The organism is Acidovorax sp. (genome assembly GCF_016783915.1).
Taxonomy (GTDB): Bacteria; Pseudomonadota; Gammaproteobacteria; order Burkholderiales; family Burkholderiaceae_C; genus Acidovorax.
Window position 1 is genome coordinate 1 of the sequence record NZ_JADHVT010000022.1, and the last position, 48131, is coordinate 48131.

The 48131-nt window shown below is 64.9% G+C and carries 47 protein-coding genes and 1 riboswitch; of the genes, 24 read left to right on the forward strand and 23 right to left on the reverse strand.

Annotated elements, in window-relative coordinates; genetic code table 11:
- Nucleotides 1-21 precede the first annotated feature (21 nt).
- The 13 genes from ISS20_RS06765 to ISS20_RS06825 form a co-directional block, all read right to left on the reverse strand.
- Nucleotides 22-978 carry a universal stress protein gene (locus ISS20_RS06765; RefSeq protein WP_291434987.1) on the reverse strand — a complete coding sequence of 319 codons (957 nt, stop codon included), beginning with the start codon at nucleotides 976-978 and terminating at the stop codon, nucleotides 22-24.
- Nucleotides 979-1109: 131 nt separating this feature from the next.
- Nucleotides 1110-1514, reverse strand: a complete 405-nt coding sequence (locus ISS20_RS06770) for a GreA/GreB family elongation factor (RefSeq protein ID WP_291434990.1) — start codon at nucleotides 1512-1514, stop codon at nucleotides 1110-1112.
- Nucleotides 1515-1954: 440 nt separating this feature from the next.
- Complete coding sequence (locus ISS20_RS06775; protein WP_015013774.1) at nucleotides 1955-2170, reverse strand: molybdopterin-binding protein; 216 nt, start codon at nucleotides 2168-2170, stop codon at nucleotides 1955-1957.
- A 60-nt stretch (nucleotides 2171-2230) separates the two neighbouring features.
- On the reverse strand, nucleotides 2231-3040 hold the full coding sequence (locus ISS20_RS06780) for an ATP-binding cassette domain-containing protein (protein ID WP_291435002.1): 810 nt from the start codon (nucleotides 3038-3040) through the stop codon (nucleotides 2231-2233).
- Between the two features lie 4 nt (nucleotides 3041-3044).
- On the reverse strand, nucleotides 3045-4007 hold the full coding sequence (locus ISS20_RS06785; protein WP_291435004.1) for an aliphatic sulfonate ABC transporter substrate-binding protein: 963 nt from the start codon (nucleotides 4005-4007) through the stop codon (nucleotides 3045-3047).
- Nucleotides 4008-4055: 48 nt separating this feature from the next.
- Complete coding sequence (gene ssuC, locus ISS20_RS06790; RefSeq protein ID WP_291435006.1) at nucleotides 4056-4922, reverse strand: aliphatic sulfonate ABC transporter permease SsuC; 867 nt, start codon at nucleotides 4920-4922, stop codon at nucleotides 4056-4058.
- Nucleotides 4919-5293, reverse strand: a complete 375-nt coding sequence (locus ISS20_RS06795; RefSeq protein ID WP_056744268.1) for a VOC family protein — start codon at nucleotides 5291-5293, stop codon at nucleotides 4919-4921. The genes ssuC and ISS20_RS06795 overlap by 4 nt, the downstream gene beginning before the upstream one ends.
- A gap of 23 nt (nucleotides 5294-5316) precedes the next feature.
- Nucleotides 5317-6480 carry an FMNH2-dependent alkanesulfonate monooxygenase gene (ssuD, locus tag ISS20_RS06800; protein ID WP_291435010.1) on the reverse strand — a complete coding sequence of 388 codons (1164 nt, stop codon included), beginning with the start codon at nucleotides 6478-6480 and terminating at the stop codon, nucleotides 5317-5319.
- Nucleotides 6481-6526: 46 nt separating this feature from the next.
- On the reverse strand, nucleotides 6527-6667 hold the full coding sequence (locus tag ISS20_RS06805) for a hypothetical protein (RefSeq protein WP_165836556.1): 141 nt from the start codon (nucleotides 6665-6667) through the stop codon (nucleotides 6527-6529).
- A gap of 41 nt (nucleotides 6668-6708) precedes the next feature.
- On the reverse strand, nucleotides 6709-7680 hold the full coding sequence (locus tag ISS20_RS06810; RefSeq protein ID WP_291435015.1) for a sulfonate ABC transporter substrate-binding protein: 972 nt from the start codon (nucleotides 7678-7680) through the stop codon (nucleotides 6709-6711).
- A gap of 59 nt (nucleotides 7681-7739) precedes the next feature.
- Nucleotides 7740-7916: a hypothetical protein gene (locus tag ISS20_RS06815; protein ID WP_156379578.1), complete on the reverse strand. Its 177-nt coding sequence runs from the start codon at nucleotides 7914-7916 to the stop codon at nucleotides 7740-7742.
- Nucleotides 7917-8054: 138 nt separating this feature from the next.
- Nucleotides 8055-8645, reverse strand: coding sequence for an NADPH-dependent FMN reductase (gene ssuE, locus ISS20_RS06820; RefSeq protein WP_056067455.1), 591 nt, complete (start codon nucleotides 8643-8645; stop codon nucleotides 8055-8057).
- 177 nt (nucleotides 8646-8822) lie between these two features.
- Nucleotides 8823-9845, reverse strand: coding sequence for a sulfate ABC transporter substrate-binding protein (locus tag ISS20_RS06825; RefSeq protein ID WP_056744259.1), 1023 nt, complete (start codon nucleotides 9843-9845; stop codon nucleotides 8823-8825).
- 166 nt (nucleotides 9846-10011) lie between these two features.
- Here ISS20_RS06825 and ISS20_RS06830 point away from each other — a divergent pair, with 166 nt between their 5' ends.
- The 12 genes from ISS20_RS06830 (at nucleotide 10012) to ISS20_RS06885 (ending at nucleotide 22423) form a co-directional block, all read left to right on the forward strand.
- Complete coding sequence (locus ISS20_RS06830) at nucleotides 10012-10284, forward strand: oxidative damage protection protein (protein WP_010461281.1); 273 nt, start codon at nucleotides 10012-10014, stop codon at nucleotides 10282-10284.
- A gap of 17 nt (nucleotides 10285-10301) precedes the next feature.
- Nucleotides 10302-12263, forward strand: coding sequence for an FAD-dependent 5-carboxymethylaminomethyl-2-thiouridine(34) oxidoreductase MnmC (gene mnmC / locus ISS20_RS06835; protein ID WP_291435020.1), 1962 nt, complete (start codon nucleotides 10302-10304; stop codon nucleotides 12261-12263).
- A gap of 136 nt (nucleotides 12264-12399) precedes the next feature.
- Nucleotides 12400-13203, forward strand: a complete 804-nt coding sequence (locus ISS20_RS06840; RefSeq protein ID WP_291435021.1) for a sulfite exporter TauE/SafE family protein — start codon at nucleotides 12400-12402, stop codon at nucleotides 13201-13203.
- A 7-nt stretch (nucleotides 13204-13210) separates the two neighbouring features.
- Complete coding sequence (locus ISS20_RS06845) at nucleotides 13211-14995, forward strand: nitrite/sulfite reductase (protein ID WP_291435022.1); 1785 nt, start codon at nucleotides 13211-13213, stop codon at nucleotides 14993-14995.
- A 40-nt stretch (nucleotides 14996-15035) separates the two neighbouring features.
- Nucleotides 15036-15419: a DUF934 domain-containing protein gene (locus tag ISS20_RS06850; RefSeq protein ID WP_291435074.1), complete on the forward strand. Its 384-nt coding sequence runs from the start codon at nucleotides 15036-15038 to the stop codon at nucleotides 15417-15419.
- Nucleotides 15419-16180, forward strand: coding sequence for a phosphoadenylyl-sulfate reductase (locus ISS20_RS06855; RefSeq protein WP_291435023.1), 762 nt, complete (start codon nucleotides 15419-15421; stop codon nucleotides 16178-16180). The genes ISS20_RS06850 and ISS20_RS06855 overlap by 1 nt, the downstream gene beginning before the upstream one ends.
- A gap of 15 nt (nucleotides 16181-16195) precedes the next feature.
- Nucleotides 16196-17164, forward strand: a complete 969-nt coding sequence (gene cysD, locus ISS20_RS06860; RefSeq protein ID WP_291435024.1) for a sulfate adenylyltransferase subunit CysD — start codon at nucleotides 16196-16198, stop codon at nucleotides 17162-17164.
- A complete protein-coding gene (locus ISS20_RS06865) occupies nucleotides 17164-18528 on the forward strand; it encodes a GTP-binding protein (protein WP_291435025.1) in 1365 nt (454 codons plus the stop codon). Before cysD ends, ISS20_RS06865 begins: the two co-directional genes overlap by 1 nt.
- Nucleotides 18529-18642: 114 nt before the next feature.
- Entirely contained in the window at nucleotides 18643-18972 is a 330-nt protein-coding gene (fdxA, locus tag ISS20_RS06870) for a ferredoxin FdxA (protein ID WP_055393870.1), read from the forward strand.
- 124 nt (nucleotides 18973-19096) lie between these two features.
- Nucleotides 19097-20143 carry an NAD(P)/FAD-dependent oxidoreductase gene (locus ISS20_RS06875; protein WP_291435028.1) on the forward strand — a complete coding sequence of 349 codons (1047 nt, stop codon included), beginning with the start codon at nucleotides 19097-19099 and terminating at the stop codon, nucleotides 20141-20143.
- A gap of 251 nt (nucleotides 20144-20394) precedes the next feature.
- Entirely contained in the window at nucleotides 20395-20745 is a 351-nt protein-coding gene (locus ISS20_RS06880) for a hypothetical protein (protein ID WP_156401052.1), read from the forward strand.
- Between the two features lie 397 nt (nucleotides 20746-21142).
- Nucleotides 21143-22423 (forward strand): cytosine permease, encoded by a 1281-nt coding sequence (locus ISS20_RS06885; RefSeq protein WP_291435032.1) that lies wholly within the window; start codon nucleotides 21143-21145, stop codon nucleotides 22421-22423.
- Nucleotides 22424-22504: 81 nt separating this feature from the next.
- Here the strand turns inward: ISS20_RS06885 and thiD are convergent, their stop codons facing one another.
- Complete coding sequence (thiD, locus tag ISS20_RS06890; RefSeq protein ID WP_291435035.1) at nucleotides 22505-23356, reverse strand: bifunctional hydroxymethylpyrimidine kinase/phosphomethylpyrimidine kinase; 852 nt, start codon at nucleotides 23354-23356, stop codon at nucleotides 22505-22507.
- Nucleotides 23357-23424: 68 nt separating this feature from the next.
- Nucleotides 23425-23570, forward strand: a riboswitch (TPP riboswitch).
- Between the two features lie 51 nt (nucleotides 23571-23621).
- Between thiD and ISS20_RS06895 the strand changes: the two genes are divergently transcribed.
- The 4 genes from ISS20_RS06895 to ISS20_RS06910 are packed head-to-tail and all read left to right on the forward strand — an operon-like array spanning nucleotide 23622 to nucleotide 26667.
- Nucleotides 23622-24755 (forward strand): FAD-dependent oxidoreductase, encoded by a 1134-nt coding sequence (locus ISS20_RS06895; RefSeq protein WP_291435037.1) that lies wholly within the window; start codon nucleotides 23622-23624, stop codon nucleotides 24753-24755.
- A complete protein-coding gene (thiS, locus tag ISS20_RS06900) occupies nucleotides 24752-24949 on the forward strand; it encodes a sulfur carrier protein ThiS (protein ID WP_291435039.1) in 198 nt (65 codons plus the stop codon). The genes ISS20_RS06895 and thiS overlap by 4 nt, the downstream gene beginning before the upstream one ends.
- 19 nt (nucleotides 24950-24968) lie before the next feature.
- A complete protein-coding gene (locus ISS20_RS06905; protein ID WP_291435041.1) occupies nucleotides 24969-25778 on the forward strand; it encodes a thiazole synthase in 810 nt (269 codons plus the stop codon).
- Entirely contained in the window at nucleotides 25771-26667 is an 897-nt protein-coding gene (locus ISS20_RS06910) for a thiamine phosphate synthase (RefSeq protein WP_291435076.1), read from the forward strand. The genes ISS20_RS06905 and ISS20_RS06910 overlap by 8 nt, the downstream gene beginning before the upstream one ends.
- Nucleotides 26668-26788: 121 nt before the next feature.
- On the opposite strand, the gene ISS20_RS06915 is transcribed toward ISS20_RS06910, so the two are convergent.
- Nucleotides 26789-28870 (reverse strand): hypothetical protein, encoded by a 2082-nt coding sequence (locus tag ISS20_RS06915; RefSeq protein WP_366827773.1) that lies wholly within the window; start codon nucleotides 28868-28870, stop codon nucleotides 26789-26791.
- 166 nt (nucleotides 28871-29036) lie between these two features.
- On the opposite strand from ISS20_RS06915, the gene ISS20_RS06920 reads away from it, so the two are divergent.
- The 5 genes from ISS20_RS06920 (at nucleotide 29037) to ISS20_RS06940 (ending at nucleotide 34740) form a co-directional block, all read left to right on the forward strand.
- Nucleotides 29037-30560: a 3-hydroxyacyl-CoA dehydrogenase gene (locus ISS20_RS06920; protein WP_291435045.1), complete on the forward strand. Its 1524-nt coding sequence runs from the start codon at nucleotides 29037-29039 to the stop codon at nucleotides 30558-30560.
- Nucleotides 30561-30596: 36 nt separating this feature from the next.
- A complete protein-coding gene (locus tag ISS20_RS06925; RefSeq protein WP_291435047.1) occupies nucleotides 30597-31376 on the forward strand; it encodes an oxepin-CoA hydrolase, alternative type in 780 nt (259 codons plus the stop codon).
- Between the two features lie 183 nt (nucleotides 31377-31559).
- On the forward strand, nucleotides 31560-32279 hold the full coding sequence (locus ISS20_RS06930) for a Crp/Fnr family transcriptional regulator (RefSeq protein WP_100410718.1): 720 nt from the start codon (nucleotides 31560-31562) through the stop codon (nucleotides 32277-32279).
- A 46-nt stretch (nucleotides 32280-32325) separates the two neighbouring features.
- A complete protein-coding gene (locus tag ISS20_RS06935; protein ID WP_291435052.1) occupies nucleotides 32326-33411 on the forward strand; it encodes a phosphotransferase in 1086 nt (361 codons plus the stop codon).
- Between the two features lie 54 nt (nucleotides 33412-33465).
- Complete coding sequence (locus tag ISS20_RS06940) at nucleotides 33466-34740, forward strand: acyl-CoA dehydrogenase family protein (RefSeq protein ID WP_291435054.1); 1275 nt, start codon at nucleotides 33466-33468, stop codon at nucleotides 34738-34740.
- 29 nt (nucleotides 34741-34769) lie between these two features.
- Here the strand turns inward: ISS20_RS06940 and ISS20_RS06945 are convergent, their stop codons facing one another.
- The gene (locus ISS20_RS06945; protein WP_291435056.1) at nucleotides 34770-35435 is read right to left on the reverse strand and encodes a hypothetical protein; all 666 of its coding nucleotides are present in this window, start codon (nucleotides 35433-35435) and stop codon (nucleotides 34770-34772) included.
- A 293-nt stretch (nucleotides 35436-35728) separates the two neighbouring features.
- Here ISS20_RS06945 and ISS20_RS06950 point away from each other — a divergent pair, with 293 nt between their 5' ends.
- Nucleotides 35729-36346 carry a hypothetical protein gene (locus ISS20_RS06950; protein ID WP_291435058.1) on the forward strand — a complete coding sequence of 206 codons (618 nt, stop codon included), beginning with the start codon at nucleotides 35729-35731 and terminating at the stop codon, nucleotides 36344-36346.
- A 97-nt stretch (nucleotides 36347-36443) separates the two neighbouring features.
- Here ISS20_RS06950 and ISS20_RS06955 read toward each other — a convergent pair whose 3' ends face one another.
- The 3 genes from ISS20_RS06955 to ISS20_RS06965 all read right to left on the reverse strand — a co-directional run bounded on the left by ISS20_RS06955 (nucleotide 36444) and on the right by ISS20_RS06965 (nucleotide 41073).
- Nucleotides 36444-37457: an asparaginase gene (locus tag ISS20_RS06955; RefSeq protein ID WP_291435060.1), complete on the reverse strand. Its 1014-nt coding sequence runs from the start codon at nucleotides 37455-37457 to the stop codon at nucleotides 36444-36446.
- Between the two features lie 18 nt (nucleotides 37458-37475).
- Entirely contained in the window at nucleotides 37476-40028 is a 2553-nt protein-coding gene (locus ISS20_RS06960; protein ID WP_291435062.1) for a penicillin acylase family protein, read from the reverse strand.
- Nucleotides 40029-40143: 115 nt separating this feature from the next.
- A complete protein-coding gene (locus ISS20_RS06965; protein WP_291435064.1) occupies nucleotides 40144-41073 on the reverse strand; it encodes an adenylate/guanylate cyclase domain-containing protein in 930 nt (309 codons plus the stop codon).
- Nucleotides 41074-41474: 401 nt separating this feature from the next.
- On the opposite strand from ISS20_RS06965, the gene ISS20_RS06970 reads away from it, so the two are divergent.
- Complete coding sequence (locus tag ISS20_RS06970) at nucleotides 41475-41834, forward strand: hypothetical protein (RefSeq protein ID WP_291435066.1); 360 nt, start codon at nucleotides 41475-41477, stop codon at nucleotides 41832-41834.
- A gap of 91 nt (nucleotides 41835-41925) precedes the next feature.
- On the opposite strand, the gene ISS20_RS06975 is transcribed toward ISS20_RS06970, so the two are convergent.
- The 4 genes from ISS20_RS06975 to ISS20_RS06990 all read right to left on the reverse strand — a co-directional run bounded on the left by ISS20_RS06975 (nucleotide 41926) and on the right by ISS20_RS06990 (nucleotide 45927).
- On the reverse strand, nucleotides 41926-42909 hold the full coding sequence (locus ISS20_RS06975) for an LD-carboxypeptidase (RefSeq protein WP_291435068.1): 984 nt from the start codon (nucleotides 42907-42909) through the stop codon (nucleotides 41926-41928).
- A gap of 83 nt (nucleotides 42910-42992) precedes the next feature.
- Nucleotides 42993-44384: a tRNA adenosine(34) deaminase TadA gene (gene tadA, locus ISS20_RS06980; RefSeq protein WP_291435069.1), complete on the reverse strand. Its 1392-nt coding sequence runs from the start codon at nucleotides 44382-44384 to the stop codon at nucleotides 42993-42995.
- Nucleotides 44385-44442: 58 nt separating this feature from the next.
- A complete protein-coding gene (locus ISS20_RS06985) occupies nucleotides 44443-44694 on the reverse strand; it encodes a hypothetical protein (protein ID WP_291435071.1) in 252 nt (83 codons plus the stop codon).
- Nucleotides 44695-44835: 141 nt separating this feature from the next.
- The gene (locus ISS20_RS06990; protein WP_291435078.1) at nucleotides 44836-45927 is read right to left on the reverse strand and encodes a branched-chain amino acid ABC transporter substrate-binding protein; all 1092 of its coding nucleotides are present in this window, start codon (nucleotides 45925-45927) and stop codon (nucleotides 44836-44838) included.
- 262 nt (nucleotides 45928-46189) lie between these two features.
- Between ISS20_RS06990 and ISS20_RS06995 the strand changes: the two genes are divergently transcribed.
- On the forward strand, nucleotides 46190-48131 hold a 1942-nt coding region (locus tag ISS20_RS06995; RefSeq protein WP_291435072.1), incomplete at its 3' end, for a U32 family peptidase.

The window sequence follows — 48131 nt, forward strand, 5'->3', positions numbered from 1 at the left end:
GCTGTCCGCAGGGCTCCTTAGTCATGTGCCACCCTGCAGCGCCGCAGGGTTGGGATGGCTCGGCAGGCTCGGCTGGCCTGCCTTGACACGGCGCACGGGCAGATCGGTCGCAAGGCGTTTCAGGGCGGCACCGCGGGATGCGGATTGAAAGCCGTGTGGTACCACCAGCACGTCCGCACAGGCTTCACGCAAGATGCGTTGGGCAACGCTCTCGAACAGCCAGTCTGCCCACCGGGACGCTGGATGTTTGCCCACCACGATCAGGTCGGCCCCGGCACCTTGCTGCGCCACCAGCACCTGCCGCGCCGGGTCGCCCCGGCCAATGGAGGATGAAAGCCGGTTGCGCCGCGCATCGTACGAGTCGGTCAGCGTGAACATGCGGTCCTGCGCATGGCGCCTGCACTGCTCGCGGTAGATCTGGATGGCGCGCTCAGACACTTCGGCATAAAGCAGCTTGCCCTCATTGGCGGTGCTGATGGCATGGAACAGTTCTACACGTGCGCGGGGGTGGAGCGCCAGGCCCAGCTCCACCAAGCGATGCGAAGCCTGAGAAAAGTCCACTGCCACCATCAGGCTCTGGTAGGGCTGTGCCGCTGCGCTACGCACCACGATCACGGGACGCTGGCAGGCGCGGAGCAACTGGATGGCAGGGTGAGCGCCGAACCAGGCCCGCAACCCCCGCTGCTGGGCCATGCCCCACACCACCAGGTCGTGACCGGCTGCCGCGCGGGCGATATCCCCCACCGTGCAATCCATGCATGTTCCGGCATGAACAGGAATCTGGTGGCGCTGCCGAATCTGCAGCGCATGGTGCGACAGGCGCACGGCCACGTCGGGTGGCGGCACTTCGCCGGGTTGGGAGAGATACACCAGCTGCAATGCAGCCCGATGCTCTGCGCCCAGAAGCGCTGCGCGCGCCAGCGCGTGCCCTCCCTGTTCAGAAAAATCGGTGACGGCAAGGATGAAACGAGGGGTCATGGTGGAACGTCCTTCTGTAATGAACAACGCGCACGCCTCCAGCGGCGGCCACTGCAAGTGGCGCCGGTCTGGTGGGCAGTGATCAGTGAATGCGGCCCGTCAAGCGCTGCGGGGCCGAGCGGCTGCAGTAGCTATGTGAGGTAGTCGCCCGTGGCCTCGGGCTGGAACTGGATGCTTTCGATGGTGGCGGAGCACTCTTCGCCATGGGGCGTTTGCCAACGGGCCACGTCCCCGGCCCGCAGGCCCAGCAGGCTGATGCCTACCGGCGACAGCACCGAGATGAAGCCCGCGGCAGGCTCGGCGTCCTTCGGGTAGCACAGGGTCAGCACTTGGCGCCTGTGGGTGTGCTGGTCCACCAGCTCCACGCGTGAATTCATGGTGACCACGTCCGCCCGCACGATGCGCGGGCTGGTGATATCTGCGTTGGCCAGCAGGTCGTCCAGCAAGGGCGCAGGCCGGTTGCCGACCAGCTTGGTCAGGCGCGAATAGTCCAGATCGGTGAGCGTGCGCTCGCCAGGGGTCACAACTGCATGCATACAAAGCACTCCATCGAATGCGGCGGTGTCCCGTGGGGACAAGACCGCCGCTACCGCGCTTGGCTGGTGCCCGGCGGTGGATGGTTGCGCTACAAGGGGATGAGGAGAGAGGGTGCCGCCGGGCTCAGGAATGTGCTGGCGTCAGCTGACGACGCGCGTTCTTCTTGGCCACCGCTCGCGCGCAGGCCGCTGCGCAGGGCAGCACAGCCAGGGCGGCAAAAGGGAAAACCAGAAGGGTCGTCATAGGCCCGAGTGTAGGCAACACGGGCGGGTTTAAGGGCAATAGCCCCAGGGTTCTTGCCAGATAGCAGCTGGCCCAGACTCGAATACGGGGGACCGCGCTCGCCCGCCAGAGGTACACGCAAGCCTGCGCAAACGGGTGACGGTTGCAAAGGCTGCGCAGAGCCGCACGGCATGTGACCGTCGGCCCTGCGCCATCATCACAGCTTGGCGATGGACACCTCCGTGGACTTGACCAGTGCGACCACATCGGAGCCCACGACCAGGCCCAGGTCGTCCACCGAGCGGGTGGTGATGACTGAGGTGACGATGCCCCAAGGGGTTTCGACATCGACCTCGGAGACGACATCGCCGCGAATGATCTCGCGCACTTTGCCCTTGAACTGGTTGCGTACGTTGATGGCTTGAATGGACATGGGGTTCTCCTTGAATAGTCCGTTGAAAATGAAAACAGTGGGTGAGAGAAAAAGAAAGAATCACACCGCCCAGCGCAGGCCATGCGCTGGCACACCTGGCCATGGCGCCTCGTGCGCAGGGTGGCGATCGGCCTTTTGCAGCACGCGGTCCAGGATGCGTTTTTCGATGGCGGCAAACGCGGCATCGCCGTGCGAGCGGGGTCGTGGCAGATCGATGCGCTGGTCCAGCGCGATCTGGCCGTCCTCGATCAGGATCACGCGGTCCGCCAGGGCCACGGCCTCTTGCACGTCGTGCGTGACGAGCAGCGCTGTGAAGCCGCTGGTGCGCCACAGACCTTCAATGAGGCGGTGCATTTCGATGCGGGTCAGTGCGTCGAGCGCGCCCAGGGGTTCGTCCAGCAGTAACAGGCGCGGGTTGTGCACCAGCGCACGCGCCAGGGCCACGCGCTGGCGCTGGCCGCCTGACAGGCGTGCCGGCCATTCGCCCAGCCGGTCGCCCAGGCCCACGCGCGCCAGCACATCAGCCGCGGCGCCGCGCCGCTCGGGCGGCAGGCCCAGGGCCACGTTGTCAGCCACGCGCTTCCAGGGCAAGAGGCGCGAGTCCTGGAACATGATGCGGGTGTCACCGCTCAGGCCTGCGATGTCCTGGCCGTCCAGGCGGATCGCACCGCCAGAGACTGACTCCAGGCCCGCCACCAGGCGCAGCAGCGTGCTCTTGCCGCAGCCACTGCGGCCCACAATGGCGACAAACTGGCCGGGTTCAATCGTGAGTTCGGTCTTCTTGAGTACATCGCGCGTGCCATAGCGTTTGTCCACGCCACGCACTTCCAGGCGTACGCCCTGTGCAGTTTGGGGATCAGTCTGGGTCATGGCGTCAGGCTCCGGGTTTGAAGAGAGGCACATCGAGGGCATTCACGCGCCTGGGCAACAGCTTTTCGGCCAAAAAGGCATCCGCAATGCGCTGTTGCTCGGCAAGGGACGTGGGCACCACGGCGCGCACCTCATAGCTGCGGCGGCTATTGGCCAGCTCGATCACGCCCGCATCCAGCCCCCACACCGGTGCCAGCAGCGCAGCAGCGTCCTTGGGACTTTGCTTCACCCAGGCACCCGCCTTCTGCAGCTCGTGGAAGAACACACCGAGTACATCGGGTCGGGCCTTGGCATAGGGAGTCCCGGCCAGGTAATAGCGCTGGTAAGACGCCAGATCACGCCCGTCGGCCAGCACCCGTACCGCCGACTGCTTTTGCACGGCGGCCAGGAACGGGTCCCAAACCACCCAGGCGTCGATGGCGCCGCGCTCGAAGGCTGCGCGGCCGTCGGCCGGCGTGAGGTAGGCGGGCTCGATGTCCTTGAACGTCAGGCCGGACTTCTCCAGCGCTGCAATCAGCAAGAAATGCACGCCCGCCGCCTTGGCAAAGCCAATCTTCTTGCCCTTGAGGTCGGCCACGGTCTTGATGGGTGAATCGGCACGCACCACGATGGCCTGGGCGGCGGGCGATGGCGATTCCTGCGCCACGAAGGTGAGGTTGGCGCCGGCCGCCTGGGCGAAGACGGGCACGGTGTCGGCCACGTCGGCACTGACATCGATGTTGCCCAGGTTCAGGGCTTCGAGCAAAGGCAGGCCACTGGTGAACTCGTGCCACGAGACCTTGACGTTCAGCGGTGCCAGCAATTGCTCCAGCGTGCCCCGTGTTCGCAGGATGGTGGTGAGCGTGGATGATTTCTGCAAACCAATGCGCAGGGTCTCGGGCTTGCCTTGCGCTGCAGCCAGGCCGCTGGACAGGGCCGCAAGGGCACCGAGCACGGTGCGCCGATGAATCAGGAAAGGAAGGGTCATGGTCGTGATGAATGCGTTGTAGGAATGTCGGAGTCAGGGCCCCGCAGCTCAAGCCGTCTGGTAGCCGGGGTGCCAACGCAACCAGTAGCGCTCCAGCCCCTTGGCAAACACGTCAGCCAGCTTGCCCAGCAACGCGTACAGCAGGATGCCCACGAGCACGATGTCGGTCTGCAGGAACTCACGCGCATTCATCGTGAGGTAGCCAATACCCGCCTGTGCCGAAATGGTCTCTGCCACGATGAGGATCACCCACATCAGGCCGAGCGAGAAGCGCAGTCCCACCAGGATGCTCGACAAGGCGCCGGGCAGAATGATCTGGCGGTACAGCTGCCAGCGCCCCAGGCCGTAGGTGCGGCCCATCTCAATCAAGCCCGGGTCCACATTGCGGATGCCGTGGAAGGTGTTGAGATAGATCGGGAAGAACACCGACACGCTGATGAGGAACAGCTTGGCCGACTCGTCGATGCCGAACCACAAGATCACCAGCGGAATCAGCGCCAGCGCAGGGATGTTGCGCACCATCTGGATGGTGGAGTCGAGCAGCGTCTCGAACAGCTTGACCGAGCCGGTGAGCAGACCCAGCAGCAATCCCAGCCCGCCCCCGATGGCCAGACCCGCCAGCGCCCGGCCTGCGCTGACCTTGACGTGGGTCCACAGCTCGCCGGACAGGGTCAACGTCCAGGCTGCCTTCACCACCTCCAGCGGCGCAGGCAACACGCGGGTGGACAGCCAGCCCGAAGAAGAGGCGATCTGCCACAACACGATGAGCCCTACAGGCACGGCCCAGGGCAGCAGACGCTGCGCCACATTGGTCACAAAGCGGACCAGCGACGCTGGGAGCAAAGGCCCTTCGAGCGGGAGATCGACGGAGTCCGCCACAGGCGATATCTGCAGCTCTCGGGTGGTCTGTGTCATGGCGTGATGTCCTGTTCGTTATCGGGCTCCAGGAACTCCAGCTGGTTACCCGCCGGGTCCTTGACGTAAAAGCGCAGGTAGCCGGGCAGCGCGCGGTTTTCCACCAGCGGCAGCTCGGCCTGCAGCAGGCGGTGGCGCAGCGCGGGCAGGTCCTGCACCTCGAAGGCCAGGTGCGACACCGCAGGCGCCGGTTGCCAGTGCTCGGTAGGCACCAGATCGATGCGCTGGGTGCCCGCGGCAAACCGCAGCGTGTTACCGGCCTGCAGGCGCACCTCGGGCAGGCCCAGCAGGCTGGCGTAAAAGCGCCGGATGGGCGCCTCGGCCCCAGCCGGGAAGGCCAGTTGCACGTGGTTGATGGACTGGATGCTCATGGCATATCTCCTGCGGAGCAGATTCAGCTTTGCGACGCACGGGGCACAAAGTCATTGGCCACGGTCTCGCCAAACGGCCCCAGCGGGTTGCCGCCAGAGAGCTTCTCGCGCACACCCACGGGCAGCAGCGGGAACACCAGCTCGGCAAACCGGTAAGCCTCTTCCAGGTGCGGGTAGCCCGAGAGCACGAAGGTGTCCAGCCCCAGCGCCGCGTATTCCTCGATGCGCGCCGCCACCGTTTCCGGGTCACCCACCAGCGCCGTGCCCGCACCACCACGCACCAGGCCCACACCAGCCCACAAGTTGGGGCTGATCTCCAGGTCGGCGCGGCTGCGCTTGACGCCACCCGCATGCAGCTGTGCCATGCGGCGCTGGCCTTCGGAATCCATGCGCGAGAACACCGCCTGGGCACGTGCCACGGTCACGTCATCCACATGGCTGATGAGTTCTTCTGCAGCGGCCCAGGCCTGGTCTTCGGTTTCGCGCACGATGACGTGCAGGCGGATGCCAAACTTGACCGTGCGGCCCCGCTTTGCAGCGCGGGCGCGCACGTCGGCCACCTTCTTGGCCACTTCGGCGGGTGGTTCACCCCAGGTCAGGTAGGTCTCCACCTGCTCGGCCGCCAGGTCGTGGGCAGCATCTGACGAGCCTCCGAAGTACACCGGCGGGTGGGGCTGCTGCAGGGGCGGAAACAGCAGCTTTGCGCCCTTCACCGTGAGGTGCTTGCCCTCGTAGTCGAGGCTTTCGCCCTGGTGGCTGCGCGTGAGGATTTCGCGCCAGATGCGGATGAACTCGGCCGACTGCTCGTAGCGCGTGGCGTGGTCCAGAAACACGCCGTCGCCCTCCAGCTCGGCCTGGTCGCCCCCGGTCACCAGGTTGATGAGCAGTCGCCCGCCCGAGAGCCGGTCGAACGTGGCCGCCATGCGTGCAGCCAGTGCGGGCTGGTGCAGGCCGGGGCGCACAGCCACCAGGAACTTGAGCTTCTTGGTCACGGCAATCAGGCTGGAAGCGACCACCCAGGGGTCTTCGCAAGAGCGGCCGGTGGGGATCAGAACGCCTTCGTAGCCCAGGCTGTCAGCGGCTACGGCCACCTGCTGGAGGTAGTCATGGCTGAGCTGGCGTGCGCCTTTGGCGGTGCCAAGGTAGCGGCTGTCGCCGTGGGTGGGAATGAACCAGAAGATTTGCATGGGACAGGTCTTTTCAAAACGGGATCTCAACGAGGTCCGAACGAAATCAGTAGGAGATGGCAAAGCCGAACTGGGGTGGGCGCAAGACCGCGCGCCGCTGCTGACCGTTCAGCCCCCAGGCGGTGGCCGTGACGCACAGAACGCGTCGCAGCTGGGCGTGCAACGGGAAAGGCATGGGCGCAGGCATGGGAAGCTCCTTGGAACGTGTTTGTGGTCTGGGTGGTGGGGTTAGAGCAGATCGACCGGCGCAGCGTGCAGCAGGTTGAGCTTTTTGGGGATCAGCTTCAGGTCGAAGAAGGTGTCGGCAATGACTTGCTGCTCGGCCAGAATCTCGCGCGTGACCGGGGCGGTGCCGAACTGCGCGCGGTTCAGGTACAGCTCGGTGATGGACTTGTCCAGCCCCAGCACGGCAGAGAGCTCTGCGGCTGCAGCCGCCTTGTTCTTGGACGCCCAGGTGTCAATCGCGTTGACCTCTTCGATCGCAATGCGCAACACATCGGTGTTCTTGGTCGCGAAGTCGCGCGAGGTGAAGTAGTAGGCGCGGTTGTTGACCACACCCGTGGCGTCGGCCAGCAAGCGGGCATCCAGCGTCTTCTGGGCTGCAGCGAGGAACGGGTCCCAGATGATCCAGGCATCGACTGCGCCCTTTTCAAACGCGGCGCGCGCGTCGGCTGGGGCCAGGAAGACAGACTGCACGTCGCCGTATTTCAGGCCGTTCTTCTCCAGCAGCTTGACCAGGAAATACTGCACGTTGGAGCCCTTGTTGTAGGCCACGCGCTTGCCCTTGAGGTCGGCTACGCTACGGATCGAGGAGTCCTTGGGCACGATCACGGCCTCCAGCGCGGGGCGCGGCACCGTCGCGCCAGCGTAGACCAGCGGCGCGCCAGCGGCCTGGGCGAAGATGGGCGGGGCTTCGCCCACATCGCCAAAATCGATGGAGCCGACGTTGAGCGCTTCCAGTTGCACGGGGCCTGCGTTGAACTCGGTCCAGGTGACCTTCACGCCCAGCGGGGCCAGTCGCTTTTCGAGCGTGCCACGGCCCTTGAGGATGGAAAGCCAGCCTTTTTGGTGGCCCACGCGCAGCACGCGGCCGGGCGCAGTCGTTTGTGCAAGGGCCGGGGCCCCCATGACGCCGAGAGCGGCGGCGGCCAGACCGGTGAGCAGCGCCTGGCGGCGATGAAGAGAGAATTGTGTCGTCATGGTGATGCTTTGTTTCTAGAAAAAATGGGGCGGCAAAAAGAGGCCAAAACTGTGGGATTTCAGCCCGCGACAGGCACCACCGGCATGAGCAAGAAGGCACCAATGACCACGAGCGAGGCCACCACCAGCAAGGCAACACCCAGCCAGCGCAGGGCGTCGCGCAAACCCAGGGGACGGTCTTCAAGGACCGATGGAGCCTGTGGCTGTGCGGACAGAGGGATTGCGTCACCGGACATGAACAGCACCTTTTTTTGTACAAGCAGGCAACAGCCCGCCCTGCCTGCGCTCAGCGGGCATTACCAGGAAAACAATGGAAAGGACGAAGGCGGGCGGAACGTGGGCACCTGCGGCCAGGGCCGCAGGCGCGTGGTCCGTCAGACGCTACATCGCACTTGCGAGAAATGCACCGGCGCGAACCGTGTGGCCTGGGCGGGCGATGGGCGAAGGGTTTCGGTGACCAGCACGTTCACCGCGTCATCCAGCCGGGCGGCAATGTCGGCCTGCACGTGGTAGGTGCCCTCGGGCGTCAGCGTGACCTGGGCGTCGGTGGCGTAGATGCCGGGCAGGATGCTCTTGGCACCCAGCGACTGCAGCACGGGGCGCAGCGCGTAGTCCAGCGCCAGCATGTGGTGCGGGCTGCCGCCCGTGGCCAGGGGCAGCACGGTCTTGCCCTTGAGAGCTGTCTGCGGCAACAAATCCAGAAACACTTTGAGCACACCGCTGTACGCCGCCTTGTAGACCGGCGTAGCCACCACCAGCACGCTGGCATCTGCCACCTGGTCAATCGCCTTCACTACGGTGGGATGGCCAAAATCGGCCAGCAACAGCGCCTGGGGCGACAGGTCGCGGATATGGACGCGATCCACCAGCGCGCCGCGCACCGACAGGCGCTGGGCCACGGCGTCGAGCAAGGCGGCGGAGCGGGAGCGCTCTGAGGGGCTGCCAGCGATGAGCAAGGCGGACATGGTGTTGGTTCCTTTATTACTACTGTTTTGATAGCTACCAGCGCATGACGGACTAGCGCTTGAGCCTGTTTTTCTTATAAAAAGGACAAACAACGCCCCGCCCGGCCCGTTGGGGCCAGGGTTCTTCCATGGTGGCTGGAGCATCGCCCCAGCCACCTTCGGGGCGGTTGGGCCTGCTTACTTGCGCGTGTAGATCTGATCGAAACTCGCGTTGTCCGCAAAGTGGTCCTTGGCAGCCTTGTCCCAGCCACCGAACGCGTCGTTGATGGTGAAAAGGTTCAGCTTGGGGAACTGCTTGGCATACTTGGCCTTGGCTTTGTCGGACACGGCCGGGCGGTAAAAATGTTTGCCCGCAATGTCCTGGCCTTCTTCGGTGTACAGGTACTGCAGATAGGCCTCGGCCACGGCGCGGGTACCCTTCTTGTCCACGTTTTTGTCCACCACCGACACGGCGGGCTCGGCCAGGATGGAGATGGACGGCGCGATCACGTCGAACTTGGTGCCGAACTCTTTTTCGAGCAAATAGGCCTCGTTCTCCCAGGCGATGAGCACATCACCCTGGTTGCGCTGCGCAAAAGTGATGGTGGAGCCTCGCGCGCCCGTGTCCAGCACGGGCACGTTGCCGTACAGCTTGGCCACGAAGTCCTTGGCCTTGGCATCACCGCCGTACTTGCGCTTGGCAAATTCCCAGGCCGCCAGGTAGTTCCAGCGGGCACCGCCCGAGGTCTTGGGGTTGGGCGTGATCACCTTCACATCGGGGCGCACCAGGTCGTCCCAGTCCTTGATGCCCTTGGGGTTGCCCTGGCGCACCACCAGCACGATGGTGGAGGTGTAGGGGGAGCTGTTGTGCGGCAGGCGCTTTTGCCAGTCTTTCGGGATCCAGCCTCCGTTGGTGTGCAGCGCATCGGTGTCGCCCGCCAGGGCCAGGGTGGCTACGTCGGCGTCCAGCCCGTCAATGATGGATCGGGCCTGCTTGCCAGAGCCGCCGTGGCTTTGTTTGATGGTCACATCCTGGCCAGTCTTGGCCTTCCAGTGCTTGGCAAACGCCTGATTGAACTCCACGTACAGCTCGCGGGTCGGGTCGTACGACACATTGAGCAGCGTCACAGACTGTGCAAACGACGGCAATGCCGTCAGGGCCAAACTGCCCACCAGGGCAGCAGCAAAGGGAAACTTGATAAAGTCGCGGCGAAAGTTCATGGAAGGGCCTCTTTTTGTGAATGTGTTGCGGTGCAAAACACCGATGGAACGCATTCTGGAAGGCCCTCTTCAAAACTGGAACTACTGAGATTTCAGTTCTTAATATCCAAATCATCTGAGCGAAGGCAATTTCGGCCTTTTCGCTGCTCCACCAAAAGGAATACCCATGGCACGCACCGTTCAATGCATCAAGCTCGGCAAGGAAGCCGAAGGCCTCGACTTTCCGCCCTACCCCGGCGAACTGGGCAAGCGCATCTGGGAAAGCGTGAGCAAGGAAGCCTGGGCGGGCTGGCTCAAGCACCAGACCATGCTGGTCAATGAAAACCGCCTGAACCTGGCCGATGCGCGCGCCCGCCAGTACCTGGCGCGGCAGATGGAGAATCACTTTTTTGGCGGTGGCGCAGACGCTGCGGCCGGTTACGTGCCCCCCAGCGCCTGACCCCTTTTTCTCTCTCCATGTCCGAGCCTGTTGACTGGCTGCCGGACGGCACCCCCTACAGCCCCCGCTTCGGCGACCGCTACCACAGCGAAAACGGCGGCCTCGACCAGGCCCGCCGGGTGTTTCTGCACGGCTGTGGCCTGCCCGAGGCCTGGGCAGGCCAATCGCAGTGGCGCATTCTGGAAACCGGGTTTGGCTTTGGCCTGAATTTCCTGGTGACCTGGGCCGCCTGGCGGGCCGACCCAGAGCGCCCCACGCTGCTGCATTTCGTATCGACCGAAGCCTGGCCCGTGAGTGCAGCCGACCTGCTGCGCGCCACATCGGTCCACCCCGATCTGGCGCCGCTGGCTGAAGCATTGCACCGCCAGTGGTGGGGCCTGCTGCCGGGCGTGCACCGCCTGCGTTTTGATGAAGGCCGGGTGCTGCTCACCCTGTATGTGGGCGACACCCAGGCCATGCTGCGCCAGCAGAACCTGACGGTGGATTCCATCTACCTCGACGGCTTCAGCCCCCGGCGCAACCCCGAAAGCTGGGACCTGAACACCCTGAAGGCCGTGGCGCGCTCTTGCCGCCGCGGCACGCAACTCGCCACCTGGACCATCGCACGCGCCGTGCGCGATGCGCTGGCGCAATGCGGTTTTGAAGTGACCCGCGTGCCCGGCGTGCCGCCCAAGCGAGACAACCTGCATGCCACCTTCAACCCGCGCTGGGAGCCCCGCACCCCGCGCCAGTCCGGGGCGACACCGGAACCCTCTCCGCCCGGCCCCTGCATCGTGATCGGTGGCGGCATTGCGGGCGCAGCCGCCGCCGCCAGCCTGGCGCGGCGAGGCTGGCAGGTGATGGTGCTGGACGAGGCCGCCCAGCCCGCTGCGGGTGCATCGGCCCTGCCCGCCGGGGTGTTCGCGCCCCATGTGTCGCCCGACGACAGTGTGCTGTCGCGCCTGTCGCGCAGCGGCATCCGCACCACGCTGGAGCAGGCCCGCTGGTTGCTGAACGAGGGGGTGGACTGGGCGCACTGCGGCGTGCTGGAGCACCGCACTGACGGCAGCCCCGGCCTGTCACCCGATTGGACACAAGGGCCGGGGGCCGCCTGGAGCGAGCCTGCGCCCCCTACTGCCCTGGCTGCTGCCCAGTTACCGCCCGACGCAACCGCCTGCTGGCACCACCAGGCGGGCTGGGTGCGCCCGGCGCGCCTGGCCAGGGCCCTGCTTGGCCAGCCCGGTATTCAATGGCAGGGGAATTGCGCCGTGGCCCAGCTGCGGCGCGTGGAGACACCCGCCACGGCACACAGCCCGGCCATCAATACCTGGCAATTGCTCGATGCCCACGGCCAGGTGCTGGCCGAGGCACCCACCGTGGTCATTGCCGCAGGCGCAGGCAGCCTGGCACTGCTGAACCACCGCTGGCCCCTGCAGCCCGTGCGCGGCCAGGTGTCGTGGGGCGTGCATGTCGACCCGGCAACACCGCTGCTGTCATTGATTCCGTTCCCGGCCAACGGCAACGGCAACCTGGTCCCCCGTTTTCCCATGGGCGATCAAGCCGACAGGGATCAAGGCTGGGTGATGGGCTCGACGTTCGAACGCGATGTGCAGGCCCTGCCGCCCAGCACAGCCGACATCCACACCGCCCATGCCACCAACTGGGCCAAGCTGCAGGGCCTGCTGCCCGGTATCGCGCCCCAGCTGGAGCCTTTGTTCACCCAGGCGCTGGCCGTGTCGGCGCCTCAGCCCGCCCCCGACGAGCCCTCCGCTCTGCACACCTGGGCCGCCGTGCGCTGCACCGCCCCCGACCGCCTGCCCATCGTGGGCCCCGTGGACCCAGCACACCTGCCCGGGCTGTGGGTCAACACCGCCATGGGCGCGCGGGGCCTGACGCTGGCGCTGTTGTGCGGTGAATTGCTAGCCGCCCGCCTGCAAGGCGAGCCCCTGCCGCTGGACGCGAGGCTGGCCAAGGCGCTGGGCACCGAGCGCCTGCCGTAACGCCATCTCGGCAAGTGGGTGGCCAGCGGCGGCCACCCCGCCAGCCCGCGCCAAACCTTGCTTATAAACAAATAAGCATATTGGCAGAGCAAAACAATAGTTTGGATCCATAAGAAGCCCCTCTACATTCGCCGCCATGCATGAATTGGCGTTTGTTTTTGCGGGCTTTGCCGTCGGGCTCATCGTGGGCCTGACTGGTGTGGGCGGCGGCTCGCTCATGACGCCGATCCTGATCTTCTTCTTCGGCATCAAGCCCCACATGGCGGTCGGCACCGACCTGCTGTTCGCGGCTTTCACCAAAATGGGCGGCACCGTGAGCCTGGCCCGCCAACGGCTGGTGCCCTGGAAGGTAGTGGGACAGTTGTGCGCCGGCAGCATTCCGGCGGCGCTGCTCGCGCTGTGGGCGCTGAAAGTCCTGGGGCCCGCCAGCGGCACGGCGCAGGCCATCATGACCACCACGCTGGGCTTTGCCTTGCTGCTCACGGCGGCGGCCACGCTTTACAAGGTGGTGGCGTTTTCTGCCCAGCGCCAAGCGGCCGAAGCCGCTGCCCGCAAAAGCCACACTGGAGACCCCACCCGCCCCCGCCACTGGAGCCTGCCGGTGCTGCTGGGCGCCGTGATCGGCACGCTGGTCACCTTCACATCCGTCGGTGCAGGCGCCATCGGCGTTACGGTGCTGCTGCTGGTGTACCCCATGCTGCCGCTGCCGCGCATCATCGGTGCCGACATTGCCTACGCCGTGCCTTTGACCTTGGTGGCAGGTTTGGGTCATGCGTCGCTGGGTTCGGTGGACTGGCCTTTGCTTGCACAATTGCTGGCTGGCTCGTTGCCGGGCATCTGGCTGGGCTCGCGCCTGGTCACCCGCACGCCTGAGCGCCTGATTCGCTCCGCCTTGTCCATTCTGCTGGCCTGGGCAGGCTTCAAACTGATTCTGATCTGAGCCTCTTATGTATCAATACACCGCTTTCGACACCCAGTTCGTGAAACAGCGCGCCGCGCAGTTCCGTGACCAGCTCACGCGCTGGCAGACGGGCAAGCTGAGCGAAGACGACTTCCGCCCCTTGCGCCTGCAAAACGGCTGGTACGTGCAGCGCTACGCGCCCATGCTGCGCGTGGCAGTGCCTTATGGCGAGATCGCCAGCCGCCAGCTGCGCGTGCTGGCGCAGATTGCCCGCGAATACGACGAGCCCGAAGCCGCCGTCTTCAAGGCTGCCATGGAAGGACAGGGCAAGCTGGGCACCACGTTCCTGCCCAAGAACTGCGCCCACTTCACCACCCGCACCAATGTGCAGTTCAACTGGATTCCGCTGTCCAAGAGCGCCGACGTGATGGACCTGCTCGCCAGCGTCAACCTGCACGGCATCCAGACCAGCGGCAACTGCATCCGCAACACCACCACCGACGCCCTGGCGGGCATCGCCGTGGACGAGATCGTGGACCCCCGCCCCTATGCGGAGCTGATCCGTCAATGGTCCACGCTGCACCCCGAGTTCGCGTTCTTGCCCCGCAAGTTCAAGATCGCCATCACCGGCGCCAAGGACGACCGCGCAGCCACGGGCTGGCATGACGTGGGCCTGCACCTGGTCAAGAACGACAAGGGTGAGATCGGCTTCAAGGTGTTCGTGGGCGGTGGCATGGGCCGCACGCCGGTGATTGGCACCGTGATCCGCGAGTTCCTGCCGTGGAACCAGATCATGAATTACATCGAGGCCATCGTGCGCGTGTACAACGAGCACGGCCGCCGCGACAACAAGTACAAGGCCCGCATCAAGATTCTGGTGAAGTCCGAAGGCCAGCAGTACATCGACGATGTGGAAGCCGAATACCGGCAGATTTTGGAGATCGATGGCGGCCCCCACACCATCCCGCAGGCCGAGTTCGACCGCGTGGCTGCCTGCTTTGTGCCCCCCAAGCTGGCCGACATTGCCGACGTGGCCCCCGCAGCCTTGCAGGCATCTCTGGACGCACAGGCGGCAGAGCATGTGATGTTTGGCCGCTGGCTCAAGCGCAATGTGCACCCGCACCAGAACCCGCAGCTGCGCGCCGTGACGCTATCGTTCAAGCGCCCCGGCCAATCACCCGGCGACGCCACCAGCGAGCAACTGATCGCACTGGCCGACCTGGTGGACAAATATTCCGCCGGCGAAGCCCGCGTGACGCACGACCAGAACGTGCTGCTGCCTTGGGTGCACGCCAGCCGCCTGTTTGACCTGTGGCAAGAAGCCAAGGCCCTGGGCCTGGCCAGCGCCAACGTGCAGCTGCTGAGCGACATGATCGCCTGCCCCGGCGGCGACTTCTGCGCGCTGGCCAATGCCCGCTCGCTGCCGATTGCCGAGGCCATCACCCAGCGTTATCAAGACCTGGACGAGCTGGACGACATCGGCGAGATCGACCTGCACATCAGCGGCTGCATCAACAGCTGCGGCCACCACCACAGCGGCCACATCGGCATCCTGGGCGTCGATAAGGATGGCAAGGAGTGGTACCAGGTCACGCTGGGCGGTTCCGACGGCTCTGACCTGTCGGGCGCAGCCGTGGCCGGCAAGGTGATAGGCCCCTCGTTCTCGGCGGCCGAAGTGCCGGATGTGATTGAGGCCGTGCTTGGCACCTACCGCGACCTGCGCGAAAGCGGCGAGACCTTCCAGAACACCGTGCGCCGGACTGGCCTCGACCCGTTCAAGGAAGCCGCCAAGCAGGCACGCCACAAAGAACCAGAAACCGCTGCAGCCTGAGCCCCGCAGCGTCGTACAGCACAGCCCCACAGACATGATGTTGAAACTAATCGCCGCCCAAGACCACCAGCCGCCTGCCGATGGCGACGCCCGCGCCGTGGCCCTGCCCAACGATGCCGATGCGCTGGCCCTGCCGCTCGATGGCGTGGACCGTGTGGATCTGCACTTCCCCAACTTCACCGACGGCCGCGCGTTCAGCCAGGCCTTCCTGCTGCGCCGCCGCCGTGGTTTTGCGGGCGAGATCCGCGCCACCGGCGACGTGCTGATTGACCAACTGGTGCAGATGCAGCGCACGGGCTTCAGCTCGGCCGTGCTGCGCGAAGGCGTGGACGCTGCCGATGCGCAGCGCCAGTTCGCACTGTTCCCAGGCTTCTACCAGGGCGACGCGGTGCAGCCGCAGCCCCATTTTGCAAAGGCCGCATGATGTCCAGCAGCTCCAGCCTGTTCTCTCGCGGCGCACCCGCCAAGGCCACCGAGGTACACGCCCGCGCCAGCGCCACGTTCGACGCCAAACTGGCGGAAACCCAGGCGCTCCTGCGCCAGGCGGCAGCGCTGGGCACTGATGCCGTGACCCAGGCATCCAGCCTGGGTGCCGAGGATGTGGTCATCACCCACCTCATCAATACGCTGCAGCTCGACATTCCGATCTTCGTGCTGGAAACCGGCGCGCTGCACACCGAAACGCTGGCCCTGCTGGAACGTACCCAGGCCTTTTCCCGCGCGCCCGTCAAGGCGTACCGCCCCGAAGCCGAGGTGGTGATCCACTTCATCCGCACCAATGGCCAGGACGCGATGTACCAAAGCATTGACCTGCGCAAGGCATGCTGCGGCATCCGCAAGATGGAGCCCCTGGCCCGCGCCCTGGCGGGCAAGAGCGCATGGATCACCGGCCTGCGCCGCGAGCAATCCAACGCACGCGCCGACGTGCCCCTGATCGATACAACAGAGGTCGCCACCAAGGGCCTGACCAAGTTCAACCCGCTGTCCAACTGGACCTGGGGCGACGTGTGGCACTACATCGCCACCAACGGCGTGGACTACAACCCGCTGCACGACCAGTTCTTCCCCAGCATTGGCTGCGCACCCTGCACACGGGCCATCAGCCTGGGCGAGGAATTCCGTTCGGGCCGTTGGTGGTGGGAAGACGAAACGGCAAAAGAGTGCGGACTGCACGCCAAGAATTGACTGCCGAGAAACGCCATGAATGCCCGCACCGACGCCACGCTGCTTGAGAAGAAAACCGACGACATGAGCTATCACCTGAACAATTCGCACCTCGACGCCCTGGAGGAAGAAACCATCTTCATCCTGCGCGAAGTCGCTGCCGCCTTTGAACGCCCCGCGCTGCTGTTTTCGGGCGGCAAGGATTCACTCGTCATGCTCAAGTGCGCCGAAAAAGCCTTTGGCTCCAAGGCCAGCGGCGGCGGCATTCCCTACCCGCTGCTCATGATCGACACGGGCCACAACTTCCCCGAGGTCACGGACTTCCGCGACTTCCGGGCAAAGGAACTGGGCGCCGAACTCATCGTCCGTAGCGTCGAGGATTCGATGGCACGCGGCACCGTGCGCCTGGCCCACCCCGGCGAATCACGCAATGTGCACCAGTCCGTCACGCTGCTCGAAGCGATTGAAGAATTCCGCTTTGACGCCCTGATCGGCGGCGCCCGCCGCGACGAAGAAAAAGCCCGCGCCAAAGAGCGCATCTTCAGCCACCGCGACAGCTTTGGCCAATGGCAGCCCAAGGCCCAGCGGCCTGAGCTGTGGACGCTGTTCAACACCCGCCTGCAGCCCGGCGAACACTTCCGCGTGTTCCCCATCAGCAACTGGACCGAACTCGATGTGTGGCAGTACATCGACCGCGAGCAGATCGCCCTGCCCAGCATTTACTACACGCACAAGCGCCAGGTGGTGGACCGCAAGGGCTTGCTGATGCCCGTCACCGAGCTGACCCCGCCGCGCGACGGCGACGTGGTGGAAACGCGCGATGTGCGCTTTCGCACCGTGGGCGACATCACGTGTACCGCACCGGTGGAGAGCACCGCCGCCACCCCGGCCGAGATCGTCATCGAGACCTTGGCCGCCGACGTGAGCGAGCGCGGCGCCACCCGCATGGACGACAAGACATCGGATGCTTCGATGGAGAAGCGCAAGAAGGACGGGTATTTCTGATGACCGCTATCAATTCAATAGCAACTGGCGCAAATAACACTAGCGCTACCAGCCAAAATGACCATATCTCCGCCCTCAAGTTCATCACTTGCGGTTCCGTCGATGACGGCAAGAGCACGCTGATCGGCCGCCTGCTGGTGGACAGCAAGGCCGTGCTGCAAGACCACCTGGCCGGGGTGCAGCGCCAGGGCGAGACCGACCTGGCCCTGCTGACCGACGGCCTGAGCGCCGAGCGAGAACAGGGCATCACCATCGACGTGGCCTACCGCTACTTCGCCACCGAAGAGCGCAAGTTCATCATCGGCGATGCGCCCGGCCATGAGCAGTACACCCGCAACATGGTGACGGCCGCCAGCAGCGCCGACGCCGCCGTGGTGCTGGTCGATGCCACCAAGCTCGACTGGAAGAACCCCGGCCTGGCCCTGCTGCCCCAAACCCGCCGCCACAGCCTGCTGGCCCACCTGCTGCGCTTGCACTCGCTGGTGTTTGCCGTGAACAAGCTCGACGCGGTGGAAGACCCCGCGCTGGCGTGGCAGCACATCCAGGGCGCGTTGCAATCCTTTGCCCAAGCGGCTGGCATCACCGTGCGCGCCATGGTGCCGGTGTCGGCCCTCAAGGGTTGGAACGTGGTGGACGCCCACGCGGGCTGGTGCGGCTATGACGGCCCCACGCTGCTGCAGGTGCTGGAAGCACTGCCCAACACCCCCGCAGACACAGCGCTGGCACCGGCCTTCCCGGTGCAGTGGGTCGAGAAGTTCTCGTCGTCCTCCGACACCTCGCAAGGCCGCCGTGTGTTCTGGGGCCGCGTGGCTGCGGGCAGTTTTGCGCCCGGCACGGCGGTGCAGATCTTCCCCAGCGGCCAACTGGCCACCGTGGCGCAAGTGCTGGACCACGCCCGTCGCCCCAAGGACGTGCCCGCCGGCACCAGCGCCGGCATCATCCTGGACCGCGAGGTGGATGTCTCGCGTGGCGACTGGATCCTGGCCGCGCCTGCTGTCGCTGCCCCCGCCGAGGACGACTTCGACACGCCCGCCAGCGTGCCCGCATGGCCTGCCAGCCGCGAGCTGCGCACCACCGTGGCCTGGATGGACGACGAGCCCCTGGTGGCTGGCCGCGTGTACTGGGCGCTGCACGGCCACCGCTGGGTCAAGGCCAAGGTCAAGGCCGTGGTGCACAAGCTCAACATCAACACGCTGGCCGAAGAGGCCGCCACGCAACTCGACCCCAACGCCATTGGCCATGTGGACCTGCTGCTGCAAGAAGCGATTCCCGCCGCAGCATTCAGCCAGGCCCGCGTCCTGGGATCTCTGATTCTGGTGGACACCGCTAGCCACAAAACGGCCGGTGCCGTGCTTGTGAACTGATCCCCATCAACACCTGAACGCCCTGACACCCCTCCTGAGAGAGGGGCCCTCTCCCCCAAGGCCGGTGAAAGCTTCTAAAATCGAGGGTTTTCACCGACCCACACAACTCCTGTCATGACCCACGTCGTTTCCGAAAACTGCATCAAGTGCAAGTACACCGATTGTGTGGACGTGTGCCCCGTGGACTGCTTCCGCGAAGGCCCGAACATGCTTGTCATCGACCCCGATGAATGCATCGACTGCGCCGTCTGCATCCCCGAATGCCCGGCCAACGCCATCTTTGCCGAAGAAGACCTGCCGGCCGACCAGATTGCTTTCATCAAGCTCAACGCCGACCTGGCCTTTGCCGACGGCTGGAAGAGCATCACCAAGCGCAAGCCCGCGCTGCCCGACGCCGACGAATGGAACGGCAAGCCGGGCAAGGTCAACGAACTAGTCAAGTGACCCCCCTGAGTCGCTTCGCGCCATCCCCCAAGGGGGACGCCACCAGTGGCCTGGCAAAGCCAGTTCCACGGTGGCACAGTTCTTTGGCAGCGCCAGTTTCGGGCGCTGCGCGCGTGGCTTGGGCATGATTCAAGAAACCGACGCCGTAGTCATCGGCGCGGGTCCCGTGGGCCTGTTCCAGGTCTTCCAGCTGGGCCTGCAAGGCATCACCGCCCACCTCATCGACGCCCTGCCCCATGCGGGCGGCCAGTGCGTCGAGCTGTACGGCGACAAACCCATCTACGACATTCCGGGCATCCCGGTGTGCACCGGGCGGGAACTGGCAGACCTGCTGCTCAAGCAGATTGCGCCGTTCAAGACCCAGTGGCACCTGAACACGCTGGTATCCGCACTGACGGTACACGCCGACGGGCGCCTGCTGATCGAAACCTCGCAGGGAGCACAACTGCTGGCCCGCAGTGTGTTCATTGCCGCAGGCGTAGGCGCCTTTGTGCCGCGCACGCTCAAGGTGGAAGGCATTGAGCGTTTTGTGGGCACCCAGGTCCACTACCAGGCCCTGCCCACCACTGCAGATGTGACCGGGCGCCATGTGGTCGTGCACGGCGGGGACGAGCCTGCTGTGGCCCGTGCCGTGGAACTGGCCGAACAGGGACAAGCCGCTCGCGTCAGCCTGCTGCACCGCCGCGACGTGTTCCAGGCCCCCGACACCCTGCTGCAGCGCCTGCAGCAATTGCGTGACGCTGGGCGCATCCACGTGGAGGCAGCGCAGATCACCGGCATCGTGACAGACGGCAACCGGCTAAGCGCCTTGCAGGTGGTGGACGCCGATGGCAGCAGCCGCGCCCTGGCGCTGGACCTGCTGCTTGCCGTGCTGGGCATTTCGCCCCGCCTGGGCCCCATTGCCGATTGGGGCCTAGCCATGGACCGCAAACAACTGGTGGTGGACACGGAAGCCTTCCGCACCAGCGTGCCGGGCGTCTACGCCGTGGGCGACATCAACACCTACCCCGGCAAACGCAAGCTCATCCTGTGCGGCTTCCACGAGGCCACGCTGGCCGCCTTTGGCGCGGCCGAGGCATTGAAGGGCGACAAGGTGGCGCTGCAGTACACCACCACCAGCCCGCGCCTGCACCAGTTGCTGGGCGTGGCGCCCGCCGCCTCTGCCGCCTGAACGGGCGCGCAGCGGCTATACACACCACTACAATCCGCAGCGCACTGCTTTTCGCAAGTGCTACCGCTAGGGGTGTCGAAACTGGTCTGCCAGCATCGACTGAGAGAGTCCCTTTGAACCTGATTGAGATCAGCCGCCGTCAGGATTGAAAAACAAGGAAGCATGTCCGTTGTCGGCCAGAAGTCGACATTTGCAACCTATGAACTCGGGACCGACACGCTAAGGTAAAAAGCCCCAATTGACTCCTCAAGATGCGCAAATTTGTAGTCGCCCACTTTATTCTTTCAGTAGCAGCTTTATGCCTGTGCGCCTATTGCTTTCTACAAATTCCTTTCGACAAGGTCAGCACAGAGTCCGCGATTGATGAAATCGAAAGAACATTCGTTGTACGCATGAGCTTTGATGCAAAGCAATTAGAGTATCTCGATTGGCTTGCTGGATGGATTCGCGGGAACACTGCTGCGTTTAAGAGCGCGCACAGCAACCTCTGGCAGGCAGGCGTGTACGGCTTCGGTGCGTTCGGCCTGCTGAGTGCGGCTCTGGGGTTCTTAATGAGGAGAACACTGCGCGCGAATGAATCTGGCAAATCGCAGCAGGGCTGATGCCAAAGGTGAAATGCAACGCGTTTAATACTTTGCCATCAACGTCGGGCTTGAGGAATCCGCGATGTCTCTTTTGGGCCCGCTACAGACAGTCACCGCGGCCTCAAGACGCCATTCACCCCCATGAAGCAGGTGCACTACGCCACTTGCGAAACAGCTCGTTGACCTCAGTCAACCCTGTTTAACTAGAATCCAAACATATCGCTGGGGGTGTCCTGCAATAAATCCGTTGCTGGGCTGAGATCAAACCCTTCGAACCTGTTGCCTGCATTGTTTTACTTTGCAGGCTTGAGATCATCCTCGCGCAGGGAAGCAAGTCCGCAACGGCACGACCCTGAAGACGTAAGGGTGCACCGGCGGGCGGCCCCTGCTCTGTGTCTGCTTACGGAGCCATTTCATGTCCTCATTGCCTGCCACGCACGCCACCAACGAAGCGCTGGCCCCTGTCTCCCCTGACCGCCGTGTCTTCCAGTGGCACGACCACGCCTCACTCTGGTTCAGCCTGGGTGTGGGCCTGCTGGTCATGCAGGTGGGCGCCTACCTGATGCCTGCACTGGGCACCCAGGAGGCACTGATTGCCATCGTCGCGGGCTCCATCGTGGGCGCGGGCCTTCTGGGCTGGGTGGCCAAGCTGGGCTGCGACAGCGGCTTGGCCAGTGCGGGCCTGATGCATGCTGTCTATGGCCGCACATTTGCCAGCCTGCCCATCATCCTGAACATCGTGCAGCTGGTGGGCTGGGGCACGTTCGAGCTGGTGGTGATGCGCGACGCTACGGTGGCCATCGGCCAGCAGTCGGGCAGCATGGCTGGCGCGCACTGGCCCGTGCTGGCCACGCTGCTGTGGGGCGGCGTGGTGATGCTGCTCATCAGCGGATCGATGGTACAGCTGGTGCGCAAGCTGATTGCTCGCGTGGCGCTGCCGCTGGTGGTGCTGTCGCTGCTGTGGCTGTCGTGGCAGTTCTTGTCGCTGGCACAAACGCAAGGTTTTGAAGCCCTGTGGACGCGCAAGGGCGAAGGCGGCATGGGCGTGCTGCCCGCGCTGGACCTGGTGATCGCCATGCCGATCTCGTGGCTGCCCCTGGTGGCCGACTACGCGCGCCATGGCAAGAATGGCGGCTCCGCATTGCGTGGCACCTGGCTGGGCTATGCGCTGGCCAACATGTGGTGCTACACGCTGGGCGTGTTGGTGGCGCTGACCTTGCCCAGCAAGGATTTGGTGCAGGCGCTGCTGCTTGCGCAAGGCGGGCTGATCGCGCTCTCGCTGATCTTGATCGACGAGGTGGACAACGCCTATGGCGACACCTATTCGGGCGCCGTGTCGGCCCACAGCCTGTTGCCGCGCTGGGGCGTGCGCGCTTGGGGCCTGCTGGTGGCCGCGCTGTGCACGGGGCTGGCCCTTGTGCTGCCCATGCACAGCCTGGAGCCATTTTTGCTGCTGCTCAGCTCGGTGTTCGTGCCACTGTTTGGCGTGATCCTGGGCCGACTGGCGTTTGGCGCCGATGCTGCCGCGCTGCTGACCACGGCGCGCAAGATCAACGGTGTACCCGTGGCGATCTGGCTGGCAGGTATTGCGGTCTACCACTTGGCGCCCAAGGTGCTGCCCGATGCAGGATCTGCCCTGCCAGCGCTGGTGTTCAGCTTTGCGCTGGCATGGGCCACACGGCCTCGCGCCCGGTGAACTGTCAAAACACTATCAAAAAATGAGCATTTAGCGCTTGATTGACTAGCGCTTGAGCCCCAAAACAGCCCAAACCGCCGGCTAGAGCACCCGCTGCGCCACAGGCGCATAGCCGTGGTTGAGGGGGCCGTGGCCGCGCCCGGTGGTGACGTCTGCCCCTGCAGCAATGGCCCCAAGGATGTAGGCCCGAGCCTGCTCCACCGCCTGCTGCAGCGGCAGGCCCAGAGCCAAGTGGGCGGCAATCGCAGACGACAGGGTGCACCCCGTGCCATGCCCGTTGTGGGTGGCAATGCGTGGTGACTGCAGCCGGTATCCCTGCGCTTCGCCCTGCACGGCCAGCACATCCACCACCCAGTCGCCCGGCAAGTGTCCGCCCTTGAGCAACGCGGCACGGGCGCCCAGGCGCAGCAGGTCTTGCGCGGCAAGCTCCAGCGCCTCCACGCCCTCGATGCTGCGCCCCAGCAGCCACCCGGCCTCGTCCAGGTTGGGCGTGACCACTTCGGCCAGCGGGAACAGCTCGTTCACCAGCACCGCCACCGTCTCCTGGGCAATCAGACGATCGCCACTGGTGGCCACCATCACTGGGTCCAGCACCACATGCGGCAGCTGATAGGAACGAATGGCGTCGGCCACCACACGCACCACTTCTGGCGAGTGCAGCATGCCAATCTTGACGGCATCCACGCCGATGTCCTGCACCACAGCGTCGATCTGGGCCCTGAGCATCTCGGGCGGAATGCCATGGATACCCGTCACCCCACAGGTGTTCTGGGCCGTGATGGCGGTGATGGCGGTCATGCCGTAGCAGCCCAGGGCACTGAAGGTCTTGAGGTCGGCCTGGATGCCCGCGCCGCCGCCACTGTCAGACCCGGCAATGGAAAGCACGCGTGCATAGCGGCGGCCCGTTGAGGGCAAAGAGGTCTGTGAAGTCATGGCAAAAATTATGGCCTATGCGCCAGGTCAAGGCAGCGTCACCGGGGGTTGTGCTGTAATTCATTTTCAGGACGAAACAGGGGTGTCCCACCATAGGGTGTGCGACTGAGAAATACCCTGGGGCCAGCGCAGAACCCTGTGCACTGCGGCCAACGCAGCAGCCCCGCTACCCGATCCAGGTCATGCTGGCGTGGGGAGTTTCCACCAACGGTGCCCCCGTTTTGTCCATGGCTGCATGCCACTACACGGACACACCGACGGAGCTATGTCACTTCAACCTTCTTCCTTTGCCGTCCTGGGCGCAGGCCTCATGGGCCGTCTGCTGGCCGTGGAACTGGCGCGCCTGGGGCACCGTGTGGACATCTATGACGCGGGCAGCCCCGCAGCAGAAAACTCGGCCGCCACCGTGGCAGCGGCCATGCTCGCCCCACTGGCAGAGTCCGCGATCACCGAACCCGGCGTGGTGCGCATGGGCCACCATGCGCTGACCCGCTGGCCCGAGTTGCTGGGCGCACTGTCAGAGCCCGTGTTTTTTCAGCAGGCTGGCACGCTGATCGTGTGGCACCGCCAGGACGCGGCTGAAGCCCAGCGCTTCACCCGCCAGCTCGAAACCAACCAGTGCACCCTGCCCGAGTTGCCTGCCCTGCAAAAGCTCGACAGCGATGCATTGGGCCAGGTGGAGCCGTCGCTGGCGCACCGCTTTGCCCAGGGCCTTTACCTGCCCGGCGAAGGCCAGCTGGACAACCGCCAGTTGCTGGCGGCACTGGTGGTGGAGATGGAGCGGCTGGCAGTGCGCACGCACTGGCACACGCCCCAGTCGCCCGAGGCCTTCACGCCGGGCGCACCTGGCCACCCCGAGTGGGTGCTTGACTGCCGGGGCCTGGGCGCCAGGGGCCAGTGGAGCGCCTTGCGCGGCGTGCGCGGCGAAGTGGCCCGCATCCATGCGCCGGACGTGACACTGCAGCGCCCTACGCGGCTGGTGCACCCACGCTACCCCATCTACATTGCGCCGAAAGAAGACCATCTGTTCGTGATTGGCGCCACCGAGATCGAGTCCGACGACCGGTCCCCCGCCAGCGTACGCTCCACCCTCGAACTGCTGAGCGCCGCCTATGCGGTGCACCCCGGCTTTGCCGAGGGCCGTATTCTGGAGCTGGCCACGCAGTGCCGGCCGACGTTGCCCGACAACCTGCCCGCCATCCGCCAGACCCGCCCGGGCGTTCTGGAGATCAATGGCTTGTACCGCCACGGCTTCATGATCTCACCCGCAATGCTGGATGTGACCTTGGAGGTGCTGAACACTGGACAATCGGCACTGTCCAAACGTTTTGACCTCCGGGTGGAATTGGAGACCACCGCTCCAACCCCGACCGGCGTTGCAGCCCCCGCATTTGCATGAACATCTCGATCAACCAAGTCCCGCACGAACTGCCCGAAGGCTCCACCGTGGCCGATGCCGTGGCCGCCATCGAAGCGCGGCCCCCGTTTGCCGTGGCAGTGAACACCACTTTTGTGCCCAACACCCGCTACGCCGTACACCCCCTGCAACACGGTGATCGCGTGGAGGTCATCTCTCCCGTGACGGGCGGCTGAGCCTCTTTCTTCCTTCGCCATGACACAGTCTTCAAGCCCCGACGCCCTGGTCCTGTACGGCCAGACCTTCCACAGCCGCCTGTTGCTGGGCACCTCGCGCTATCCCTCACCCGCCGTGCTCGAAGCCGCTGTATTGCGCGCCCGGCCCGCCATGGTCACCGCCTCCCTGCGCCGCCAGGGCAGCAACCCTGCCGAGAGCGGCAGCAGCTTCTGGGAACTGCTGCGCAAGCTCAATGTGCCCGTACTGCCCAACACCGCTGGGTGCCATAGCGCACAAGAAGCCATCACTACCGCGCAAATGGCACGCGAGGTATTCAACACCCCCTGGATCAAGCTGGAACTGATTGGCGACGACTACACCCTGCAGCCAGACACGCTGAATCTGGTGGGCGTAGCCGAACACCTCATCAAAGACGGCTTTCAGGTGCTGCCCTACTGCACCGAAGACCTGGTGCTGTGCCAGCGCCTGGTGGACGTGGGCTGCCAGGCCGTGATGCCCTGGGCCGCGCCCATTGGCACGGGGCGTGGTCCCGTCAACCCCTACGCCCTGCAGACGCTGCGCGAGCGCCTGGATGTACCCATGCTGGTGGATGCCGGCCTGGGTCTGCCTTCGCACGCCTGCCAGGTGATGGAATGGGGCTACGACGGCGTGTTGCTGAACACCGCCGTGGCACTGGCACAAGACCCTGTGGCAATGGCTGGCGCGTTCGCGGACGCAGTGAATGCGGGGCGTGCCGCGCGCGTGGCAGGCGCCATGTCAGCGCAAGATGCCGCCCAGCCCAGCACGCCCGTGCTGGGCACACCGTTCTGGCACCATGCCCATGCGTGATATCACTGCCCTGGCGCAAGCCATCGTTTCGTACCACGCAGGTACCTTTGCCGGGTTTGCGCCCGAGCCGGTGCCTACCCCCACATCACAAGACCCCACCTACCTGGCTGCATTGCAGGCCTGCAGTGCGTTGGGCTTTGTTGCCCACGACGCCGAATGCCTGGCCCGCGCCTGGCAGGCTCGCGCACTTCGCACTGGCAGTGCACAGCCCGACCAATGGCCGGACGAGCCCCAGGACTTTGGCCTGCAGAACCTTCCCCGCGCCCAGCAGTTTGCCGCCTGCCCACAGCATCTGGGTCTGTATGCCGTAATGCCCGACGCCCAGTGGGTGGGCCGTATGGCACGCACGGGGGTGCCCACTGTGCAACTGCGCTTCAAGTCGGACGATGCCCATGCCATCCGGACCGAAATCAACGCCGCCGTCGCTGCGGTGCAAGGCACGGGCGCACTGTTGTTCATCAATGACCACTGGCGGGACGCCATCGAAGCAGGCGCCTACGGCATCCATCTGGGCCAGGAAGACCTGGATGCACTCACCGCCCAGGAACTGCAGACGCTCCACCGCTCGGGGTTGCGCCTGGGGGTGAGTACCCATGGGTATGCCGAAATGGTGCGTGCCGATGCCGTGGGACCCAGCTATATCGCCATGGGTGCCGTGTTCCCCACAACATTGAAAAAAATGGCCACCGCACCCCAGGGCGTGGGCAGGCTGGGGGTGTATGCGCGGCTGATGCGCCACTACCCTCAAGTGGCTATCGGAGGGATCAGTGCCGAACAGTTCCCCGCCGTACTGGGTACCGGCGTGGGTTCTGTGGCCGTGGTACGGGCCTTGGTCAATGCGCACAACCCTGAAACATCGGCCGCGCAGCTGATGGCGCTGATGCGCTGATGGCGCTGATGCGCTGATGCGCTGATGCGCTGATGCGCTGATGCGCTGATGGCTTTGCAAGTATAGATAGCCACCGCTCAGAAAGACGCAGCGCTGGCTGGAAAACCGCCAGACGGCAGGTTTACTTGCGGTCGGTTTTCTTCATTTGCTCCAGCTCGAGGCGCAGCTCCATGAGATCGTTCTCCATGCCAAAGCCGACGGGCTGACCCGCTGGCGGCGGCGATGTCACGGGCACCGGGGGCAAATCGCTCAGCGTGAGGTGTGGCGGGTCCGACAGGTCCAGGTCGAGCGGAATACCCAGCGTATCCTCGCCAATGGCCGTAGGAGGATTGGAGGCGACTGCGGCAGAGGGCGCAGGCTCTGTCTCCTGCTGAGCCTTCATCGCGAATTCGAACTCCAGGCTGGCTGCCAGCGAATCGAGCGGAAGGTCGTCGTGCAGCGGCGTAGCTGCGGGACCTGAAGGGGCCACCAGGGTGTCGGACCGGGGCGGTGCCAGCGGCGTCGTCCGCTTGCGCGGCGGCGCAGCACCACGCGCGCTGGCGGGCGTGGTCTGTGCAATCGCTAACAGCAGCAACAGATCGTCATAGGCGGCCAGATCAAACGGCTCCACCGCCTCGGCACCTGTGCGACGGAACAGAAACTTCTCCAGCAAACCCAGCACCTCAGGCGTCGTCCACTCGGCCTCGATCTCGGCAAGCGCATCGGTGTAGTGGTACAGCATGCGGCCCGTGCGTTGAAACCCCACAAACTCTGGCACTTGAGCGTTGAATGACTGCATGAACTGCGTGCGCAGTTGCGCAAACTCATCCACGCGGCTGAGCGTGTGGTACAGCCGCAATAGCTCCAGGTAGGCCAGCGGAGAAGTCTCGCGATGCTCGGCGATGTGATTCTTCAGAACTTCTATCGCCTGTTGGTGCTCGCCTACAGAGACAAAAAATTCGGCCTGCTGCTGGATGTCAAACAGCTCTTCGGGGTTGACGATGTGGGGCACCACTGAGGCCGCTGTTGGCGCAGATACGGACTTGGCCTGTAAGGGAGCGGGAGCGCTTGCTGCCGGGCTGGTCGCTACAAAGCGGGGTTCCACCGTCGCCGGGGCCGCCTTGTGGAGGGGCGCGGCGCCAGACTCGGGGTTCGCGGCGACGGCGTGAGGCTGGGTTTCTGACGGCAGCCAGGTGTCGCCGGGATGGGGCGTGAGACCGACTACCTCGTCATGCGCCGATGCTGCATCGGCACGCGCGCCCAAGGCCACGGAATCGCGCCACGACCGCACCGCTTTGTCAGAGGCGCTGCGCACCCGCGACCACATCCATGCCACGCCCGCCAACGCCAGGACCAGCAAACCTCCCAGGGCGTACACCACCGTCGCGGGAAAGCGCTCCTGCTCCATCAGATCCAGCTGCTGCTGCAACTGGCCGGCGGCAGCACGGTCTTTGGCGGCCTGGGCACGCAGCGCGGCGGCGTCCGATTCCAGCGCCTTCAGCCGATCGCCGTCCTTTTGCAAATCTTCCGGCTGTGCGTTCAGGGACTTCCACAGCGCGGCGGACTGGGCGCGCAGGGCGGACATGTCCTCGGACGGCGCCGTGGGCAACTGTGCTGTGGAGCGCAACGCCACAGGGCTGTCCAACCAGGTATCCAGGGGCTCAACCACCAGACGGGAGCGTGCGGCGGGTGCAGCGGCCACCACCGACTTGCCGGGTGCCGCAGTGCCTACACGCGTTGGAGGCCGCGCGGCAGTTGCAGAATCCGGTGTGCGGTTGCCTGCAGCGGGCATTCGTACTGCCTTTGCAGCAGCGGACACCTTGTCTCCGGGCCTGGTGACCTGCGTCATGCCAGCCGCAGCTGTGGATGCGTCGGCAGCGCCAGAGGTTACGGCTGGAAGCCGCGCCAAATCCACCGGCGATGCAGAGGCTGACCGGGTAACGGTCGTTGGCAAATCAGAGAGGAACGTGTAGCTGCGTGTGGTTTTGCCATTGCAGCCTGCGGAAAGGGTAACGGTGAGCACCGGTTCATCCAGCGACACAGAGGCCAGCACGCGGACCCCCGAAGGGCGCCCACGCACCTCGGGCAAGGGGACTACGCGCACCTTGTTGTCACTGATGACGTTGTCGCCCGCCACCAGCTTGGCCGTGACGCAAGAAGAGGCGACATCCGTTCCAGGGTCGGGCTGCAACTCGAAAGACAGGTCGACAGGTGCGCCCAACACGACCGTACCACTACCATTGCCCAGGGACAGCGCCGAAGCACCGGCCGCAAGCGCCCACAATCCTGGTCCAAAAATGGTGTTACGGATTTTCACAATCAATTCTGTTTTTCGGTCCAGAGGATTCTTGCACATAAGTCCCAGATAAGGCCAGAGCCATAATGCCGCTATGAAAATTCAGTTTCCCAACATCGCCATCGTGGGCACCGGCGCCATGGGCCGGGGCATCGCGCAAATTGCTGCACAGGCTGGCAGCCAGGTTTTTCTGCTGGACGCAAACCCCGGAGCGGCCGATGCCGCCCTGACCGCCCTGCAGGAGCAATGGGACAAGCTGGTCGCCAAAGGCCGGATTGATGCGGAGCAGGCCGGCGCGCTGACTGCACGGCTGCACCCCGTCAAGACAGCGGCTGACCTGGTGGCCTGCGACCTGGTGGTGGAAGCCATCGTAGAACGGCTGGACGCAAAACAAGCCCTCTTCGTCGAACTCGAAGGGGTTGTGCGCGCCGATGCAGTGCTGGCCACCAACACGTCCTCCCTGTCCGTGACAGCCATTGGTGCAGCACTCAAGCGACCAGAACGCTTGGCTGGGTTCCATTTCTTCAACCCTGTTCCGCTGATGAAGGTGGTGGAGGTGATTGCGGGCCTCAAGACAGATCCAGCGATCTGCACTGCGCTGGCCGCATATGCCAGGGAAATGGGACACACCCCCGTTCAGGCACAAGACACCCCCGGCTTCATCGTGAACCACGCCGGGCGCGGCTTTGGCACAGAGGCCCTGCGCATCGTGGGCGAAGGCGTGGCCGACTTCGCCACCATCGACCGCATCCTGCGCGACCAGGTCGGCTTCAAGCTCGGCCCCTTTGAATTGATGGACCTGACGGCGCTGGACGTCTCCCACCCGGTGATGGAATCCATCTACCGCCAGTACTACGACGAGCCGCGCTTTCGCCCCAGTGTGATCACCGCGCAGCGCCTGGCAGGCGGCGTGGTGGGCAAGAAGGCGGGCGAAGGCTTTTACCGCTACGTGGACGGCGTGGCGCAGATACCGGCAGAGGCGCCGCCGCCTGTGGTGGCAGAGATTCCCCCCGTGTGGGTTTCGCCCCGTGCCGCGCGCCGCGCGGAGCTGTACCAGCTGCTCAAGGACCTGGGCGCCGCCATCGAAACCGGCCAGTCGCCCTCGCCCCAGGCCATCACGCTGGTCGCGCCGCTGGGGTTTGACATCACCACCGTGGCGGTTGTGGAGCGCCTGGACCCGGCGCGCACCATCGGCATCGACATGCTCATCGATGACGCCGCGACCAAGCGCCGCGTGCTGGCCACCAACCCCGCCACCCGCGTGGACATCCGCAACGCAGCGCATGCGCTGTTTGCCCGCGACGGCAAGGCCGTGAGCGTGATCCGCGACAGCGGCGGCTTTGTCACGCAGCGTGTGGTGGCCACCATCGTCAACATCGCCAGCGACATCTGCCAGCAACGCATCTGCTCCCCCAAGGACCTGGAAACCGCTGTGACCCTGGGCCTGGGCTACCCATTGGGCCCGTTGGCCATGGGCGACCGCTGGGGCCCCACCAACATCCTGGAGGTGTTGTTCAACATGCAGACCGTGTATGGCGACACACGCTACCGCCCCAGCCCATGGCTGCGCCGACGGGGTGCGATTGGCCTGAGCCTGAGCCATGTCGAAGAAGACTGATCGCCAAGCACCACGGCCACCTCACTGAAGACCACCATGCCCGCAGAACTCCAGAGCACCAGTCAGGGCCAGACCCTTATCCTGACCCTTCGCAACCCCGAGCGGCGCAATGCCATCGACCCGGTGATGTATGCAGCGGGCGTGGAGGCGCTGGGCGTGGCCGAGAGCAGCCCCGACATCCGCAGCGTAGTCATCACGGGCGCCGATGGCATGTTCTGCTCGGGCGGCAATCTGCAGCGCCTGCTGGCCAACCGCCAGCAAGCGCCAGAGGTGCAGGCACAAAGCATCGAAGGCCTGCACAACTGGATCGAGACCATCCGCACCTACCCCAAGCCGGTGATTGCGGCCGTGGAGGGAGCTGCGGCTGGTGCAGGGTTTTCGCTGGCGCTGGCCTGCGACTTCATCGTGGCGGCCCGCAATGCCGTGTTTGTGATGGCCTACAGCAACGTGGCACTGTCGCCCGATGGTGGGGCCAGCTGGAGCCTGGCCCAGGCCCTGCCTCGCCAGATTGCCACCGAGATCCTCATGTGTGGTGACCGCATCGGCGCAGAACGCCTGCACGCACTGGGCTTGGTCAACCGCATTGCCGAAGCAGGCAACGCACTCGACACAGCCCTGGCGCTGGCCGAGCAGCTCAATACCCGTGCACCCAATGCGCTGGCCAGCATCAAGGAGCTGCTGAACGAAGCCCCCCATGCCCAGCTCACGCACCACCTGGCCCATGAGCGCGACCACTTCGTCAAGAACCTGCACCACGCCAACGGCGAGGCGGGCATCTCTGCGTTCCTTGAAAAGCGTGTGCCCCGCTACGAGTAGCACTGCGCGGCAGACGCCTGCAGAGATCCCCTTTCACAGGCCCAACAACCCCCGGCACGCTGCCACCTAGCGCCGGGGGTTTTCTTTTGGCCTACGGGCAGACACGCAGGTGACAACCCTGACGCATTGCGCAGGTCCCTGACGCGACAATGGGCCTGTTTCTAGTCACCCAAAAGACAGGCCATGGACGACCCGATTCTTACTATCGAAGAACGTGAAGCGATCAACTCCGGTCGCTGGTTTTCATCCCTTTCACCTTCGCTACGCCACGACATCCTCCGATGTGCATATGTCAAACGCTTCAAGGACGGCGGCCTCATTGCCGCACGCGGCGACCCGCCCGAGGAGTGGATTGCGTGCGCGCGTGGTGCGGTACGGGTGAGCTCCACCTCCATCTCGGGCAAGCAGATCACGCTGACGTATGTGGAGCCGGGCATTTGGTTCGGCGACGTGGCGATCTTCGACGGGGACCGGCGCACGCACGACGCCTATGCACATGGCGACACCACCATCCTGTGCGTGGCCAAGGCCGACTTCAAGAAAATTCTTGCAGCGCACACCGAGTTTTACGAAGCCATGCTGCGCCTGCATGCGAGGCGCATTCGCCAGCTGTACGGCCTGGTGGAAGACCTCAACACCCTGCCCCTGCGCGCGCGGCTGGCCAAGCAGTTGGTGCATCTAGTTCGCAGCTACGGTATTCCCAGCCTGTCGGACGGCAGCGAGATGCGCATCGGTCTGCAACTGGCACAGGAAGAACTGGCACAACTGCTGGGCGCCTCGCGCCAGCGAGTGAACCAGGAGCTCAAGGCCATGGAACGCGAGGACGCCATCCGCATCGAGCCGGGCGGCCTGGTCGTGCGTGACCGCGAAGCACTGATGCGCATCGCCGAAACCGACAACTGACCCACTTACACAACCACTGACTGCCCGAACATTCATCCGCCCCTCCATGAGCAACTTTGACCATTTCGTCGGCACCCGCCCTGTCTCCGATCAGCACGCCTTCGACATCGAAACGCTGACTGCATGGCTCTCCAAGAACATGGAGGGCTTTGTTGGCCCGCTGACGGTGGAGATGTTCAAGGGTGGGCAGTCCAATCCCACCTACAAACTCATCACCCCCGGCACCAGCTACGTGATGCGCGCCAAGCCGGGACCCGTGGCCAAACTGCTGCCTTCGGCCCACGCCATCGAACGCGAATTCGCGGTGATGAGTGGCCTGTACGGCACCGACGTGCCAGTGCCCCGCATGTTCGTGCTGTGCGAGGACGAATCGGTGATCGGCCGTGCCTTTTACGTGATGGAGTGCATGCAGGGCCGCGTGCTGTGGGACCAATCTTTGCCAGGGATGACGCCCGCCGAGCGCGGTGACATCTACAACGAGATGAACCGCGTGATTGCCGCACTGCACACCGTGAAGTTTGCGGACCGGGGCCTGGCCAGCTATGGCAAACCCGGCAACTACTTTGACCGCCAGATCGGCCGTTGGAGCAAGCAATACATGGCGTCCATCACGCAACCCATCGAAGAGATGGACCGTCTGATGGAGTGGTTGCCCGCCAACATGCCCGCCAGCGCGCGGGACGAGGGCCATGTGTCCATCGTGCACGGCGACTACCGCCTGGACAACCTGATGTTCCACCCCACCGAGCCGCGCGTGATTGCTGTGCTCGACTGGGAGCTGTCCACGCTGGGCCACCCGCTGGCCGACTTCAGCTACCACTGTATGAGCTGGCACATTCCTGCCTCGCTCGGGCGCGGTATTGCAGGGCTGGACATAGGCGCGCTGGGCATTCCCGACGAAGACACCTACATCCGCAAGTACTGCGAGCGTACCGGCATCGCCACGCCTGAAGCCTTGCGCGCGGACTGGAACTTCTATCTCGCCTACAACATGTTCCGCATAGCGGCCATCCTGCAAGGCATTGCCAAGCGGGTAGAGGCCGGCACGGCCTCCAGCGCCCAGGCCAAGGCCTCAGGCGATACCGCACGACCCATGGCCCAGCTGGCCTGGTCGTTTGCGCAGCGCGACTGAACACGCGACGCAACGCCAAGCGCCGCCCCACGATTACCAACGGAGAAGAAACCCATGGACTTTGACTACTCGCCCAAAACCAAGGAACTGCAGGCCAAGCTGCTCCAGTTCATGGATGACCACATCTATCCGAACGAGTCTGCCTACAAAGACGAACTGACCGCCAACACGGCTGCGGGCAAGCGCTGGAGCGCGCTGAACACCATCGAGAACCTCAAGCCCAAGGCCCAGGCCGCCGGGTTGTGGAACCTGTTTCTCCCGGTCGATAGCGCCGCAGCATCGGGCTACGCCGGTGCAGGGCTGACCAACCAGGAATACGCACCGCTGGCAGAAATCATGGGTCGTGTGCCATGGGCCAGTGAGGTGTTCAACTGCTCCGCACCAGACACCGGCAACATGGAAACCATTGCCCGTTACGGTGACGATGCCAACAAGGCCCGCTGGCTCAAGCCGCTGCTCGAAGGCAAGATCCGCTCCGCGTTCGCGATGACCGAACCCGACGTGGCATCGAGCGACGCCACCAACATCGAAACGCGCATTGAGCGCCAGGGCGACGAGTATGTGATCAACGGCCGCAAGTGGTGGATCTCCGGTGCTGCCGACCCGCGCTGCGCCGTGTTCATCACCATGGGCAAGACCGATCCCGAAGCCCCCCGCCATTCACAGCAGAGCATGGTACTGGTGCCCGCCGACACCCACGGCATCAAGATCATCCGTCCGCTGAACGTGCTGGGCTATGACGACGCGCCTCACGGTCACGTCGAGATGACCTTCGAGAACGTACGTGTGCCAGTATCCAACATTCTGCTGGGTGAAGGCCGTGGCTTCGAGATCGCCCAAGGTCGCCTGGGCCCCGGACGCATCCACCACTGCATGCGCCTCATCGGCCTGGCTGAACGTGCCCTCGAGCTGATGTGCAAGCGCGCTTCGTCGCGCGTGGCCTTTGGCAAGACCGTGGCCCAGCAGACGGTGACGCAGGAGCGTATTGCCGAGGCCCGCTGCAAGATCGATATGGCCCGTCTGCTCACGCTCAAGGCTGCGTGGCTGATGGACGTGGCCGGCAACAAGGTTGCCAAAACCGAAATCGCGATGATCAAGGTAGTGGCCCCCAGCATGGCCTGCCAGGTGATCGACTGGGCCATGCAGGTGCACGGCGGCGGCGGCATGTCTGACGACTTCCCCCTGGCCTACGCCTACGCCGGTGCGCGCACCCTGCGTTTTGCCGATGGCCCGGACGAAGTGCACCGCAACGCCATTGCCAAGTGGGAGCTGGGCAAGTACGGCAGCTACGGCCGCGACGCCGCAGTGCCGGTGACACGCGGTAGCTGAAGCGCACCTACGGCGCACTCACGGCGCCCCTATGGCCTTGCTGCGTCCTGCGCCTGTGCATCAGCAGGCGAAGGGTGCGGCAGGTTCTGCAAAGCCCCTTGGGCAGCCGCCAGTAGCAATTGCGTAGCCTGGGCGATTTCCTTCAGGCTGCGCTGGGTATGCTCCATGCGCAGGTATACCTTGCCACGTACCAGCATCAACAGCAGCGGCGACTGCGCTCGCACTTCGCCGCCCTCGCCTTCGACTATGTTGAGCAGTTGAGACACGACGGGCGCATGGATCCAGCGCTGCGCGGTCTCCATGCGCTCGGCCACCACCGCAAAGTGCTTACGGAACGAGGCCGGCAGCCCCGGCCAGGCTACCTCTTCATACATGGCCAGCCAGCGCATTTCCTCGGGCAGGCTGGCATTCACCGTGGTCTGCAATGTGTCGGTGATGGCGTTGTAGGCGTTGCCCTCCAGGGACTCCTGCAAGGGGCGGTTCAGCACCATCACCGCCGCATCGGGGTCCACTCCCAGATCGGCGCGCCCTCGCAGCTCCAGGCCGTGTACGTAGTCGCGCGTAGGGTTGCCACACTCCAGCCGCCACGGACGAGCGCCCAAGTCGCCCCCCAGATCAAAATGCCCCTCTACCGACTGCGGCACGATCGCCAGGCGCTGGGTGGCTGCCCACCGGACCACCTCTTGATTGGACACAGGTCGTGTGGCAGTCGCGCCGCCAGACAGATGCAGTGCTTTGCGAAGACGGTCAAGCATGGTGATTCGAAGCCCTGGGCTTCGCGGAAGTCACGGATGCAGGCATTATTGGGGGCATTGGCCGCTGCGGCAAACCGGGTGAACGCCTTCTGTGACCTGGTTCACCATGCCGGAAGGACAAAGCGGCGAACGGCTGGTGTGGCCACTCCCCAAGCGCATGGGCGCTGCACCGCGCCGGAGCGCCCCCGCCGCATTCACTTTTGGCGATCTGAACAGCCCACATGCTCTTCTCTATGGACCGCAGACTTGCGCTTATCACGGTGGCTGGTGCGCTGGCCGCTCCGGGGACCGCCCTGGCGCTGCCCGACGACGCATCGGCCAGGGTGCGCCAGCTGGTGCGCTGGTCCGCTGCGACGGCCGACCACCAGGGCTTGCCGTTTGCCGTGATCGACAAGCCCGCTGCGCGCATCCACGTGTTTTCTGCCCAGGCCCAATGGCTGGGCAGCGCGCCCGTGCTGCTGGGTGCCGCTGCAGGCGACCGCACAGCCATGGGCATCGGGGCCAAGCCGCTGGCCCACATCCGTCCGCACGAACGTACCACCCCTGCAGGCCGCTTTGTGACCGAGCCCGGCCGCAACCTGCAGGGTGAAGACATTGTGTGGATCGACTACGACGCTGCCGTCTCACTGCATCGGGTGCGCAGCGTGAGCGCCGCAGAGCGCCGCCTACAGCGCCTGGCAAGCTCCAGCACCCGAGAAAAACGCATCAGCTATGGCTGTGTGAACGCACCCGCAGCGTTCTACGACCAGTTCATCGCGCCCTGGTTTGGGCGGACGCCAGGGGTGATCTACGTGCTGCCGGATACCGAGCCTTTTGCTACATTTTTTGAAGCAGCCAGCACATATGAATAGTGCGCTACCGGCCGATTTCACTCAAATTCTCTGCCCAACACGCCGTGGGAGCAGGAACCGGCACTTCCGGCGGTAGCCACCCAGACGTCGCCCAGACTCAAGCCGCTGCGCGTTGCAAGCGAAAGACCGGCCGGCGGCCGCCCACCACCAGCCCCTTGGCATTGCGGATGACCGCGTTTCTGCGCGGCGCCAGTGCCTCTTGCTGGGCGGGGTCCAGCCATCCCAGCTGGTCCATCACCTCCACCGCAGCCGCCACCTGCGCCGCCATGTTGCCGTCCATGATCTTGAGGGCAAAGGCCTCGCCACGGCTGCGGCTGCCCACCACCTGCACCCCGTCGGCCCCGGTCTTCGAGACCCAGTCGCCCCGCCCTGCCCGCATGAAATCCAGGTCGTGCCGACCGGTGCCGGAGCCCAGCTCCGGGCGTTGCACCATGGCATCGGCCAGTGCGGTCAGGCTCCGGTCCAGATCCGTGTCGGGCGCCCCACCCGCCAGGCGCGCATAGCCACGGGCCAGGTGAGCGAGCGGCATGGCGTAGTTGGGGGCGGAGCAGCCATCGATGCCCATGGCCAGTTGCTCAGGCGCCAGCCCCACTGCCTGCGCCACCCGCTCACGAATCGCCCGCTGCAACGGGTGCGCAGGGTCCAGATGGTTGTCGAGCGGCCAGCCCTGCTGCACACAATGGGCGACAAAACCCGCGTGTTTGCCGCTGCAGTTGTTGTGGCGCTCGTCGGGTACTAATCCGTCTGGCAGCACGCCGTGGCCCAGTTCCGCAAACAGCGGCCGATGGCACCCGCAGCGCAGAACGTGGTAGTTCTGCCCCACGCTGTCCAGCATGCGCTCAACCTGCTGCACATGCATGGGCTCTCCGTTGTGGCTGGCGCATAGCAGGGCCAGTTCGCTCACGCCCCAGCCCAGCGCCTGGGCCCCGCCAGACTGCAAGAACGGCAGGGCCTGAAATGCCTTGATGGTGGAGCGCGTGAACGTGACCGTGTACGGGTCGCCCACCTGCGCCAGCACACGGCCTTGGCAATCGGCCACCGCCACGGCGCCCCAGTGCTGGCATTCGGCGAGGTCGCCCCGGGTCACCTCGATCAGCGGAACAAAACCCATGGTGATCTCCAGCAGTGGTTACTGCGCCGCCGGTGCGGGGGCCAGCGTCAATTCGTGGGCCCAGCGTGCAGGCTGGCGCTGCAGGGCGCGGTAGCCCGTCTGCGCCCAGGTGCTGCTCATGTCGCGGTAACGCGGCGAAAACACCAGGCCACTTTGTCCGGTCTGGTAGATGAAGCGCGACTGCTCCAGGTCGGCCAGATCGTACACCGCGCGCAGCGATGCGGCGTGGCGGTTCACAAACGGGCCCTTGGCTTCGCCCGCGTTGTACTGCCCCACATTGACGGTGTAGGCGTCGCCATGCGATGGCTCGCTCACGTCAAAAAAGCGGGCCAGTGCAGGCACATTGCCAAACGGCCGGTGCACGCTGAGTGCCGGGTGCGCCGCGCCCCAGCGCCATTGCGCGGGGTCTGCGCCGTAGGCCGCCTGCAGCCGGTCGAGCGCGCGTCCCAGTGCTGCGGCCGACTGCTCTGCACACGATGCGGGCTGGCACCACCAAGTGTCGTTGCGCTCCAGGATGCCCTCCAGCGCGGCCCGGTAGTCGCGTTTGCCATAGGTCGCGGTGAATCGTGCCTCGCCGATGCGCGGCACGATCAGGCCGCGCGCCAGCTCGTCGGTCCATGCGGCAAACACCAGGGGCGCAGCCTTGCCCGCATCCATCACGCCGTCAAAGCCTTGGAGCTGCTCTTGCGCAGCCGTTGCCAGCGGGTGCGATGACTTGGCCTGCTGCAGGTAGGGTAGCAGCCTGCGTGTGGCCAGCGAGGTCACATCGCGGTGGATGGCCTGCATGCTCGCGGCATCGTGCTTGTCAGTCGCCTCGATCAGCTGCGCAATGCGTTCGTAGCGGTAGGGCAAGGCCCAGTCTTGGGTCAGGTAGTGGGGATAGTCCGGCGCAGTCACCCGCTGGTTGGCGGTGGCAATCCAGCCCCGGGCGCCATTGTCCTCGGGCGTCTGGTCATACGGCAGCCAGCCCTTCCAGTCGTACCGGGCGTCCCAGCCCGGTGACGGCGCCACGCCCCGGATGTCGTTGGCAGGGTCTCGCACAGGCGCGCGGCCAGCGGCCTTGAAACGGATGTTGCCCTGGTCATCGGCCGCCACCACGTTCTGCATCGGCGAGTGATAGTGCGAGAGGGCCGCGAACAACGCGTCCACCGATTTCGCCTGATTGGTCTGGAGGCCCGCCAGCACCGTCTGGTTGTCGGCATCGAGCGCGCTCCAGCGCAGCGCCAGCACGTATTTGCCGAGGTCCAGCACGTCCGCATGCGACTTCTGTGCGTCGCTCAACACGGGGCCGTGCCGCGTGCTGCGCACCTTCAGGGCGACATCGGCCTGCCCTTTCACGCGAATGGTTTCGTTGCGCACCGTGAAGGGCGTCCAGCCCTCGGGCGTGCGGTACTGCGAGGCGTCTGCGGGGTTGATCTGCTCCAGGTACAGGTCCTGAACATCGGGGCCGGTGTTGGTGAAGCCCCAGGCCACTTTGTCCGTACGGCCCAGCACCACAAAGGGCATGCCGGGCAAGGTGGCGCCCACCGCGTCGATGGCGCCCATGGGGGTGCCGTCAGACGCCTGGCCTGCGGGCGCCTGCAAGCCCGCAAAGTACCAGATGGCGGGTGCCGACAGGCCCAGGTGCGGGTCGTTGGCCAGCAGCGGTTTGCCACTCACGGTACGGGTGCCCGCCAACACCCAGTTGTTGCTGCCCTTGCCTTCGTTGGTGCCCGCGTTGCGCGTGAGCTCATCAGTCCAGGCCAGCATGCCGGCACTGATCTGGCGGGACAAAGGCCCGTCGCCCAGCGCAGCAGATGCAGCTCCCCGGTCGACCGGTTCAGCGGCGGCCGCCGGTGCAGCAGAAGCGCTGGCATCGGTGGCCCGGTACACCCCCAACTGCAGGTACAACGCGGCCAGGTCGGCCGAGGCAGCGGGGCGCTCCCCCGGGTACGGTGGCATCAGTTGCCACAAGCGCTCGGTGTCCAGCGTTTTGGCGATGGACAGCCGCGCAAACTCGTTGCCCCAGTTGCCTCCCAGGTCCAGGGCCATCATCAGCGCCCAACCCACACTGTCTTCTGGCTCCCAAACCGCGCCTGCGACCCCGCCAGGCTGAACGCCCAGAATATGAAACTCAGGCGACAGCGCCTGGGGGCGGTTTTGGTGGAAAGCGTGGATGCCCTGGCTGTAGGCCTGCAGGGCCTCCTGGGCATACAACGGCAGACCTGCATACTGCCGCTTGGCCGTGCCCATGATGTCCAGCGTGCGCATGAGCTTGTCGGTCTCCAGCGTGGCGGGCCCGAACACCTCGGACAGCTCGCCGTGCATCAAGCGGCGATTGAACTCCAGCTGCCAGGTGCGCTCCTGCGCATGCACGTAGCCCATGGCAAACCAGGCGTCTTGCGGAGACTGCGCGCGGATGTGGGTAACGTCAGCGCCATCGCGCTGCACCTGCACGGCTTGGCGCAGGCCCTTGACGACCAGCTTGCCATCCAGCGCCGCAAAGCTGCGCTGCACATACACCGCAGCCACCGTGCCGGCCAGCAATGCCGCAACCACCAGCCCGACGGCCGTTCGCTTCATCCACGCCATGTCTCATGTCTCCTGATTCTTGTGGGTTATTTGTATTGATTCGGAAGTAAATGCAGGTTGCGCCCCGACCGGAAACCCACCACACAGTGACAGCCGTCGGTGGCGGCCGAAGGACTCAGCCCAGGTGAACGCGGGTACCGGCGACCTGAAAGTTCATGACCGGAGCACTGGGCTCGGTAAATGGAACCCCCAGCGCAATCTGCCCCGTGCCATGCAGGATGCAGGCATCGCGGCGCAGCCGCACTGGCGAGTCGCTGCCGTCAAACTGCACCCAGGTGCCAAAGCTGCTCATATCGGTGAGCACAAAGCCGCTGTTGCGCCAGTCGATGCGCGCATGCAGACGCGACACACGGGGGTCGTTGATGCACAGCTGTGCATGGGTAGCACGCCCCACATGCACAGGCGCATCCGACGAGGTGAACGACATATCTACGCCGTGCCAGGAAAACTGGATCTGCCCCAGGATGGAATCGGCCGGCGCAAAACTGCTGACCAGCGCCGCCTGCATGGTGAGCGAGTCGGGCTCTTCATTCTCGCGCCATTCCACTTGGTAGAGCATCTGCAACTCGGCCTTGCCACGGATCTCCATCAGGCCGAGCTTGCGGTACCACACGTCAGGCGCCACGCCCGCCAACAGCACTGCCGTCTCGGTAGCCCAGATCTCGGCCGGGCCCGCGCGCTCACACAGGCGGGAGGCCACGTTGACGGCATCACCGTAGCAGTCGCCGTCCACATCGACCACCTCACCGCTGGCCACGCCCACGCGAATGTCCATGCGCAATGGCTGTGGCCAACGGTCCAGACGCGCCTTGTGCTGGCGCAGCATGTGCGTGGTGGCAGTCACAGCACTGGCCGCATCGCCAAAAACACACAACACACCGTCGCCCAGCTTCTTGACCACACGGCCCGCATGTGCCTCGATGGTGTCACTGATCCACTGCGTGACTTGGGTCACCGCCTCTGTGGCGCGCTCGTTGCCCAGCGTTTCATACAACGAGGTGCTGCCTGAAATGTCGGCGAAGACCACCGTCGACAACACACTCATGAACGACGGCCCATTAGTAACATCATGTGAACCAGTTTAGTGCAAGCTCAACGAAGACGCATCTACCAAAGCGTCAACAATCCTGCGCTGAGGTCTTTGCAGACCGCACACGCCCCCCGTTTTGAGCCGCCTTCGGCCGTGTTGGTACCCAGGTGCACGGCAGGACATGCACCACACGGTCACGCGAACGCCCGAATGGCGTGGGGCCTCCCTGGGCCTTGGAACACCGTGCGCTGCGCTGTCAGCTCGCTGCAAACATCCGGGAAGAATGCGTAAAAGTTCGCTACAAACGGGCGCGCTGTGTTGTCTTTATGCAAAAACAGGAGCGCCGCCCTTGCATCAATCCTCACTCCCGCTTACTTTGATCGACCCTGTTACAAGAACCGCACTGCCCTCCGCCCATGCGCTGGAACAAGCCCAATCTCCGCAACAACCTGCACGACCTGCTCGGTCGTGACAAGCCGTCGTCGACGGCCTGGGTGCGCGACCAGGGTCTGGAAGAGGTGCGGCGTGCCATGTTGCAAAGCCTGATGGGGCTCACCGGCTGCGAAGTGGCGCGCATGAACATGCGCCTGCGCTATGCGGGCGATATCGAGGCGCTGTGGTACCTGCGCAGCGATTTGCTCGACACACTCACCCTGCTGCGCGGCGAGGCCATCGCACAGACGGTGCTGGACCAGGTCACGCCGATGTTCCAGGGGCAGTTGCCGCTGTCGCTGCGGGTGCCACAAATGCCCAACGCACCCCGCGCGCACCTCTGAAACCCTGAGATTGCAGCCCTGACGGCCGGGGCCAGTCAATGCGCTGCACCGGCATCGTGCCACGCAGCAGCCCCGGGTTAGCGCCGCCTGTTCAGTGCTGGTGGCCCCAATAGATCAGCGCATCACGCTCTTCCACCGACAACGAAACTGTTGCGCCCACGGGCAGCAGCACCTTGGTCTCGACATGCCCAAACGGCAGGTTGGTAAGCACGGGCGCCTTGATCTGGGTGCGCAGCCAGTCCACCACCGACTGGAGCTTGTAGCCCTTGTCGTGCGGCGCCAACTTGAAGTTGGTGAACTGCCCCAGTACCACGGCTTTCTGCTGGGCCAGCACACCGGCGTGCAGCAGCTGGGTCAGCATGCGCTCAACGCGGTAGGGATGCTCGTGCACATCCTCCACAAACAGCACCCCACCCTTGACCTGCGGGAAGTACGGCGTCCCCACCAGCGAAGCCAGCACGGCCAGGTTGCCGCCCCACAGGGTGGCGCTTTTCACATAGACGTTGGGCACAGCAGGCTTGCCGGTAGTGGCATGGGGCTTTTCCTTGTGCATGCGCCAGCCCGTGCCTTCGCCGTGGCCGGTCAGCAGGTCGTCAAAGCAGGCTTCCATGATGTCGTCGGGCGCGCCCTCCACGCCAAAATCGGCCCCCAGCGACGGCCCCGCCCAGGTGGTGGCCCCGGTTTTGGCCAGCACGGCGAGCTGAAAGGCGGTGAAGTCGCTCACGCCCACAAAGTGGGTGCCCTTTTCGACGGCCTTGGCCACCGCCTTGTAGCGGATGCCCGGCAGGATGCGCGTGAGGCCATAGCCCCCGCGCGAGATCAGCGCCACATCGGCGCCACTGGCCGCTGCACGGTGGATGGCGGCCAGCCGGGTGGCGTCGTCGCCCGCAAAGCGTGTGTGTGTGGCCAGTGCGTCCACATCCACCTCCACCTCATGGCCCTGGGCCTTGAGACGGGCGATGCCCCGTTTGAAGGCGGCCTTGTCGCGCACTGCACTGGAAGGCGAGTAGATGTAGATGTGCTTGGGACCGTGGTCGTGGTCGCACTGCGAGGGGTCGTGATGGTGGTCGTGCAAAGCGCTCAGGCCCCGGTGGGGCCTGCTCCGTAAACAGGGGGATGCCCGGTGCCCCATGCAATCATGGGGCGCCAGCGGGCACATCAGTAAGTGAAGTATTCCACAGCCTGTGCGGCAATGGCCTCGCCATGCTCCTGAACAAAGTGGCCCGCATGGGGCAGCACCACCGGCTCGGGGCATCCACGGATGTGGTGCTGCAGCGCCCGCATGGTGGGCAGCCCCAGCACGGGGTCTTGCGCCCCCAACACCATCAGGCTGCGGCCTGGCCACTGGTGCTGCCAGAAATCGCGGGCTGCACGCGACAGCGCCGCACCGGCGTCATCCAGGGCGGCAGGGACACGTTCAGGGAACGCACGCAGCGCAGCCCGATAACCTTTGTCCGGAAAGGGGGCATCGTAGGCTGCGCATTCCGCAGCGCTCAGGTGCGGGTTGCCGCGTGCCAGCAGGCGCCCTACCCCGTACAGCGGCTTGTCCCGGCACATCGCGCGCCAGTCCACAAAGCCCTGGGGCAACGGCGCATCGCCTGTGGCCAGCAGCGTGTTCATCACCAGCAGGCCGCCAAACCGCTCGGGCATCGCCATGGGCAGTGTGAGACCCAGGATGCCACCCCAGTCCTGCACCACCAGCACCACGTTACGCAGGTCCAGCCGCTCGATCAGCTCCAGCAACACCTGACGGTGCCATTCGAACTGGTGCGCGCCCTCCTTCTTGGGCTTGTCGCTTTTGCCAAAACCGACCAGGTCGGGCGCCACAATTCGATCGCCCGCTGCGAGAAAAGTGGGCAGCATGCGGCGGTACAGGTAGCTCCAGGCCGGGTTGCCATGCAGGCACAGCCAAGTGCGCTTCGCATCACGGGGACCTTCGTCCAGATAGTGCAAGCGCAGGCCTGCCAGGCTCGGCAGGTCGCTGACGTAGTGGGGAGCCCAGGGGTAGCCCGGCAGGCTGGCAAACGCCGCATCGGGCGTGCGCAGGGCATCGTCACGCAAGGGGTGGCGGGCCAGTGCCTCTGCACGTTGTTGGTGGCGGCGCTGGCGGAAAAACCCGCTGAGCAGTTCACCGCACTCATCGGCCAGTACCCCGCCCTGCACCTGCGTCTGGTGGTTGATCTCGGCATGGCCAAACAGGTTGAGCACCGAGCCTGCCGCCCCCGTCTTGGGCTCCATCGCGCCAAACACCACCCTTGCCAGCCGGGCATGCAACATAGCGCCACTGCACATGGCGCAGGGCTCCAGCGTCACGTACAGGCTGCAGCCGTCGAGCCGGTAGTTGGAGAGCCGCTGCGCCGCGGCACGCAGGGCAACAATCTCGGCATGGGCCGTGGGGTCGTGGCCTTCCACCGGGGCGTTGCGGCCGGTGGCGATGACCTGGCCGTCCTTGACCACGATGGCGCCCACGGGCACCTCGCCAGCGCTGGCTGCAGATTGCGCCTCGGCCAGCGCCAAGCGCATCCAGTGTGCGTCGTGATCGATATCCATTGCTATGTTTTTAATAGCTATCGGTGCATGAAATACTTGCACCTACAGCCGATTTGGTTCATTTTTTATCATCCTCGGGCATGGGGCGTGCCTGTTGCATCAGGCCTTCCACCTGCTGCTTGACCTGCTGTTGCATCTGTTGACTCTGCTCGCGCACCGTGCCCGTGGGCGCCGAGGCGGGCCCCACTGCGCCCGTGGCGGTCTGCAACGCTGGCATGGGGGCACGCGTGGCCGCCAGTTGCTTCTTGGCCAGCAGGCCCACGATGGCCAGCACTACCACCAGTCCGACCAATCCAAACATTGCGCGCATACCTGGGCTCCTTGGCGGGCACCGGCGGCCCGCGGGTTCTTGCGATGGGATCTGACTGTAAAGCCAAACGCCGCACGCAAAAACGGCCGCATGGAGCGGCCGTTGGGTCAGGAGTCACTGAAGCAACGCAGGAGAGTGACCTCAGTTCAATGCCACGCGGCTGCCGTCCTTGAACGTGTACAAGGTCACAGCGGGTGTCGTCAGCTCACCCTTGGCGGTGAAGGCGATGTTGGCAGTCACGCCCTTGTATTCGGTCTTGGCCAAGAAGGGGGTGAAGACCTTGGGGTCCACCGAATTGGCGCGTTTCATGGCGTCGGCCAGCACCATGGCGGCGTCATAGGCGTAGGGGCTGTAGATCTGGAACTGGCCCGGGAACTTGGCGTCGTAGCGCTTCTTCCAGTCGGCGCCGCCCTGCATCTTGTCCACCGACGCACCGCCGGTGGCGCAGGTCACATTCTTCAGCGCGGGGGTCTTGCCCGACAGTTCGGGCAGCTTTTCGGTGCACAGCGCGTCACCGCCAAAATACTTCACGTTGCCCAGGCCCAGTTGCTCCATCTGGCGCAGCATGGGGCCGGCTTGAGCGTCGAGGCCGCCGTAGAAGATCGCGTCGGGCCTCTTGTTCTTGATGGCGGTGAGGATGGCCATGAAGTCGGTAGCCTTGTCGTTGGTGAACTCCTCGGCCACCACCTTCAGGCCCTTTTGTTGCGCCGTGGCCTTGAAGACCGAGGCCACGCCCTGGCCGTAGGCCGTGCGGTCGTCGATGATGGCGACGCTCTTGAGCTTGAGGTGGTCCGCACCAAACAGCGCCAGCGCAGCACCCAGCGCGTTGTCGTTGGCGATCAGGCGGAAGGTGGTCTTGTGGCCGGGCTTGGTCAGGTCGGGGTTGGAGGCCGAGGCCGTGATGTGTGGCAGGTCGCACTTGGCGTAGACGGCCGACGCGGGAATGGACGTGCCAGACTGCAGGTGCCCCACCACGCCTGCCACCTTCTGGTCGCACAGCTTCTGCGCCACGGCGGTGGCCTGGCGTGGGTCGCCCGCGTCGTCTTCGGCCGCGATTTCAAACTTGATCTTCTTGCCGCCGATGACGAGGTTCTGGGTGTTGAGGTCGTCAATGGCCAGGCGCACACCGTTTTCCGTGTCCTTGCCGATGTGGGCAATGCCACCCGACACCGGGCCCGCATGGGCGATCTTGACGATTTGCACGTCTTGCGCAGAGGCCACGCTTGCGGCCATGGCAATGGCGGTCAGGGCAGAAATTCGAAACAGGGGCAAGGAAGCAAAAACGGGGCGCAGCACGGTACGAAGTCTCCAAATTCAGTCAAAGCAGGCATGTTGTGCACCGATCTTGTACACAACAAGCCTCGCATCCTAGCCATGCCAGCGGCCATTTTCCGCACTTGCTAAGCAAACTTAGCAATTTGCTCCAGCATTAACCGCGCTAATAGGCAGCCCTCCCCCACCCACGCTGCGGGGTGCGCTGGGATAATCACGCCCCATGTCCCTTCTGCCCCACCAGCTCGAACTGCTCTCGCCCGCGCGCGACGCAGACATTGGCATCGAAGCCATCAACCACGGCGCCGACGCCGTCTACATCGGCGGCCCCGCCTTTGGCGCACGCGCCAGCGCGGGCAATGACATCCGCGACATCGAGCGCTTGGTGAAACACGCGCGCCGCTTCAACAGCCGTATCTTCATCACGCTCAACACCATTCTGCGCGACGACGAGCTGGAGGCCGCGCGCCAAATGGCCTGGCAGGTGTACGAGGCTGGGGCCGATGCGCTCATCATCCAGGACATGGGCTTGCTCGAAATCGACTTGCCCCCCATCCAGCTGCACGCCAGCACCCAGACCGACATCCGCACGCCCGAAAAAGCGCGGTTTTTGCAAGACGCTGGCCTGTCGCAGATCGTGCTGGCGCGCGAACTCACGGTGCAGCAGATAGCGGCCGTGCACAAGGCACTGGGCCCGGTCGATGCACCCGGCCGTGCCAACATCGAGTTCTTCATCCACGGCGCGCTGTGTGTGGCCTACAGCGGCCAGTGCAACATCAGCCATGCGCAGACAGGGCGCAGCGCCAACCGGGGCGACTGCAGCCAGGCCTGCCGCCTGCCCTACCAGGTCACGGACGCGCAGGGCCGCTTCATCGCACACGACAAGCACGTGCTGAGCATGAAGGACAACAACCAGAGCGACAACCTGCGCGCCCTCATCGACGCAGGTGTGCGCAGCTTCAAGATCGAAGGCCGCTACAAGGACATGGGCTATGTGAAGAACATCACCGCCCACTACCGCACCCTGCTCGACGAAATCATCGAAGAGCGCGAGGCCCAGGGCCGTCCACTGGGCCGCTCTTCCAGCGGGCGCACCACCTTCACCTTCACGCCCGACCCGCTGCAGAACTTCAACCGCGAGTTCACCGACTACTTTGTGACCGGTCGCAAGGAAGACATCGGCGCCTTCGACAGTCCCAAGAACCCCGGCCAGGCCATCGGCTGGGTGACCAAGGTGGGCCCCGACTTTGTCGAACTGGAGGTGAGCGACCCCAGCACGGTGCTGCACAACGGCGACGGCCTGTGCTACTACGACCTGCACAAGGAACTGGTGGGCATGGCCATCAATGTGGCCGAGCCGGTGTCGGCCCGTAGCGTGGGCCAGTGGCGCGTGTACCCCAAGGACCCGATGGACGGCTTCAAGGACCTGCGCAAGGGCACCGAGGTCAACCGCAACCGCGACATGGACTGGGTGCGCACGCTGGAGAAAAAATCGAGCGACCGCCGCATCGGCCTGTGGGCGCACCTGAGCGAAACGCCCAGCGGCTTCAGCTTGGTGCTGACCGACGATGACGGCAATGTGGGCTCTGCCTCCGTGCAGCAGCCCCACCAGCCCGCCACCGATGCCGCCAAGGCCGAGGCCAGCCTGCGCGAGCAGCTGGGCCGCTTCGGCACTACCGCCTTTGCGGTGCACGACATAGCGCTGCAGTTGTCGCAGCCCTTGTTTGTGCCCGCCTCGGTGCTCAATGCGCTGCGCCGCGACGCTGTGGCCGACCTGGAGGCCAACCGCACCCGCAACTTTGCCCGCCTGCCGCGTGCCATACCGGTGGAGCCGCCCGCGCCCTACCCCGAAGACACGCTCTCGTTCCTGGGCAATGTGTTCAACCACAAGGCGCATGACTTTTATGTGCGCCACGGTGTGAAGGTGATCGATGCGGCCTATGAGGCGCACGAAGAAGAAGGCGAAGTCAGCCTCATGATCACCAAACACTGCGTTCGCTTCTCGATGAGCCTGTGCCCCAAGCAGGCCAAGGGCGTCACCGGCGTGCAGGGCACCATCAAGGCCGAACCCTTGATGTTGATCAACGGCAAGGAGAAACTGACCTTGCGCTTTGACTGCAAGCCCTGTGAAATGCATGTGGTGGGCAAGATCAAGCGCCAGGTGC

Excerpts from the sequence above, each read along its gene's own strand:
- ISS20_RS06765 (WP_291434987.1), bottom strand. The coding sequence starts at position 978 with ATGACCCCTCGTTTCATCCTTGCCGTCACCGATTTTTCTGAACAGGGA.
- ISS20_RS06770 (WP_291434990.1), bottom strand. The coding sequence starts at position 1,514 with ATGCATGCAGTTGTGACCCCTGGCGAGCGCACGCTCACCGATCTGGAC.
- ISS20_RS06775 (WP_015013774.1), bottom strand. The coding sequence starts at position 2,170 with ATGTCCATTCAAGCCATCAACGTACGCAACCAGTTCAAGGGCAAAGTG.
- ISS20_RS06780 (WP_291435002.1), bottom strand. The coding sequence starts at position 3,040 with ATGACCCAGACTGATCCCCAAACTGCACAGGGCGTACGCCTGGAAGTG.
- ISS20_RS06785 (WP_291435004.1), bottom strand. The coding sequence starts at position 4,007 with ATGACCCTTCCTTTCCTGATTCATCGGCGCACCGTGCTCGGTGCCCTT.
- ssuC (WP_291435006.1), bottom strand. The coding sequence starts at position 4,922 with ATGACACAGACCACCCGAGAGCTGCAGATATCGCCTGTGGCGGACTCC.
- ISS20_RS06795 (WP_056744268.1), bottom strand. The coding sequence starts at position 5,293 with ATGAGCATCCAGTCCATCAACCACGTGCAACTGGCCTTCCCGGCTGGG.
- ssuD (WP_291435010.1), bottom strand. The coding sequence starts at position 6,480 with ATGCAAATCTTCTGGTTCATTCCCACCCACGGCGACAGCCGCTACCTT.
- ISS20_RS06805 (WP_165836556.1), bottom strand. The coding sequence starts at position 6,667 with ATGCCTGCGCCCATGCCTTTCCCGTTGCACGCCCAGCTGCGACGCGTT.
- ISS20_RS06810 (WP_291435015.1), bottom strand. The coding sequence starts at position 7,680 with ATGACGACACAATTCTCTCTTCATCGCCGCCAGGCGCTGCTCACCGGT.
- ISS20_RS06815 (WP_156379578.1), bottom strand. The coding sequence starts at position 7,916 with ATGTCCGGTGACGCAATCCCTCTGTCCGCACAGCCACAGGCTCCATCG.
- ssuE (WP_056067455.1), bottom strand. The coding sequence starts at position 8,645 with ATGTCCGCCTTGCTCATCGCTGGCAGCCCCTCAGAGCGCTCCCGCTCC.
- ISS20_RS06825 (WP_056744259.1), bottom strand. The coding sequence starts at position 9,845 with ATGAACTTTCGCCGCGACTTTATCAAGTTTCCCTTTGCTGCTGCCCTG.
- ISS20_RS06830 (WP_010461281.1), top strand. The coding sequence starts at position 10,012 with ATGGCACGCACCGTTCAATGCATCAAGCTCGGCAAGGAAGCCGAAGGC.
- mnmC (WP_291435020.1), top strand. The coding sequence starts at position 10,302 with ATGTCCGAGCCTGTTGACTGGCTGCCGGACGGCACCCCCTACAGCCCC.
- ISS20_RS06840 (WP_291435021.1), top strand. The coding sequence starts at position 12,400 with ATGCATGAATTGGCGTTTGTTTTTGCGGGCTTTGCCGTCGGGCTCATC.
- ISS20_RS06845 (WP_291435022.1), top strand. The coding sequence starts at position 13,211 with ATGTATCAATACACCGCTTTCGACACCCAGTTCGTGAAACAGCGCGCC.
- ISS20_RS06855 (WP_291435023.1), top strand. The coding sequence starts at position 15,419 with ATGTCCAGCAGCTCCAGCCTGTTCTCTCGCGGCGCACCCGCCAAGGCC.
- cysD (WP_291435024.1), top strand. The coding sequence starts at position 16,196 with ATGAATGCCCGCACCGACGCCACGCTGCTTGAGAAGAAAACCGACGAC.
- ISS20_RS06865 (WP_291435025.1), top strand. The coding sequence starts at position 17,164 with ATGACCGCTATCAATTCAATAGCAACTGGCGCAAATAACACTAGCGCT.
- fdxA (WP_055393870.1), top strand. The coding sequence starts at position 18,643 with ATGACCCACGTCGTTTCCGAAAACTGCATCAAGTGCAAGTACACCGAT.
- ISS20_RS06875 (WP_291435028.1), top strand. The coding sequence starts at position 19,097 with ATGATTCAAGAAACCGACGCCGTAGTCATCGGCGCGGGTCCCGTGGGC.
- ISS20_RS06880 (WP_156401052.1), top strand. The coding sequence starts at position 20,395 with ATGCGCAAATTTGTAGTCGCCCACTTTATTCTTTCAGTAGCAGCTTTA.
- ISS20_RS06885 (WP_291435032.1), top strand. The coding sequence starts at position 21,143 with ATGTCCTCATTGCCTGCCACGCACGCCACCAACGAAGCGCTGGCCCCT.
- thiD (WP_291435035.1), bottom strand. The coding sequence starts at position 23,356 with ATGACTTCACAGACCTCTTTGCCCTCAACGGGCCGCCGCTATGCACGC.
- ISS20_RS06895 (WP_291435037.1), top strand. The coding sequence starts at position 23,622 with ATGTCACTTCAACCTTCTTCCTTTGCCGTCCTGGGCGCAGGCCTCATG.
- thiS (WP_291435039.1), top strand. The coding sequence starts at position 24,752 with ATGAACATCTCGATCAACCAAGTCCCGCACGAACTGCCCGAAGGCTCC.
- ISS20_RS06905 (WP_291435041.1), top strand. The coding sequence starts at position 24,969 with ATGACACAGTCTTCAAGCCCCGACGCCCTGGTCCTGTACGGCCAGACC.
- ISS20_RS06910 (WP_291435076.1), top strand. The coding sequence starts at position 25,771 with ATGCGTGATATCACTGCCCTGGCGCAAGCCATCGTTTCGTACCACGCA.
- ISS20_RS06920 (WP_291435045.1), top strand. The coding sequence starts at position 29,037 with ATGAAAATTCAGTTTCCCAACATCGCCATCGTGGGCACCGGCGCCATG.
- ISS20_RS06925 (WP_291435047.1), top strand. The coding sequence starts at position 30,597 with ATGCCCGCAGAACTCCAGAGCACCAGTCAGGGCCAGACCCTTATCCTG.
- ISS20_RS06930 (WP_100410718.1), top strand. The coding sequence starts at position 31,560 with ATGGACGACCCGATTCTTACTATCGAAGAACGTGAAGCGATCAACTCC.
- ISS20_RS06935 (WP_291435052.1), top strand. The coding sequence starts at position 32,326 with ATGAGCAACTTTGACCATTTCGTCGGCACCCGCCCTGTCTCCGATCAG.
- ISS20_RS06940 (WP_291435054.1), top strand. The coding sequence starts at position 33,466 with ATGGACTTTGACTACTCGCCCAAAACCAAGGAACTGCAGGCCAAGCTG.
- ISS20_RS06950 (WP_291435058.1), top strand. The coding sequence starts at position 35,729 with ATGGACCGCAGACTTGCGCTTATCACGGTGGCTGGTGCGCTGGCCGCT.
- ISS20_RS06955 (WP_291435060.1), bottom strand. The coding sequence starts at position 37,457 with ATGGGTTTTGTTCCGCTGATCGAGGTGACCCGGGGCGACCTCGCCGAA.
- ISS20_RS06960 (WP_291435062.1), bottom strand. The coding sequence starts at position 40,028 with ATGGCGTGGATGAAGCGAACGGCCGTCGGGCTGGTGGTTGCGGCATTG.
- ISS20_RS06965 (WP_291435064.1), bottom strand. The coding sequence starts at position 41,073 with ATGAGTGTGTTGTCGACGGTGGTCTTCGCCGACATTTCAGGCAGCACC.
- ISS20_RS06970 (WP_291435066.1), top strand. The coding sequence starts at position 41,475 with ATGCGCTGGAACAAGCCCAATCTCCGCAACAACCTGCACGACCTGCTC.
- tadA (WP_291435069.1), bottom strand. The coding sequence starts at position 44,384 with ATGGATATCGATCACGACGCACACTGGATGCGCTTGGCGCTGGCCGAG.
- ISS20_RS06985 (WP_291435071.1), bottom strand. The coding sequence starts at position 44,694 with ATGCGCGCAATGTTTGGATTGGTCGGACTGGTGGTAGTGCTGGCCATC.
- ISS20_RS06990 (WP_291435078.1), bottom strand. The coding sequence starts at position 45,927 with ATGGCCGCAAGCGTGGCCTCTGCGCAAGACGTGCAAATCGTCAAGATC.